General features: G+C 36.0%; 68 protein-coding genes (2 of these 68 running past the window's edge). 44 read left to right on the forward strand and 24 right to left on the reverse strand.

Annotated elements, in window-relative coordinates:
* From DWQ18_01000 to DWQ18_01065, 14 genes are all read left to right on the forward strand, one after another.
* Nucleotides 1–117, forward strand: partial view of a flagellar protein FlaI gene (locus DWQ18_01000; protein RDJ34549.1) — the final stretch only. Its footprint begins 1,557 nt before the window's first position; only the last 117 of its 1,674 coding nucleotides appear in the window; the start codon falls outside the window, past its left edge; the stop codon is at nt 115–117.
* An 83-nt stretch (nt 118–200) separates the two neighbouring features.
* Nucleotides 201–1,616 carry a flagellar assembly protein FlaJ gene (locus DWQ18_01005; GenBank protein ID RDJ34672.1) on the forward strand — a complete coding sequence of 472 codons (1,416 nt, stop codon included), beginning with the start codon at nt 201–203 and terminating at the stop codon, nt 1,614–1,616.
* Between the two features lie 71 nt (nt 1,617–1,687).
* Nucleotides 1,688–2,821: a chemotaxis protein gene (locus DWQ18_01010; protein RDJ34550.1), complete on the forward strand. Its 1,134-nt coding sequence runs from the start codon at nt 1,688–1,690 to the stop codon at nt 2,819–2,821.
* A gap of 84 nt (nt 2,822–2,905) precedes the next feature.
* Entirely contained in the window at nt 2,906–3,973 is a 1,068-nt protein-coding gene (locus DWQ18_01015; GenBank protein RDJ34551.1) for a chemotaxis protein, read from the forward strand.
* 87 nt (nt 3,974–4,060) lie between these two features.
* Nucleotides 4,061–5,428, forward strand: a complete 1,368-nt coding sequence (locus DWQ18_01020) for a methyl-accepting chemotaxis protein (GenBank protein RDJ34552.1) — start codon at nt 4,061–4,063, stop codon at nt 5,426–5,428.
* Nucleotides 5,425–6,144, forward strand: a complete 720-nt coding sequence (locus tag DWQ18_01025) for a hypothetical protein (protein ID RDJ34553.1) — start codon at nt 5,425–5,427, stop codon at nt 6,142–6,144. The genes DWQ18_01020 and DWQ18_01025 overlap by 4 nt, the downstream gene beginning before the upstream one ends.
* 187 nt (nt 6,145–6,331) lie before the next feature.
* Nucleotides 6,332–7,393, forward strand: coding sequence for a chemotaxis-specific protein-glutamate methyltransferase CheB (locus DWQ18_01030; GenBank protein ID RDJ34673.1), 1,062 nt, complete (start codon nt 6,332–6,334; stop codon nt 7,391–7,393).
* Entirely contained in the window at nt 7,284–8,927 is a 1,644-nt protein-coding gene (locus DWQ18_01035) for a chemotaxis protein CheA (GenBank protein RDJ34554.1), read from the forward strand. The genes DWQ18_01030 and DWQ18_01035 overlap by 110 nt, the downstream gene beginning before the upstream one ends.
* Before the next feature lie 10 nt (nt 8,928–8,937).
* Nucleotides 8,938–9,648 carry a chemotaxis protein CheC gene (locus tag DWQ18_01040; GenBank protein ID RDJ34555.1) on the forward strand — a complete coding sequence of 237 codons (711 nt, stop codon included), beginning with the start codon at nt 8,938–8,940 and terminating at the stop codon, nt 9,646–9,648.
* On the forward strand, nt 9,638–10,471 hold the full coding sequence (locus DWQ18_01045; protein RDJ34556.1) for a protein-glutamate O-methyltransferase CheR: 834 nt from the start codon (nt 9,638–9,640) through the stop codon (nt 10,469–10,471). The genes DWQ18_01040 and DWQ18_01045 overlap by 11 nt, the downstream gene beginning before the upstream one ends.
* A 126-nt stretch (nt 10,472–10,597) precedes the next feature.
* Nucleotides 10,598–10,978 carry a response regulator gene (locus DWQ18_01050; GenBank protein ID RDJ34557.1) on the forward strand — a complete coding sequence of 127 codons (381 nt, stop codon included), beginning with the start codon at nt 10,598–10,600 and terminating at the stop codon, nt 10,976–10,978.
* 202 nt (nt 10,979–11,180) lie between these two features.
* Entirely contained in the window at nt 11,181–13,052 is a 1,872-nt protein-coding gene (locus tag DWQ18_01055; protein ID RDJ34558.1) for a hypothetical protein, read from the forward strand.
* A gap of 40 nt (nt 13,053–13,092) precedes the next feature.
* A complete protein-coding gene (locus tag DWQ18_01060; protein RDJ34559.1) occupies nt 13,093–13,800 on the forward strand; it encodes an LON domain containing protein in 708 nt (235 codons plus the stop codon).
* Between the two features lie 139 nt (nt 13,801–13,939).
* Nucleotides 13,940–15,157, forward strand: coding sequence for a PEFG-CTERM sorting domain-containing protein (locus tag DWQ18_01065; GenBank protein ID RDJ34674.1), 1,218 nt, complete (start codon nt 13,940–13,942; stop codon nt 15,155–15,157).
* On the opposite strand, the gene DWQ18_01070 is transcribed toward DWQ18_01065, so the two are convergent.
* Nucleotides 15,149–17,932, reverse strand: a complete 2,784-nt coding sequence (locus DWQ18_01070; protein RDJ34560.1) for a copper resistance protein CopD — start codon at nt 17,930–17,932, stop codon at nt 15,149–15,151. The genes DWQ18_01065 and DWQ18_01070 overlap by 9 nt on opposite strands.
* A 104-nt stretch (nt 17,933–18,036) precedes the next feature.
* Here DWQ18_01070 and DWQ18_01075 point away from each other — a divergent pair, with 104 nt between their 5' ends.
* Entirely contained in the window at nt 18,037–18,663 is a 627-nt protein-coding gene (locus tag DWQ18_01075; GenBank protein RDJ34561.1) for a hypothetical protein, read from the forward strand.
* A 14-nt stretch (nt 18,664–18,677) separates the two neighbouring features.
* Here DWQ18_01075 and DWQ18_01080 read toward each other — a convergent pair whose 3' ends face one another.
* Nucleotides 18,678–19,535: a PEFG-CTERM sorting domain-containing protein gene (locus DWQ18_01080; protein RDJ34675.1), complete on the reverse strand. Its 858-nt coding sequence runs from the start codon at nt 19,533–19,535 to the stop codon at nt 18,678–18,680.
* 103 nt (nt 19,536–19,638) lie between these two features.
* Nucleotides 19,639–20,460, reverse strand: a complete 822-nt coding sequence (locus tag DWQ18_01085; GenBank protein RDJ34562.1) for a copper-binding protein — start codon at nt 20,458–20,460, stop codon at nt 19,639–19,641.
* Between the two features lie 106 nt (nt 20,461–20,566).
* Here DWQ18_01085 and DWQ18_01090 point away from each other — a divergent pair, with 106 nt between their 5' ends.
* The 3 genes from DWQ18_01090 to DWQ18_01100 all read left to right on the forward strand — a co-directional run bounded on the left by DWQ18_01090 (nt 20,567) and on the right by DWQ18_01100 (nt 22,879).
* Nucleotides 20,567–22,231: a peptidase gene (locus DWQ18_01090; protein RDJ34563.1), complete on the forward strand. Its 1,665-nt coding sequence runs from the start codon at nt 20,567–20,569 to the stop codon at nt 22,229–22,231.
* Between the two features lie 15 nt (nt 22,232–22,246).
* Nucleotides 22,247–22,453: a hypothetical protein gene (locus DWQ18_01095; protein ID RDJ34564.1), complete on the forward strand. Its 207-nt coding sequence runs from the start codon at nt 22,247–22,249 to the stop codon at nt 22,451–22,453.
* A 75-nt stretch (nt 22,454–22,528) separates the two neighbouring features.
* The gene (locus tag DWQ18_01100) at nt 22,529–22,879 is read left to right on the forward strand and encodes a response regulator (protein RDJ34565.1); all 351 of its coding nucleotides are present in this window, start codon (nt 22,529–22,531) and stop codon (nt 22,877–22,879) included.
* Here the strand turns inward: DWQ18_01100 and DWQ18_01105 are convergent, their stop codons facing one another.
* Together DWQ18_01105 and DWQ18_01110 are read right to left on the reverse strand one after the other, a co-directional pair.
* Complete coding sequence (locus DWQ18_01105; GenBank protein RDJ34566.1) at nt 22,880–23,278, reverse strand: phosphoribosyltransferase; 399 nt, start codon at nt 23,276–23,278, stop codon at nt 22,880–22,882.
* A 4-nt stretch (nt 23,279–23,282) separates the two neighbouring features.
* Nucleotides 23,283–24,287, reverse strand: coding sequence for a hypothetical protein (locus tag DWQ18_01110; GenBank protein ID RDJ34567.1), 1,005 nt, complete (start codon nt 24,285–24,287; stop codon nt 23,283–23,285).
* Between the two features lie 131 nt (nt 24,288–24,418).
* Here DWQ18_01110 and DWQ18_01115 point away from each other — a divergent pair, with 131 nt between their 5' ends.
* A complete protein-coding gene (locus DWQ18_01115) occupies nt 24,419–24,742 on the forward strand; it encodes a P-II family nitrogen regulator (protein RDJ34568.1) in 324 nt (107 codons plus the stop codon).
* Here the strand turns inward: DWQ18_01115 and DWQ18_01120 are convergent, their stop codons facing one another.
* The 5 genes from DWQ18_01120 to DWQ18_01140 form a co-directional block, all read right to left on the reverse strand.
* A complete protein-coding gene (locus DWQ18_01120) occupies nt 24,743–26,467 on the reverse strand; it encodes a HAMP domain-containing protein (protein RDJ34676.1) in 1,725 nt (574 codons plus the stop codon). It abuts the gene before it with no gap.
* A gap of 70 nt (nt 26,468–26,537) precedes the next feature.
* Nucleotides 26,538–27,065 (reverse strand): hypothetical protein, encoded by a 528-nt coding sequence (locus DWQ18_01125; protein ID RDJ34569.1) that lies wholly within the window; start codon nt 27,063–27,065, stop codon nt 26,538–26,540.
* Between the two features lie 61 nt (nt 27,066–27,126).
* Nucleotides 27,127–27,597: a hypothetical protein gene (locus DWQ18_01130; protein ID RDJ34570.1), complete on the reverse strand. Its 471-nt coding sequence runs from the start codon at nt 27,595–27,597 to the stop codon at nt 27,127–27,129.
* 13 nt (nt 27,598–27,610) lie between these two features.
* The gene (locus tag DWQ18_01135; protein ID RDJ34571.1) at nt 27,611–28,036 is read right to left on the reverse strand and encodes a universal stress protein; all 426 of its coding nucleotides are present in this window, start codon (nt 28,034–28,036) and stop codon (nt 27,611–27,613) included.
* A 79-nt stretch (nt 28,037–28,115) separates the two neighbouring features.
* The gene (locus DWQ18_01140; protein RDJ34677.1) at nt 28,116–29,009 is read right to left on the reverse strand and encodes a lactate dehydrogenase; all 894 of its coding nucleotides are present in this window, start codon (nt 29,007–29,009) and stop codon (nt 28,116–28,118) included.
* Nucleotides 29,010–29,125: 116 nt separating this feature from the next.
* On the opposite strand from DWQ18_01140, the gene DWQ18_01145 reads away from it, so the two are divergent.
* The 5 genes from DWQ18_01145 to DWQ18_01165 all read left to right on the forward strand — a co-directional run bounded on the left by DWQ18_01145 (nt 29,126) and on the right by DWQ18_01165 (nt 32,131).
* Complete coding sequence (locus tag DWQ18_01145; GenBank protein ID RDJ34572.1) at nt 29,126–29,464, forward strand: ArsR family transcriptional regulator; 339 nt, start codon at nt 29,126–29,128, stop codon at nt 29,462–29,464.
* Nucleotides 29,465–29,546: 82 nt separating this feature from the next.
* Nucleotides 29,547–30,395 (forward strand): CBS domain-containing protein, encoded by an 849-nt coding sequence (locus DWQ18_01150; protein RDJ34573.1) that lies wholly within the window; start codon nt 29,547–29,549, stop codon nt 30,393–30,395.
* Nucleotides 30,396–30,455: 60 nt separating this feature from the next.
* A complete protein-coding gene (locus DWQ18_01155; protein ID RDJ34574.1) occupies nt 30,456–30,881 on the forward strand; it encodes a universal stress protein in 426 nt (141 codons plus the stop codon).
* Complete coding sequence (locus DWQ18_01160) at nt 30,878–31,495, forward strand: phosphoribosyltransferase (GenBank protein ID RDJ34575.1); 618 nt, start codon at nt 30,878–30,880, stop codon at nt 31,493–31,495. The genes DWQ18_01155 and DWQ18_01160 overlap by 4 nt, the downstream gene beginning before the upstream one ends.
* A gap of 63 nt (nt 31,496–31,558) precedes the next feature.
* A complete protein-coding gene (locus DWQ18_01165; protein RDJ34576.1) occupies nt 31,559–32,131 on the forward strand; it encodes a transcriptional regulator in 573 nt (190 codons plus the stop codon).
* A gap of 229 nt (nt 32,132–32,360) precedes the next feature.
* Here DWQ18_01165 and DWQ18_01170 read toward each other — a convergent pair whose 3' ends face one another.
* Nucleotides 32,361–32,690 (reverse strand): P-II family nitrogen regulator, encoded by a 330-nt coding sequence (locus DWQ18_01170; protein RDJ34678.1) that lies wholly within the window; start codon nt 32,688–32,690, stop codon nt 32,361–32,363.
* A gap of 101 nt (nt 32,691–32,791) precedes the next feature.
* Here DWQ18_01170 and DWQ18_01175 point away from each other — a divergent pair, with 101 nt between their 5' ends.
* From DWQ18_01175 to DWQ18_01185, 3 genes are all read left to right on the forward strand, one after another.
* Nucleotides 32,792–34,099 carry an ammonium transporter gene (locus DWQ18_01175; protein RDJ34577.1) on the forward strand — a complete coding sequence of 436 codons (1,308 nt, stop codon included), beginning with the start codon at nt 32,792–32,794 and terminating at the stop codon, nt 34,097–34,099.
* A gap of 65 nt (nt 34,100–34,164) precedes the next feature.
* Nucleotides 34,165–34,707 (forward strand): CBS domain-containing protein, encoded by a 543-nt coding sequence (locus tag DWQ18_01180; GenBank protein ID RDJ34578.1) that lies wholly within the window; start codon nt 34,165–34,167, stop codon nt 34,705–34,707.
* A 32-nt stretch (nt 34,708–34,739) separates the two neighbouring features.
* Nucleotides 34,740–35,324, forward strand: a complete 585-nt coding sequence (locus DWQ18_01185; protein RDJ34579.1) for a hypothetical protein — start codon at nt 34,740–34,742, stop codon at nt 35,322–35,324.
* 42 nt (nt 35,325–35,366) lie between these two features.
* Here DWQ18_01185 and DWQ18_01190 read toward each other — a convergent pair whose 3' ends face one another.
* Nucleotides 35,367–35,840, reverse strand: coding sequence for an Hsp20/alpha crystallin family protein (locus DWQ18_01190; GenBank protein ID RDJ34679.1), 474 nt, complete (start codon nt 35,838–35,840; stop codon nt 35,367–35,369).
* Nucleotides 35,841–35,969: 129 nt separating this feature from the next.
* Between DWQ18_01190 and DWQ18_01195 the strand changes: the two genes are divergently transcribed.
* The gene (locus DWQ18_01195) at nt 35,970–36,242 is read left to right on the forward strand and encodes a hypothetical protein (GenBank protein ID RDJ34580.1); all 273 of its coding nucleotides are present in this window, start codon (nt 35,970–35,972) and stop codon (nt 36,240–36,242) included.
* Here DWQ18_01195 and DWQ18_01200 read toward each other — a convergent pair whose 3' ends face one another.
* Genes DWQ18_01200 through DWQ18_01210 form a run of 3 tightly spaced genes read right to left on the reverse strand, consistent with a single transcriptional unit; the run spans nt 36,243 to nt 38,532 of the window.
* Nucleotides 36,243–36,644: an Hsp20/alpha crystallin family protein gene (locus tag DWQ18_01200; protein RDJ34581.1), complete on the reverse strand. Its 402-nt coding sequence runs from the start codon at nt 36,642–36,644 to the stop codon at nt 36,243–36,245.
* Entirely contained in the window at nt 36,641–37,369 is a 729-nt protein-coding gene (locus DWQ18_01205; GenBank protein ID RDJ34582.1) for a proteasome assembly chaperone family protein, read from the reverse strand. Before DWQ18_01205 ends, DWQ18_01200 begins: the two co-directional genes overlap by 4 nt.
* Complete coding sequence (locus DWQ18_01210) at nt 37,366–38,532, reverse strand: CBS domain-containing protein (protein RDJ34680.1); 1,167 nt, start codon at nt 38,530–38,532, stop codon at nt 37,366–37,368. The genes DWQ18_01205 and DWQ18_01210 overlap by 4 nt, the downstream gene beginning before the upstream one ends.
* Before the next feature lie 104 nt (nt 38,533–38,636).
* On the opposite strand from DWQ18_01210, the gene DWQ18_01215 reads away from it, so the two are divergent.
* A complete protein-coding gene (locus DWQ18_01215) occupies nt 38,637–39,509 on the forward strand; it encodes a CBS domain-containing protein (GenBank protein ID RDJ34681.1) in 873 nt (290 codons plus the stop codon).
* On the opposite strand, the gene DWQ18_01220 is transcribed toward DWQ18_01215, so the two are convergent.
* Nucleotides 39,506–39,937, reverse strand: coding sequence for a universal stress protein (locus DWQ18_01220; GenBank protein ID RDJ34583.1), 432 nt, complete (start codon nt 39,935–39,937; stop codon nt 39,506–39,508). The two genes, DWQ18_01215 and DWQ18_01220, sit on opposite strands and share 4 nt — an antisense overlap.
* A 140-nt stretch (nt 39,938–40,077) precedes the next feature.
* Between DWQ18_01220 and DWQ18_01225 the strand changes: the two genes are divergently transcribed.
* The gene (locus DWQ18_01225) at nt 40,078–40,506 is read left to right on the forward strand and encodes a universal stress protein (protein RDJ34584.1); all 429 of its coding nucleotides are present in this window, start codon (nt 40,078–40,080) and stop codon (nt 40,504–40,506) included.
* The gene (locus tag DWQ18_01230; GenBank protein ID RDJ34585.1) at nt 40,507–40,953 is read left to right on the forward strand and encodes a universal stress protein; all 447 of its coding nucleotides are present in this window, start codon (nt 40,507–40,509) and stop codon (nt 40,951–40,953) included.
* A gap of 6 nt (nt 40,954–40,959) precedes the next feature.
* On the opposite strand, the gene DWQ18_01235 is transcribed toward DWQ18_01230, so the two are convergent.
* The 3 genes from DWQ18_01235 to DWQ18_01245 form a co-directional block, all read right to left on the reverse strand.
* A complete protein-coding gene (locus DWQ18_01235; GenBank protein RDJ34586.1) occupies nt 40,960–41,400 on the reverse strand; it encodes a CBS domain-containing protein in 441 nt (146 codons plus the stop codon).
* A gap of 52 nt (nt 41,401–41,452) precedes the next feature.
* The gene (locus DWQ18_01240; GenBank protein ID RDJ34587.1) at nt 41,453–41,872 is read right to left on the reverse strand and encodes a universal stress protein; all 420 of its coding nucleotides are present in this window, start codon (nt 41,870–41,872) and stop codon (nt 41,453–41,455) included.
* Nucleotides 41,873–41,954: 82 nt separating this feature from the next.
* Nucleotides 41,955–42,269 carry a P-II family nitrogen regulator gene (locus DWQ18_01245; protein ID RDJ34588.1) on the reverse strand — a complete coding sequence of 105 codons (315 nt, stop codon included), beginning with the start codon at nt 42,267–42,269 and terminating at the stop codon, nt 41,955–41,957.
* 150 nt (nt 42,270–42,419) lie between these two features.
* On the opposite strand from DWQ18_01245, the gene DWQ18_01250 reads away from it, so the two are divergent.
* Nucleotides 42,420–42,845 carry a CBS domain-containing protein gene (locus DWQ18_01250; protein ID RDJ34682.1) on the forward strand — a complete coding sequence of 142 codons (426 nt, stop codon included), beginning with the start codon at nt 42,420–42,422 and terminating at the stop codon, nt 42,843–42,845.
* Nucleotides 42,846–42,905: 60 nt separating this feature from the next.
* Complete coding sequence (locus DWQ18_01255) at nt 42,906–43,178, forward strand: hypothetical protein (protein ID RDJ34589.1); 273 nt, start codon at nt 42,906–42,908, stop codon at nt 43,176–43,178.
* Nucleotides 43,179–43,189: 11 nt separating this feature from the next.
* On the opposite strand, the gene DWQ18_01260 is transcribed toward DWQ18_01255, so the two are convergent.
* The 4 genes from DWQ18_01260 to DWQ18_01275 form a co-directional block, all read right to left on the reverse strand.
* Entirely contained in the window at nt 43,190–43,669 is a 480-nt protein-coding gene (locus tag DWQ18_01260) for a pyridoxamine 5'-phosphate oxidase family protein (protein RDJ34590.1), read from the reverse strand.
* A 60-nt stretch (nt 43,670–43,729) separates the two neighbouring features.
* Nucleotides 43,730–44,563 (reverse strand): restriction endonuclease, encoded by an 834-nt coding sequence (locus tag DWQ18_01265; protein RDJ34591.1) that lies wholly within the window; start codon nt 44,561–44,563, stop codon nt 43,730–43,732.
* A gap of 67 nt (nt 44,564–44,630) precedes the next feature.
* Nucleotides 44,631–45,542 carry a transcription initiation factor TFIIIB gene (locus DWQ18_01270; protein ID RDJ34683.1) on the reverse strand — a complete coding sequence of 304 codons (912 nt, stop codon included), beginning with the start codon at nt 45,540–45,542 and terminating at the stop codon, nt 44,631–44,633.
* Between the two features lie 83 nt (nt 45,543–45,625).
* On the reverse strand, nt 45,626–46,924 hold the full coding sequence (locus tag DWQ18_01275) for an amino acid permease (protein RDJ34592.1): 1,299 nt from the start codon (nt 46,922–46,924) through the stop codon (nt 45,626–45,628).
* 105 nt (nt 46,925–47,029) lie between these two features.
* Between DWQ18_01275 and DWQ18_01280 the strand changes: the two genes are divergently transcribed.
* The 7 genes from DWQ18_01280 (at nt 47,030) to DWQ18_01310 (ending at nt 52,273) form a co-directional block, all read left to right on the forward strand.
* Complete coding sequence (locus DWQ18_01280) at nt 47,030–47,410, forward strand: hypothetical protein (protein RDJ34593.1); 381 nt, start codon at nt 47,030–47,032, stop codon at nt 47,408–47,410.
* A 9-nt stretch (nt 47,411–47,419) separates the two neighbouring features.
* Nucleotides 47,420–47,842, forward strand: a complete 423-nt coding sequence (locus DWQ18_01285) for a universal stress protein (GenBank protein ID RDJ34594.1) — start codon at nt 47,420–47,422, stop codon at nt 47,840–47,842.
* A 46-nt stretch (nt 47,843–47,888) separates the two neighbouring features.
* Nucleotides 47,889–48,650 (forward strand): rhomboid family intramembrane serine protease, encoded by a 762-nt coding sequence (locus DWQ18_01290; protein RDJ34595.1) that lies wholly within the window; start codon nt 47,889–47,891, stop codon nt 48,648–48,650.
* 41 nt (nt 48,651–48,691) lie between these two features.
* On the forward strand, nt 48,692–48,868 hold the full coding sequence (locus DWQ18_01295; GenBank protein ID RDJ34596.1) for a 4-oxalocrotonate tautomerase family protein: 177 nt from the start codon (nt 48,692–48,694) through the stop codon (nt 48,866–48,868).
* Between the two features lie 77 nt (nt 48,869–48,945).
* Nucleotides 48,946–50,592, forward strand: a complete 1,647-nt coding sequence (locus DWQ18_01300; protein RDJ34597.1) for a thermosome subunit — start codon at nt 48,946–48,948, stop codon at nt 50,590–50,592.
* 183 nt (nt 50,593–50,775) lie between these two features.
* Nucleotides 50,776–51,210 carry a hypothetical protein gene (locus DWQ18_01305; GenBank protein ID RDJ34598.1) on the forward strand — a complete coding sequence of 145 codons (435 nt, stop codon included), beginning with the start codon at nt 50,776–50,778 and terminating at the stop codon, nt 51,208–51,210.
* 268 nt (nt 51,211–51,478) lie between these two features.
* Nucleotides 51,479–52,273 carry a carbon-nitrogen hydrolase family protein gene (locus tag DWQ18_01310; protein ID RDJ34599.1) on the forward strand — a complete coding sequence of 265 codons (795 nt, stop codon included), beginning with the start codon at nt 51,479–51,481 and terminating at the stop codon, nt 52,271–52,273.
* A gap of 4 nt (nt 52,274–52,277) precedes the next feature.
* Here the strand turns inward: DWQ18_01310 and DWQ18_01315 are convergent, their stop codons facing one another.
* Nucleotides 52,278–52,727, reverse strand: a complete 450-nt coding sequence (locus tag DWQ18_01315; GenBank protein ID RDJ34684.1) for a DNA topoisomerase — start codon at nt 52,725–52,727, stop codon at nt 52,278–52,280.
* Between the two features lie 51 nt (nt 52,728–52,778).
* On the opposite strand from DWQ18_01315, the gene DWQ18_01320 reads away from it, so the two are divergent.
* The 4 genes from DWQ18_01320 to DWQ18_01335 form a co-directional block, all read left to right on the forward strand.
* Entirely contained in the window at nt 52,779–53,951 is a 1,173-nt protein-coding gene (locus DWQ18_01320; protein ID RDJ34600.1) for a thiolase domain-containing protein, read from the forward strand.
* A 3-nt stretch (nt 53,952–53,954) separates the two neighbouring features.
* Nucleotides 53,955–54,320: a nucleotide-binding protein gene (locus DWQ18_01325; protein ID RDJ34601.1), complete on the forward strand. Its 366-nt coding sequence runs from the start codon at nt 53,955–53,957 to the stop codon at nt 54,318–54,320.
* Between the two features lie 399 nt (nt 54,321–54,719).
* Nucleotides 54,720–56,813, forward strand: coding sequence for an ArsR family transcriptional regulator (locus DWQ18_01330; GenBank protein RDJ34602.1), 2,094 nt, complete (start codon nt 54,720–54,722; stop codon nt 56,811–56,813).
* Nucleotides 56,814–57,019: 206 nt separating this feature from the next.
* Nucleotides 57,020–57,671: the 5' end (the start) of an adenosylcobalamin-dependent ribonucleoside-diphosphate reductase gene (locus DWQ18_01335; GenBank protein RDJ34603.1), read on the forward strand. It continues 1,997 nt past the right edge of the window; only the first 652 of its 2,649 coding nucleotides appear in the window; its start codon is at nt 57,020–57,022; the stop codon falls past the right edge of the window.

Below are 57,671 nucleotides of genomic sequence, written 5' to 3' on the forward strand. Positions count from 1 at the left end.
ATTTTGGAAAGAATGATGGAAAAGAAGATCTTCAACTATTACGACGTCTTTGATTCTATTTCACACTGTAGAGAGATTGGACTTGAAGCATTCTACAAGGAGCTTGACACTCTATAATGGAGCTAGCAAAATTTCCACTTTTTAACAAGCTAGCTACGGGTGGTGGCGCAGAAGCAATTGATGAAAAATTTGTCTATTTTATGGCGTTTTTGTACTCTATCTCAACTGGTGAAGTAGAGTCCGTAGACATGATAAAGACTGCATCAAAGAGTGGTTATGGAAAGTTCTCTCAAGCATTCATGGATACGTTTCGACTTGGTGTAGGCTGGTCATACGGCTTATCAAAATCACTTGAGATGATTGCAAATAAAGTTGCACAAAATAATGAAATTCAACTAAAGCAAATCCTAGTCAAACTTGCACAGGTAGTAAGACTAGGTGATGATCTAAAGACATTCTTTCATGCTGAAGTAAAGTCAGCCATTATGAACTTTGAAATAATTTATGAACGAAAGCTAGAGACTCAGAAACTCTTCTTGGAGATGTTCTATACTTTAATGTCTACTGCAGCCTTTATGGTGTCTGCAAACTCTATCATGACAATGTTAATGGGCTCAAATGATGCCGAAGACATTCTGTTATCATCATTAATTGGAGTCTCTATCAGCATGACTGTCTTTGTATTTTTGATGTACATGATGTTCCCAAGGGACAAGCTTGCATATGCAACAGCAGATGATGATCTAAAGTTTCGGTTACGTGTATACATGATGGCAGGAATTGGTGCAGGAATTGGTGTTGTCTTGTTTATGATTCCTGATTTTCCTAACACTTTAGCAGTAGGCGTTGCAGTTGCACCACTAATAATTCCCGGATTAAAGGCAAAGAAGATGGAGGCCCAGATAAAGGAGCTAAACCAAGCCTATCCGGAATTTATCAGACACTTTGGAGAAATTTATGCTACAGTAGGTTCAATGGGTCAAGCACTTGATGCTGTACTACGAAGTGACTTTGGACCACTACAAAAACACGTAATCGGATTCAAGAACAGAGTCAAAAACAGAATTGATCAAAAGTTGGGCTTTGAGTTGTTATCTAGAGATGCGGGAAGCGAAATCATTGCCAATGGAAACCAAGTGATATCCACTGCAATGGATAAAGGTGGCGACATGAATGAGACAGGAAACGTTGTTGCAGATATCACACTAAAGATGAATGAGCTTCGTGCAAAGAGAGCCCAGACTGCTAAAACATTTGAGACAGTCGTAATCGTACTTCACATTTTGACACTTGCAGTATTTGGACTCATGAACAAATTAACTGAGATATTCTTTGAGCTCATCAATACAGTTGATGTATCAAACAGCACATTCCAATTAACCCCAATTGATCCAGAATTTATGGCAGCAATGATGCCTGTGATGATTATCATGACATCTGTACTAAGTGCAGTTGCCATCAAAGTTGCACAAGGAGGATTGTACAAGACAGTATTTTACAACATTGCAATACTTGCAGTACTTGGTGCCATAGTATCATTTGTGATGAACTTTATGCTGGCTGACTTTCTTGAGACCCACATTCTTGACTTTGTGGATGAGACAGTCGTCCCGTAAGAGAATTCGTAATATGATCGTATGATATGAACACCCACATGTACGAATAGTAATTTCTTTGTATAAAAAACGTGGATTCTATACAGAAAACTGCCACTGAGGAAAAAATTACCATAGACTCACTGGATGAGAATCTTGATGAGAGCTCAAATTCTGAAACAAAGAATACCTCACTTGATAGAGTTATTGAGATTACAAAGCTGATGAGTCATGATACTGAAAAGGCACTTGACACAATAAACACCATAAACAAAAAAACAGAATTTTTAGCAATTAATGCATTAATTGAAGCAAGCAGAACAGGGGATGCTGGAAAAGGATTTCAAGTCGTTGCTGAATCAATTGATGTCTTAGCTACTAAAACAAAAGAGGCTGTAGAAAAGATGCGAAAGGAAACAATCTCAAAGATGAGTGAGCTTGGAAAAATTATTGAAGAGCAATCAGTAAACATTACAGGAAATAGATTAGCAGATCTTGCATTAACAAACATTGATCTAATTGATAGAAACCTCTATGAGAGAACAGCTGATATCAGATGGTGGGCAACAGATAACATCTTTGGAAAAGCATTGCTGAGTAAAACCAAAGAATCCATTCAAGAAGCACAACATAGACTGGGTACCATTCTAAAATCCTATACTGTATACTATGATCTTGTTCTAGTTGATCTTGAAGGAAATGTTATTACAAATGCTCAAGCAGACAAATTTGATATCTCAAATCAAAACTTTGCCTCAAAACAATGGTTTCAAACTGCTTTAAAGACTTCAAATGGTAGTGAATACGGATTCCAATCTGTTCATAGATCATCAACTAGTGGCTCACACACCATGACATTTTCCTGTAAGGTTCATGAAAATGGTGATCCAAACAGGCCAGCAATAGGTGTGTTGGCTGCCGTATTCAACTGGGATGGTTTGGCTCAGCGAATAGTAAATGAAACCCCAATTAACCAAGATGAAAAGGAAAAAACCCGTGTTTGTATAGTTGATGAAAATGGCACAATTCTAGCAGATACCCAAAATCGAATCCTTGATAAATTTAGCATTCCTAAAATGAATGATTTATTCGCTAAAAAACAGGGATTCGTGAAAATATCCCAAAGGGGAAAAGAACAACTTGTGTGCCATGGTTTATCTCATGGATATGAGACGTATGCCTCTGGTTGGCATTCTGTAATAGTACAGGATATATCAAATAACTAATCAGAATTTAATCATATTTTATCAAATCAATCTGTTCATCATAAACGCACACAAGCAAATTACTTAATTTAGAATTAAAAAATTGTGCAAAAATCAGCATATGAAAACTCTAAGAATGTTACTTTGGAAAGCATATCCAAGCTTGTAAACACAATGTCAAGCGAGATGGATAATGCTATTAAAAAAATTCAAGACATAAATGAAGAGACACACATTTTGGCACTTAATGCAGCAATTGAAGCAAGCAGTGCCGGTGATGCAGGAAAAGGATTCGGAGTTGTAGCAGAACACATGGGTGAGCTATCAAATGAAACTGCAAGAATTACAAAAAAAATGAATAACAACAGTCAAACAAATATTGTAGAGCTTGAAGAAATTCTTACAACTCAGGCAGCTAGTGTAAGAGGCAATAGACTCGCAAATCTCGCGTTAACAAACATTGATCTAATTGATAGAAACCTCTATGAGAGAACAGCCGATGTTAGGTGGTGGGCTACAGAAAAAAGTGTAGTTAATGCACTAACTGATAAGACTCCTGAAGCAATAAATTTTGTATCAGGACGACTAAATACAATTTTAAAGTATTATTCTATTTATCATGACTTAATTCTAGCAGATGCAGATGGAAACATTATCGCAAATGGAAATCCCCAGTTTAATCTAAAGGGACGAAATATTTCTGAAAGGCCTTGGTATCAAAGTGCTTTAAAGACCAAAAATGGGGATGAATTTGGCTTTGAATCTGTTCATAACTCGCCTCCAATAAACAATCAAAATATTATTACATTCTCTTGTAAAGTTCACTCAAATGGAGATACCAACCAACCATTCATTGGAGTTCTGGGAACTGTCTTTAACTGGACAGGGCTGGCTCAAAAAATTGTCAATGATACGACAATCAATGAAGATGATAAACCACGTACACGTGTGTGTATAGTCAATAAGGAAGGAAAAGTTTATGCTGATACTCAAAATAAAATTCTTGAAGATCAAATACAATTTGATGGAATAGACGAAGTCTTTAAGATGAAAAAAAATTTTATCACTAAAAAAATTGATGGTAAAACATTCTGCATAGGTCATGCCATCTCTCCTGGATTTGAAGGATACTCAACAGGCTGGCATTCTTTAATTATTCAAGAGATTGCTTAAAGTAGTAAATTAATAATTTTTTTCAAAATGTTTGTTCAATGCAAACATCTCTAGGGTTATTGGCACGCAAAAAAATCTAAAATTACGTTGGCTAAAGGAAGTACCAAGTTTAGTGTTAAAAAGAAATTATTCCTCATTAACTGTATTTTACTTACCGCTGCACTATTGGCAAGTGGTTTTGCAATTTCTCAATTCATAAACCTGGGTCAACAACTCCATGATGGTGCAATCACTCAAATCCAAATTGAGCAGACAATTCAAAGTGTAATAATTATACAAATTAGTCTTGCATCAATTGCAGTAGGGGTTAATGGATACTCATTTTTGTTTGCTAGAAAACTGACTAACCCCATCATAGAAGCCGCTAATGCTGTCAAAAAGATTAGCGAAGGAGATCTTACAGTAATGATCTCACAATCAAAATCAAAGGATGAGCTTGGTGAATTAACAAATGCTTTACACTCAATGTCTGAAAACTTGAGAAATCTTGTTACAGACGTACGTGAAACTGCAATCAAGGTTGCTTCTGATTCTAGGGAATCTGCTGCTGCCACTGAGGAGCTAAATTCCAGTGTTGAAGAAGTTGCAGCTACTGTACAACAAATTGCAAGTGGTTCACAAACACAAGCACTTGAATTAGCAAGCGCTAAAGCAATTGTAGAGAATGTTAGAAATACAAATTCAGCAGACGGCTCTTCTGCAGCAGATAAGATGTCAAGAATTATAGAACTAACAAATCAATCTTCTGAAAAAGTAAAAAGTCTGGCTGATAAGAGTGCAAAAATTACTTCTGTCGTAGAAACAATTCGTGACATTGCAGAGAAAACCAACCTTCTTGCATTAAATGCAGCAATTGAAGCTGCCAGAGCAGGTGAATCTGGACGTGGATTTGCAGTAGTTGCAGATGAAGTACGAAGACTAGCAGAAGGATCTGCAAAATCCTCAGAAGAGATTGATAACTTAATTCGAGAAATTCAAGAGGAAATTCAGCATACTGTTAAAGGAATTGATTCCAGTGCTCAAGAAATTGAGGAAGGAAGGGAAGTAGTTGACATGTCACTAAAGGCACTTGTAGAGATTGGAAATAAGGTAGCAGAAGTTGCTGCAGTTGCTGAAGAGAATGCATCTGCTACAGATCAGGCCTCTGCAGCAGTTGATCAGCAAACTACTGCCACTGCAGAGATATCACACTCTAGTCAAAGTACAGCTACACTAGCAGAAGAGCTAGAAAACAAAGTAAGTAAATTCAAGCTGTCTGATAATTCTGAGGAATCCCCATCTGACTTGCCAATAAAAGAGTTAGAAAAATCACAAAATCTTGCTCCACAAGAGCAAATTATTGAGACAAAAAATGGTTTGATGACAAAACTCTTCTCAAAGAAAAAGGACAAGACAAACACAAAAAGTGAATTTGATCAACTTGCAAGTGATACATTAGGAGACGATGAGAATTGACCCAGCAAATCACTACGGATTCTATTCAGGTAGTAACATTTTCTCTAATCAATAGCACTAATAATAAAAAAGAAGATTATGCAATTCCAATTGAACAAGTAAAAGAAATTCGTACCTTAGAAGAAATCACAAAGATTCCCAAAGCCAAATCCTATGTTAGAGGAATAATGAATTTACGCGGTTTGATAATTCCAGTTATTGATGTAAAAGACAAACTCGGCTTTGGAACAACTGAAATCTCATCATCATCAAAACAAAGAATTTTGGTAGCTGATGTACATGATTCACTTTATGGACTGCTTGTTGATGACGTAGACCAAGTTCTAAGAATTTCATCAAATGATATAGGAGCACCACCCCCAGGAGCATTTGATTCGTATAACTATGTGAAAGGAATTGCAAAAACAAATCAGAAATTACTCGTATTAATTGACGTTATACCTCTAATTCAGGATGCAGCTGATGTAGAAATACCAAAAAGTGAGCCTAAAGAGTCAAAACCCGAAGTAAAAAAGGAAATTATTCAAAATGAAACTAAAACTGAAGAGATTTCTGACGATATACCAGATGAGTTAAAATCTGTTTTTGAGGAAGATGCCAGTGGAACCCCTCCTACTGAAATTATCCGTAATGAAGAAGCTGATACAACCGCTGATTTTCAGACACGAGTTGACCAAGAATCAGAAAAAATCTTTTCTGGCACATTGCGCTCCTAAACAGTTCAAAAAATATTCTATACATTAAGAATTTTTTTAAAATGTATGATCACGGCGAACATACTTGACAATATATCAAAATATTCAAAAGATAATTGATGTTAGGCGTTCACGTAGAACTGCATACTAGATTCTATCTATTGGACAAATCCTATGGATTACCAACTTGGGGGGTAATGTTATCATGATGACAAAGTCTGTTGAAAACCAGATCAACGTATGGGTTGTCAATGATTCACGATACATGACACAACTTCTTATTGATTTAATATCTCATGAAAAAATTAAAGTTACAAATACTGCCAAAGATGGCGCAGAAGCACTACGACGACTTGACTCATCCAAACCCGATGTAATCTTATTAGATTTGGAAATGCCAAAAATGGATGGTCTTACATTCATCGAAGAAGTTGTTAAACAAAACAAATTAGTTCCAATAATCATTGTTAGCAGTTTTTCGCAGGATGGAGCAAAGGTAGTTTTAGATGCACTCGAAAACGGGGCACTGGATTTTGTTCCCATTCCACAAACCCCATCAGTAAACATGAATGAGCTAAAATCTTCCTTGATCTCTAAAATAGAGATTGCTTCAAAGTCTGATCCAATTCAATTAATCTCTCAAAATATTACTAAACTCAAACCAAAACAAAAAGCAATTATCACTGCAGACGCTGCTGAAAGGGTTATAGTAATTGGCTCTTCTACGGGAGGTCCCAAAGTAGTCCAATCAATCATCAGCGCACTGCCTGAGGATATCAATGCAGGAATTCTTGTTGTTCAACACATGCCAAAGGGATTCACTACTCAATTTGCAAAGCGACTGGATGATTGTTCCTCTCTATCTGTATCTGAAGCAAAAGATGGTGACTTGATTAGAAATGGAGTGGCTTTGGTTGCACCTGGAGACTATCACATGATTGTTGAACCAAACAGAAGGGTAAAGCTCATCACTGGACCAAAGAGGTTTGGCGTTCGCCCTTCGGTGAATATGACTATGGTCTCAGCATCTGAGGTATTTGGTACAAACACCCTTGGAGTTTTACTCACAGGAATGGGACATGATGGAGGCTTTGGAATGAAGGCGATTAAGAAACGTGGAGGAAACACTATCGCACAAAATAGTACTTCTGCTGTAGTTTATGGAATGCCCAAAGCAGCAGCTGAGCTTAATGCAGTTGATCAATCACTCTCTACTGAAAAAATACCTAACGCAATTTGTCAAGGAGTGGAAAAACTTGTCAGAAAATAATTATCGTGAAATGTATGTATCTGAAGCACTAGAGCATGTGGAAATTATCAATGATGCCTTGCTAAAGCTTGAAGAAGAACCTAACGTTAGAGAACATCTAGATCTCATTTTTCGCTCAGCGCATACCATCAAAGGTATGGCAGCTACTATGGGATATGATCAAACACGTGAACTATGCAAAAACATTGAAAATATCTTTGATAATATTAGAAAAGGAGAATCAAAGCTTACTCAAAATCTTGCTAGTGCGCTTTTCAAATGCGTTGATTTGCTTCAACAATTCATCTCTGATGAGAACAAAAAGGTAGATCTTGCTCCATATCTTAACATGCTTGAAAATCCTGATTCTGCACAAAACATAGCATCAACAGATTCTGTATCAAGCAAATCCCCAACAATTCGAGTAAAAATGTCAGATCTTGATTCGCTGGTCAATCTAGTTGGCGAACTAGTCATATCAAAAATGCGTATGGAGAAAATTGTAAACCAAAATCGTTCAGAAGAATCGCGACAGATAATGATGGAGCTTGACAGACTCATCACTGATTTACAATATCAATCAATGAAGATTAGATTAGTACCAATTGATCAAATCTTTAGTCGTTTTACGAGACTCGTACGTGACACCTCAAAATCTTTGGGCAAAGAAATTGATCTAGACATGAAAAGTGGAGGCATTGAGCTTGATAGAACAATTTTGGATTCAATTACTGATCCACTATTACACATACTTCGAAACTGCGTCGATCACGGACTTGAAACCCCATCTGAAAGAACCGCAGCTGGCAAACCCCCTTCCGGAACTATCTCATTGACTGCATCCAGAGTGGGTGATCAGATTGAGATTAAGATACAAGATGACGGCAGAGGAATTAATCTTGAGCGTCTCAAAAATAAGGCCATAGAGAATGGTCTGATTTCTGCTGAAGAGGCAAAATCCATGAGTAAGGATGAGGCAATTGCATTACTTGGAACGCCTGGACTATCAACTGCAAAAGAAGTCACCGATATCTCAGGCAGAGGCGTTGGCATGGATGTTGTGATTAGGCAGGTAGAAGAGGTTGGAGGCAGTGTGAAAATTACGACAGAGGAGGGAAAAGGCACATGCATGACTCTCACCATCCCACTGAGCGTATCAATAATGGGCGGATTACTTGTAAATGTCTCAAATCAAAAATATGTTCTACCACTATCTAGCATTACAACCACTGTCAAGGTTCCACGTGAGAAAATACAAAGTGTTCATGGAATGAATGTCTTTCAGCTACGAGATGAAGTGGTACCGTTGGTTAATGTTGCAACATTATTAGGAATTCAAAATGATGAAAACACTACCAAAGAAACTCTTACTGTTGTTATAATAAACAAAAATGGAAAGCCATACGGCTTGGTAGTTGACTCCTTTGATAGAAAACAAGAGATAGTTGTAAAACGTTTAACTGACACTTCGAGTTCTTCTGATTCATTTACTAATGCTACCATATTGCCTGACGGACGTGTTGCACTAATTTTAGATCCAGCATTATTAGTATAGGAGCTTTTTCTTGACGCAGTTAACAAAACTAGAGCCAGATGAAATTACAAAACTAGAAAATACATTTAATGAATACATCACAGCAAAGACCTCTTCTGCATTATCCACATTATTTTCAGAATCAATTTTTCACAAAGTGAAGATACTTGATGATGGAATTTGTAACATAAAAGAGACTAAAATTCCTGATGATGAGATAAAGATGTGCGGAATTAGCCTCAACGGAAAAGGCGACACACACATTGAAATTTGTTATACAATCAAGATAAAATATGCAAAAAAAATTGCCGCAAAACTCCTTGATCAACCAATTGATGAGCTAGATGATCTAAGTACATCTGCAATACAAGAAGTGGCAAACATCATGACCGGCTCATTTTTTAATGCAATGTCAAGTTGTACAGGGTTTAGGGTAGAACTATCTACGCCTGATTTTGCAAAAGGAGAACTTCCATCATTGGTAAGCGTCTGTGCAAAAAACATAGCAAACCCAATTGATACTGTAGTGATTACCGATGCAGAATTTGTGGGAGAAGAAAGCGGAATAAAAATTCACATGATGATCTTGCAGGATATTCTTCATATACGTGAATTACTAAAACATCAAAATTCTAAAAATTCTGTAGAAAAACACGAGGAAGAATATTTTATTGGAGGCCAAAACTCTGAGCTAGATTCACTTGTAGAGGATGCCTTAAAGGAGGAAAAACATGCTAGCTAATGTCACTTTTTCTGAAAAAGAGATCTCTCTGATCAGTAATATCATGAAGGATAATGTGGGAATTGATCTCTCTGATTTCAAACTGCCCTTCATATCAAGGAGAATTAATGCAAGAATGCAGCTCAAGGGAATTAGAGAAGGCTCAGAATATGCCAGACTGTTAGATGAGGATCCTCTAGAGCCACTTAACCTGTACAACTCCTTATCAATCAATGTAACAAAATGCTTCAGAGATCCAAACGTATGGGAAACTTTTCGCGCAAATATTCTTCCATCAATGATTGAAAAAATCAATACCAATGAAACCATCCAAGTTTGGAGTGCAGGATGTGCAACAGGTCAAGAACCATACAGCCTTGCAATAATGCTCAATGAAGCAATTGGAGCCAAAAAAATTCATTTTAAAATTACCTCGACTGATATGAATAGGGTCTCAATTAGTATTGCAGAGACTGGAAAATATGATCCAAAAAGTCTTAGTAACATTCCGACTGAGCTATTTCCAAAATATTTTCAAAAATTAGATGATGAACTCTACCAAGTAAGAGATGTTCTAAAACAAAATGTTGATTTTATTGTAGGGGATGTAAGTTCCGTTGACATTTCCTCAATGGATCTTGTTGTGTGTAGAAATTTGCTAATCTATTATAGTCGTGATGCTCAAGAATTATTATTCAAAAAATTCCATAAATCATTGAAACAAGAGGGGCATCTGATTTTAGGAATGGATGAATCAATGCTTGGGACAATCGGTACTAGTCTATTTCTTCCATTATACCCAAGGGAGCGAATTTACATAAAAGCAAGGGGAGACTCTTCTTGAATTTAATCAAGTCTTCAAAAATTGCAAAAAATTCGTTTAAGAATTTTTTTAAAATGTATGTTCGCTCTGGACATACTCAGGGATATTACTTTAATTCAGGAACAAAAGTAATGCGAGGATTGTACCATGAGTAGCCGTGCTCCTAAAGTACTCATCGTTGATGACGCATCATTTATGCGAACATTACTCAAAGATATTGTAAAAAAGAACGGTTTGGCAGGGGAGATCTTAGAAGCAGGTGATGGAGTTGAAGGTGTCAAAGCATACCAACAACACAAACCTGATCTTGTTACAATGGATGTAAACATGCCAAGAGCAGACGGCATCCAGGCCTTGCGTGCAATAATGAAGATTAATCCAGCAGCAAAAATAGTCATGGTGACTTCTGTTGAACAAAAAGACATTGTCCAGGATGCTATGCGTCTTGGGGCAAGGGATTATGTTGTAAAACCCTTTGATCGTTCTGCAGTACCATTGGTTCTAAACAAAGTTCTAAGACAGAGATAATCAATACCAAAAGGACTCTTGAATCCTTTGGATGTGCCAAATTGGATCTAAAAACTTGGTAAATATGCCTGATATTTTATAGAATAAGCCCGTTCAGGGCAATTGGGCATGATGGAGGGGTACTCTATTTATCGAGAAGGCAGTATGGAATTGACACATTATTGTGTCTTAGAATTTCCAATCACTGTAAAACTTTCTTCCAGTGTGCACTGGAGGAAAATTTTTGGCCAGTAATACTAGCGGCTTTTCTGAAAGAACTGTAATTCTTTTAGTTATAGCTGGAATTACTGCAACAATTTCTGGTTCTTACTTTGTATTCATGGATGCATCTGGTGAGAATGCTGGAGTAAATGTTGGTGAAGGACCGCGTGGTCTTGGAATCAACCCTTACACAAATACAGTTTATGTTGCAAATTATGTTTCAGATACAATTTCAGTAATTGATGGTCAAACAAACACTCTTCAAGATACAGTTGAATTAGATGGAGGATTATTTCTTACAGGAGGAGCCGCAAGAATAGCGGTAAACCCATACAACAATCTAATCTATGTAACACAAAGATTTACCGATTCTGTATCAGTAATTGACGGTCTAACAAACAATGTTGTGGCAACCATTCCAGTACAAAGTGGACCATGGGCAATAACGATTAATCCTAACACAAACTTTGTTTACACAACAAATCTCTTCTCAAACACTGTATCGGTAATTGATGCAAGCACAAATCAAGTTGTAGAAACAATTCCAGTGGGTAGCGGTTCATGGGGAATTAGCATCAATACTAATACCAACATTGTATATGTTGCAAACAGTTTGTCCGATACTGTGACAGTCATTGATGGAAATACAAATACAAAAATTCAAGAAATAACGGTTAACGCAGGCCCTTGGGGAGTTGATGTAAACTCTTTTACAAACAAGGTTTACGTTACCGGATGGGATTCCGACAAAGTAACCATAATCGATGGAAACCTCAATGCAATTGAGAATTCAATTGTAGTTGGCTCAGGCATCTGGGGAATTGCTGTAAATCCACTGACTGATTCCATATTTGTTGCAAATGAGAATACTGGCACAATTTCAGTAATTGATGGTCAGACAAATGAGATATCCAATGTAATTCAGACCGATATTGCTCCTAGAGGAATTGCCGTAAATCCATTTACAAACGAGGTCTACATGACTAATCTCTTTTCAAATTCAATATCGATGGTAGAAGGACCTTCAACCTCAATTGATGTTGATGCCTTGCTACGAATCTTAAATCAATTACAATCAAACCATAATCTTGATTCAGATATACTGTATCAGATTCTTGAAAATACTGCCTTACATTATGACACAGATGACGAAACTTTGGTATCAATAGTACAGGGAGTAACAAATGGATTTGGTAACATTGACTCTCAGACGTTATCACGAATCATTGAAAAACGTGATTTTGGTATTGAAATTGATGCAGATGCATTTGAGGAAATCTTTGATAATCTTGATTCACAAAATGTCATCAATACTGAAAAAATTGATGCAATATTACAAAATCTGTCTAATAATGAAAACATAGACTCTGAGGCAATCTTTTCTTCATTAGAAGAGATACTACTTAGCTATGAAAAAATTGATCCTGTTACACTTGGAGTGATCTTAGAAAAAGTTGACATTAACAATCAAATCAAGCCTGATACAATCAAAAATATTCTAGCTAATCTTGAGCTGAATCAAAGCGTTGATTCCTTGGTGTTGGCAGATGTACTAAACGGTTTGATCTACAATGATGAGATGTTCAATGGTGCAGAACTAGACATTGATGCAGTAGCTATAGCACTATTCAATGAGTTTGAAGAAAATGATTCAGGAGGACAACTCAACCCTGACGAGGTACCACTCTGGCCAAAGATAATTGCTGTTCATTATTCAGGTGGAGAAATTGCAGAGTCTGATCTAAAAGATGTTTCAATTGATTGTAGCCTTGATGCATTCAAGAAGAATTTGGACTTTAACAACATGGATAGCCTCTTTAATCTCTGGGCGTCTTCACTGCCTCTATGTGCCATGGGATATCCTGGCTCCTAAAACTGACAGTCATATATCCAATGAATAGATACTGTGAGTATTGAGCATCAAGACTATCCCAATATTCCCATTAGATCTAGTACTATTTCCTGGTCAGGAATTACCGCTTAGAATTTTTGAGCCGCGATACAAGCAGCTTGTAGATGATTGCATGCTAGGCGATGGACAATTTGGTGTGTGCCTGATTGATGATTCTGAAAAAATTCAAGGATGGCAGGCACCACATAGCATTGGAACAATAGCAAAGATCACAAAATGCCAAGACATTGACATTGCTGGCAGACATCTTTCCATAGAGACAGTAGGAAGGGGCAAGTTCAAGATTAAAAAAATAATCGAGCCTGCAGTATCATTACCATATGACTATGATCCAAACTCTGAAGAAGGATTGGAGAGAATGGGGCAATTACATGAAAAAATTGGAATCAATGAAAAGCTCTACATCCGCGCTGAGATTCAAATGATTCCAGAGATTACTGAAACGATAAAGCTTGATCAATGGAAAGAACTGGTGGAACTGTGGAAAGAAAAAATCATCTTGCAAGCACTGCCACGTGTTCTAAACCCATTTGAACTGGATCAAATACTTGTACAATACAGCTTAATCTCTGAAATCCCGACAATTGATTATGTATACTCACTTGCCGCATTGGGTGCTGCAAGTCCCAACGAATTACAACCGCTTCTTGAGACAGACAATCTGAACGATTTAATACAAAAGGTAAAAGAGCTATTCCAGAGGCGATAGCTTGAATCAATTCATTGTTCTTTTTACATTATCCGTAGTGTTTTTTCCACTAGTACCACAAGTGTTTGGTCATGGTTTTGGTCTTGATACAATCTCAGATGTTACAATCAATGACAAAAAATTATCAATTACTATAGAAATGCCAACTGATTTTGATCCTGAGAAAGATGCACAACTAACAATTACTGCAACTGATCAAAAAAGTAAGGAACCTGCTCAAAATGTTACGTTTCTCGTAGGACTATTTCATGACGATGAAATGATTTTTCGAAATTATTTCTTTGCACCAAATGGTGTGACAACTATAATTCTAAATCCTACAGATGATGAGACGATCAAAATTACTGGAAATCAGGATTCGCTTTTGGGTGCATGGCATGGCACAGATTCACAACCTGTAACCATTAGTGGTCCAGTATTCGAGTCAGGAGGATTATACCAATTTGAGATTGAGATTAGAACAATTGATGAGCCAACAAATATCATTGAAAACGAAAAGACCTATTCTGCAGATGTTAGTGTGATAGAAGTAAGCACTCATCCACAAAAGGACAGTAAAGGTAATGACGTAAATTTTAGGATGAAATCATACTTTGATAGCATCAATGAGTTCAGATACGAGCCTGAAAATGAGCTAGTAGAGTTTGAGATGCCCTTTGACTGGAGTGATGGCACCATCTCGCACATTCCTGTAGTTCATGAAGAAGTTCACTTTCCAAAGGATTTTGTCGAATTTTGGAGTCCCAGCTATGTAGGTAAAGTAAACGGAATTGAGCTGTTCAAGTCATCAATTACCATTGATGACTATACTGAGGAGGATGAGCGAATTGTTCATTTTGTCTTACTTGGGGATCATTTGAAATACGTAAAAAATGAGATGCAAAAAAACAAGCAAGAGATTCCTGATAAGATGATCTTTTCATTAACGAAAAGCGAAAAATCTGCTTTCCCTATGATTGCAATGACAAAAAATGAAGAGCTTCAAGTTGATCTGTCTTGGGATCCACCAGAGATAAGTCCCGATCAAAAAACGAAATTTGTGTTTACCATACGTGATGGAAGAACTGGTGAGCCAATGAGGCAATCAACATATGATTTTGTAATTATTCAAAATGGAAACGAGATTCATAGAAACAGCGGAAACGCCGCAGTTGGTGGCGCATTTGAAGACTATACATTCTCAGAAGACCAGACAGGTCCAACAATAATTCGATTTGAAAACATTCGAAATACTGGATATGAAACAGAATTTGGAGTCGTTGTTGTTCCTGAATTTGGAGAAATTGCAGGACTAGTTTTGTTGGCGTCTTTGTTGCCAATTCTATTAGTTGGTAGAAGGCTGAAACGATTATTCTGAATCAACAAGTGAGTTTATTCTTCTCTTATCGTATACATTTTTGACAAAGAAGAGTGATGTTGCAATTACCCCCATTGCAATTAGTGGTGAAGCAATTTCAGAATATCTCAATGAAAATTCTGATTCATCAATTCGTACTGTACTGGTATTTGGAAGCTCTGTTAGCTCTACTTTTCCAAGCTTGTATGGCTTTTGTTCTACAAACCAGATGTCTTGATTACTATCAGATGTGGTAAACTGTATCCAAGACTCTGATGTTGGAATGGGAACCTCGATGAATTGTTTGGTGTCTGGATTAAACACTCCTAGCTTGTCTACTGTATGCTCTGCAAACCAAGCGTTTTGGTATCTATCAAATACAACACCATTTGGAAATGCATTAGAATCTGGAACCGAATATTTTGAAAAAGTCTCTAGATCTGGGTTAAACTTTGTAATGTATCCTCCAGCTTGGTGTTCTGCAATCCAGATGTTTCCCTGTGCATCAAATGTCAATGTTTCAGGTGTAGAGAGAGGCGTCCTTGGCTTTATTTCTCTAATCTCACCAGTCTCTGGAATGATGTATCCTATCTGTCCTGAAACCTGCTGTGAGAACCACACCTTTCCCTTGGCATCAGATGCTAGAGCAAAAGGTGCTGAATCTGCAGTAGGAAGGCCAAACTCCTCAAAGTTTTTCGTTTCCTGATCATATCGTAACAAGACATTCTTGTTTACAATTGAAATCCAGATGTCATTATTCAAATCTGCAGCCAAAGCAATTGGAAATGAATCCTGTGTAAGTGGTTTTAATTTTGGCAGCTCAACTAATGATACCTGTTGTGATTTTGGATCAATGAAACCAATTTGACTTCCTGGAATGTCAGTAAACCAAATCTTTCCATCATTATCAACTGCTAATGTAATTGATGACTTGCCATCAAATTCAAACTTTTCAAACTCTTGTGTTTCTATTGCAAACTTCCAAACTCTTGGCGCTGATGAATCACTAATCCAAATGTTTCCTGCCCCATCAAAGACTGGATACAACGGAGCTCCTGGCTCTGGAAATTGATATTCTATAACATCTGCTTTGAGATCAGCTAATCTCGGTTTCACAAATGGATTCATGATTACACTTTCGTTTGCACTTTCAGTACGCTTTGCTTCAATCTCAACCTGCCAAGTGCCTGAGAATCCAAACGTGATATCTCCCCTGAATTTTTCTCCAGATTCATTTTGACTGATCTTTTCTGTGGGGATCTCAATTGGTGATACTCCCCGTTGAGGATTAGATACTTTGATCTTTACCTCGTCAAGATCTACAACAGCTTTTCCTGAAACATCTGATACTGTGACCCATATCGTATTGGAACCTGTAACAAATGGTAAAATTTCCACATCAAATCTTATCGTATCAGAGAATTCTGATGAGATTAAACCAAAATTAATTTGCTCTGCAGAAACAGTTTGAATCTCACCTGCTGGTAGCGTTCCATTAGTAAGCAAAGCAACAACTCCCAAAAGTGCAATGCCTAAGACAGCTTCTGCCTTTAGGTACTTGCTTAATTTTTTGTGAACCTTGACAGTTTTTGATTTAATCTTAGATTCGGCATCCTTCATTACTCCAAATTGGTAATATCCGCCCATGGCAATCATGGCTGCTGCAAGCAGTATCTTTGCCATGATTAGCTTGCCATAGGTTGATTCTGTAATGATTCCAATGTTGCTCTCAAGCAACCACAGCAAGGTGGGGCCTGAAACAATCACTATTCCAACTGAAATTACAATCATTATTGAGAATCTTGGTATGGCAAGAACTGACATTATCTCTCGTTTCGTTTCCTCTAGTCTTCCAAAAGTTGGAAGCAGAACAAAGACAAAGAAGATTATTCCTCCAATCCATGCGGCTGAAACCAAATTATGAACATAATCTAATACAACAGCAGGCATCTGTTCACTTGCCATTCCATGTCCTAACATTGTTGTAGTTGCAATCAGTGCCAAGGACAATATCAAAAGCGGTATCTGTTTTTTGAAAGAAAGTGCTCCCATCCTGTCCATTGCAAACCAAATTCCAAGTAGGATGACTGTGATGCCCATTCTAATTATCCATGTAAAACCAAATGATGTCTCCAATACATCAAATGCAGAGGCCTCAAGTCTTAGCGACTGGACAATTAACATCAAAATGTTTGATGCAAAAACTATGGAAAGACCAAAACCCGTAACTGATAAAAATTTTCCATGAAAAAACTCTTGGACCTTGCTCATGTCGTCTTTTATCAAATCTTTTCTTTGTGTTCCCCACACAAACATTGAAGCTATTGCTGCCCCTAGGACTATTGTTTGTCCAACTAATCCTGGAAACCTAGCACCTGCTTCAGGAAAGAAAATTAATTCAGCTGGTGATGATGCACCTGCTGACTCGTCAATAACTACATCACCTACTCCAAAGATTATGGCATCTGATACGAGGTGTCCATCAACCTTTGATAGAACTTTACTGGTTACTGTGTATGTTCCATCCTCAAGAGGAGGAGTTGTAACAATTAATGAATAATCTCCTTCAAAATATTTTGTATCTTTATTGTCGATTTGATTTCCATTACTGTCTAACACTTTGAGTACACTAAAGTTTAGCTCTATTCCTTCTGAATAGTAAACAATGACTTCAGATGTTCCTGCAGCAACATTTGAAAATCTTGCTGGATTTGTTTCCTCTGTGAATGGATGAGCATACGCTAGTGGAAGACTAGTTACTGAAATTAGTAAAAGAATCATCAAAAACTTGTTCATTTATTATTCCATTGGCTGCTGCTAATTTAAACAATTTACATGATATTCGATGTTTGTACCAAGATACGGGAAATCTTAAAATCGATTGAGCATCGAATTAAAGTATGAATCATCTTGTTTTGCTATTTGCAGTTCTGATTATAGGCATGGGAGTTACGCCTGCTTTTGCCCATACTACAGTTCATGTGGAACAGTATGAAATTGAAGTTGGTTGGGGCATTGAACCACCAGTAGTAGGAATAAGAAACGACTTTGTTTTCCAAATCTCTGAATCTGGAGCTAATGAAGGAGTAAAGTCGGGTGTAATCAATGCATTTAGAAATCTAGAGGCAACTGCAAAGTTTGGCGGCATAACAAAAGTTCTTGATATTAATTCTGACCCTAGACCTGGTCATTATTACTCACCTGTAATTCCAACCAAAGTTGGCTCCATCTTAATTGACATCAAGGGAGAAATCAACGGCGTACCAATTGATGTTGAAATCCCCGTAGAGGATGTAGAGACAACAGCTGTTCTTGACTTTCCACCGTCTACTGGTTCATCTAATCAAGACATTACATCTATGAAAAATGCAATATCATCACTACAAAAAGAAATTAACTCTTTGAAAACTGGCTCTGGAGCTAACTTGGATAATGTTGGACCTGCATATGACTTTGCAATATTTGGATTGTCACTTGGTGCCGCAGGTGTAGTACTAGCAGTAGTGGCAATGATAAAAAGAAAATAAGAAAGAGAAAATTCCTATAGTCTTGGAATAACTCTAGATTTTGCAGTTACTGCGATGATGCTGATTATGGCAACACTGAGTATCAACATTGTAATTGCTCCAAACTCTGGAACAACTTTTGTAAATACTACTTTTTCACCGATTGGGCCAGTTCTTGTACTAAGCTCGCCTACTCCAAGTCCTTGTAGTGTAATTTCAACATCTACTGGATCTGCAGTCTTTAGTGGAGCTGTAGTGTGAGATCCTGTTCCCTCATGATGATGTGCACCTTTGTCATCTAATACGACTGCACCTGCTTGTGTTACTTTGATATCGTGGTTTAGATGTTCCACTGTCATACCATTAGGATCTTTTACCTCAAGAGAAATTTCTAGTCCTGCACCTGCTGCTGGTTTGTCAGCCCAGATCATTACTGAATATCCGCTTGCGGTCATTCCCATAGCTGAGGCATCGCCTTCCATGTGCATCATTCCATCACCGTGATCATCACCGTGATCATCTTCCATTTCTTCGGCTTGTACATGTACAATGCCTACCATCCATGGATGTACTTGACAAAAGTATGGGTAATCACCTGCAACTTCAAACTTGTGAGAGAATGAATTACCTGCTGTAAAGAAGCCACTATCAAATCCATTTGGATAATCAACTCCAACTAGATCCTTGTCTTCATTTAGATCTCCAGCAGTTACTGTGTGACCTGCGTCATCATTTACCCATGTTACTTCGCCACCAACATCTACGGTTACTTCATATGGAATGTAACATTCGTTTGTTTCTTCACAACCTGGTACACTAGAACCCATACCCATTTCAACTGTAGCAGTTGCATGGTCAGCAAATGCTGATGGGACTGTTGCGCCAGCCATAATTGCAAAGAGAACGAAGATTGAGCTAATAGCTATTGTCTTCATTGCTTCAATACCCCTTCCAGTAACATAAAAACCTCTCCTAGGATTATTACAAGTGGCTTGGCTATTTTCTTCTAAACTGGTACACTTTTAGAACTGCAAAAGTTGGTAGTCCTATATAGATTCCAGCATTTAGCATAATGATTCCAATTCCATAACCTAACATCTCTTCTTCAGAATCAACATCAACATAATTCAAAATTGAAAGCGTTGATACCAATGGAGTAATTGCAAGCTTTACTGTTTCTTTGAATATTGGATTTTCTCGCTCATAGTCAGCTATTGTTGGTGAAAATGAATAGTACAACTGGTTGAATCCTGTCATGAATGCAGTACCTGAATGAGTAGATAATACTACATTATCTCTAATCTCTCGTAGCTGTTGCACCTGTGGAGCAAGCTCAGATCCAAATGCCGCAGTAGCGATAAGACACCCTCCGCCTTCTTTTCCATCAGAAATTGGCGGCATAGATTGTGATGCTTCTTCACCAACGGCAACTGCAAAAGTTACAGTCTCTAATGGAATTGGCTGAAACAAAATTCCTTCAACTTCGATCACTGCGTCATAAGTTCCCTTTTGTCCAAATTCCACTGGGATTGTTACGGAACCAGTAGATGTATGTGTTAGTGGTATTGGCCCAAACATGGTAACGCCATCTTTGAGAACTGTTAATCTGTAATCAATATGCTCTTGAACAGTATTTGTAGTTGGATTTAGGAAATCAATGCTTAGCTTTGTGATATCTCCTGGATTAGGACTTGCAGGAGAAGTTGAGAAATCAACATTTAATGTTCCTTGATCGGTTGGAAGTACCTGCGAGTTTAATTGTGCAAATGCTGGAGATATAAGAAAAGATGCAAACAAAATTGCTAGTAGAATTTTCACAAGTCATTTTACTCTATACCAGATATAATAATTTGCCATGATGTCAGTGTTAAAAGTGATAAATTCGTCGTATACTTAAATAAGGAATTTCGACTAATTACTCTAGTTGTCATCAAAATTACCATTGTTTATTGCACTAGCTGCAATTATCGCAGTTCCAATTATAGCAGATGAAGCATTTGCTCATGGACTAGGAGGAGACATGGCACCGCCAATTAACTTTGGTGGAATGAAAGTTACAGTTAGTACTGAACTTAGTCCAGCCGATATTACTGTAGGTGAAGTCAATGAAGCAAACATGAAAGTTCGATTCTTTGACACCCTTACTGACACTACATTTGAAAAAGTCACCTATCGTGTAGAAGTTTGGCGAAGCGGTGATCTATTAGCACGAAACTTGTTTTATGATCTTGATGGAATTCTGAATGTCAAGATTCAACCAGTTCAAGGATGTACTGAGAATGATCTCTGGAGATGTACAACCTACTATGGTTCACAACATGTTAGTGCACCTGGAGCATTGTTTGTAGAAAACGAAGGACGACCAACCGTAAAGGGTCCAATTTTTGATAAAGGCGGACTGTATAACATTCGAGTAGACATTGAAGGAGCAACCAGTCCAAAAACACAACTATCACAAATTCTAAGTTATGATACATTTGTTAGTGTTGCACAGGAACAGGACTTTGTGATAAATGCATATGCACAAGAAGTTCCAGTAATTGTAAAAACATACTATGATCACGTTGATAATTTCTCTTTTGACACCAAAGATGATTCTATTTCATTTGATATGCCATTTGACTGGGATCCAGAATATGTTAATCTAGTCCAAGTTGTTCACGAGGAAATTAGAGTGCCAAAGAGCTTCTCTCCATATTCAGAAGGTAAACAATTCAAAGGATTTGTTAATGGTGTAGAAGTTGATAACCGCGTCTTACTGTTAGATCCATATTCGTACGAAGATTCCAACGTTGTTCATTTTCTAGTAACTGGTGCAGAGCTTGAACGAATCAATAACAAATTAGGACCTACTAACCAAAAAAGTGGCATTATGAAATTTGAGCTAGTTCCTCAAAGTGAAGTACAAAAGAACTCTGTAGAGTTTTATCTAGTCAAAAAAGATTCTGGAGCTAAATCTGGAACCAATGTTAACATATCTTGGGATAGCAGATATGGAGTTAATGATGAAATTCCATTTGAGTTTACATTCTTTGATGAAAAAGGAAATCTGCTAAAGGATGTTCGTTATGCATACTATGTAATTGATTCTAAAAATAAAGTTGTAACATCCGGAGGAACTGATTCTCAACAAGCTAATGGTATAGTAGCTTCTGAGGGAATTGATATCCAAAAAATCAAGCTGCCAAAGCAGGACAGCTATAGAATTGATGTTGCTCTGTTAGGCTTGGGAATAAACTTTGAACAAAAATATGCTGGAATAGGATCTGGATTAATTGAAGTCGGTCCTAGCACAGGAATGTCTGCCCCAAAAACATCTGCAGTATCTATTCCTGATTGGGTTAGAAACAATGCAGGATGGTGGGCTGATGGACAGATTGGAGACTCTGACTTTGCATCAGGCATTGAATACATGATCAAAGAAAAAATTATCAAGGTTCCCACAACTCAAAGCAAAGGAAATGGAGAATCTGTGATTCCTGATTGGGTTAGAAACAATGCGGGCTGGTGGTCAGAAGGCTTGATCTCTGATGAAGATTTTGCAAACGGTCTACAATTCTTGATTGCAAACGGTATAATTTCAGTTTAGAAAAAAGGTGATACTATGCGAGACATTAATGATATCATGCCAAAGATTCCTAACATGAAATGGGGCGCTTTACTCAACAAAGCTCCTACAAATGATAAAGTCGAGCAGATGAACAAAATCTTTCCTCACAATGGAAAGTGGCATACAGTGTTTGAGGAAGAAGATCAAGTAGTAATTGATGGAAAAAGAATCTGGAAAAAAGAACCAGAAAAGTGGACATAATAGACTGATCGGTTGCTAGCCTGTTCGAAACTGACAAATATTTTGTTAATAATATAGAATTGTGATGATTCTCACTTGGCCAAAGTAATGGTAGCTGATGATTCAGAATCAATTCGAGTATTACTGCGAGATGTTATTGCTATGGGAAAACATGAGCTGGTTGCAGAAGCAGTAGACGGTCAAGATACAATTGATAAATTTAACAAATTCAAACCCGATGTTTTACTTTTAGATCTTGCCATGCCAAAAAAAGATGGTATTACAGTTTTGCGTGAGATAATGCCAAAAAACCCTGAACTCAAAGTAATTGTGGTTACTGCAAATGGAACTGAAAAAATTATTTCAGAATGCATGGATGCTGGAGCAACTGATTATGTTGCAAAACCATTTCAGCCAAACGAAATATTAGAAAAAATTACAAATTAATTATTTATGTTCAAATCTATCCCACGGAAAAACAATGTATTCATCACCTTCTGTCATCTTTGCATAAATTAGCTGCTTTGGAAGCTTTTTTCCTTTTCGTGCAAAGATAGTTGCATAAATCATTCCCTCCAAATCCTCAGCTTTTGGTGAAATCTTTTCAAAAGTATTTCCTGTATCATAGATATCATCTACAAATAATGAATCCCTTGGAATGACATTGCCATCAACAAGAATTTTTTTAATTCCTAGTCTGTCTGCAAGTAATCTAGCAGGAACTAAACCTCCCCTGCTGATAGTCGAAATACTCTGAAAACTAATTCCTAAATTCTTGATTGAATTTTCTAGCATAGAACAGTAAGATTCTATGTCTTCCCATGTTACGTTTTTTTTCTGTATCATATGACTAAACCGCACTTGATTTTCTAAATGATCTTTTTCCTTTTCCATACATCATGTAAAGTACTGCAATAATTGCCAACGCACCAGGAATGGTAATTATTAAGATCAGTATCTCATATTGTAATTCTACCCTCTTTGCAGGCTGAACAACTATCTCATGATGCTCTTGTTTTTGGGTATTATCATAAACCATGGCAGTAAAAACTATGGTTCTCATTGACAGATCAGCTGCGGGACCTCTTGCAGCACTTTCAATACCTGAGCTTCCGGCACTTTGTATGTTTTCAAATCTTATCTCAATTTGGCCTGGCTTGTCAAAAATATAATTTCTATAATCTCCTCCAACTGAGGTCACTCCCTCATCACGAAATATTTCTACTCCGCTTTGAAGTAAAATGAAATCATATTTCATCTTATCAAGATTAGAATTTGTTGCAGGATCATAGGTGTGATAAATGAATGCAACTTTTTCATGGGTTAGAATTACATCAGGCTCCCAGGTTAGATCAAGCTCTACTAGACCATCATGAGTATAACCAATTATTGGAAATTCGTCAATCTTTTGACCGTTTGCATCATGAGGATAATCTGGAATAGATTCTCCAACAAAAACAACTCCTTCCATCCAAGGATGGATTGTACAATAATAATTGAATAATCCTGAATTTGAAAAAGTAAAAGACCATGATTCATCCTTTAGAAATCTTCCACTATCAAATACTCCAGATGGTTCACCAAACTTTGTTCCACTCATCCAGCCAAATCTTCCTGTCCCTTGACCACTTGTTACAGTGTGGCCCTCCCTATCATCATTAATCCAGGTTACAGTATCGTCAACATTGATTTTGGCTACTGGTGGCTCAAACCAATTTTCAACAGGTGTATCAAATGTTGGATCGTATGCACCAAAAGGAATACTAACAAAATACTCTTCTGCTGATGCAAAGCTTACTAGATTAACTACGGCAAAAGAAAAAAGTAAAATTGCAAACAAGAACATCTTCATTATTTGAAATCGAATCTATTCTTTACATAAATCATGCTCATGTTTTTAGTTCTGATTATTAGTATTGATAATTATCAATATCAGATTCGATAATCAAATATTCACTTTAAAGAAGATTAATCTCTAAACTCATTATGAAAAAGATTGAAGCCATTGTTCGCAGCGAGGTTGCAAAAAATGTTGCTAACGAACTACACAGAAATAACATTGATGGAGTAACCTTGATTCAATCCTTGGGAAAGGGCTCTGGGGAGCGTCCTTGGATAGGAGGAGAGCATGGTCACAGAATTGAATTTAATGCTGTAGATGTAATTATTACCATAGTGGATGATTCCAAAGTCGACTCTACGATATCTCTTATCTCAAAAATAGCACACACCGGAGAAAGAGGCGATGGCGTAATTTTTGTATCTAACATAGAAGATGCCTACAGCATAACTACAAAAAAGAAGATTTAGTTATTTCTTGCTAACTATGTATGCAATAAACCCATACTCTTCATCCATTAATCCACCACTCACTTTCTTAAACGAATATTCTTCAAGGGATTTTGCATTTTCATAAAAATCGTCTCCCACGATTAATCCATTTGCAGGTGCTGCTCTGTTTATTTTGGCACAACGATTAACAGTTGAACCAAAAATGTCATTAACTGAGGATGTTGACATCTTTGCAATCCGTACAGGACCAAATGTGGCACTAATTCTGTAGTCAAATGTAGGAAGATCTGCCTTTTTCATATCTTCTTTGATTTTATCACTTGACTTTCCCAAAGATAGGCAGCATTCTATTGTCTGTTTGAATACGTTTTTCTTATCATTTGGAAGTTTTGGAAAATAAAATAACAGTGCATCTCCGATATTTTTTACAACGATGCCGCCAAAATTCCTAACAATTGTTGCAGTTGAATTTAGAAATATCCTATAAAATTCACTTGTATCTTCATCTGATAACTTTGAAGTTATTTTTGTAGAATTCATAATGTCTACCATACATACACAATAATTTTCACTGTAATCTGAAAATTGTAAAAGAATATCTTCTTGTTGTCTGATTACGCTTTCTTTATCTTTAATTTCCAAGAGGGAATCTTGTAGTTTTTTTGCCATTGCATCAAATGTAACAGAAAGATTTCCAATCTCATCATTTGTCTTAATGTTGGTCCTTACTCCAAAGTTACCCTCTGAAATTTCATTAGCCGCATTTTGTAATTTCTTTAGTGGCTTTGAGATACTTTTTGATAAGACAAAAGCAACACCTGCCATTATCACTGTAATTACTATACCAGTCAGGAAAATTCTATCTTGAAGAATTAAAATTGGTTCTATTACCTCTTCGGAGTCAATTTCTGCTAGTAATACAAATCCTAGATCTTTTGCACAATAAGACGAACCGTAAATGTCTATTCCACGATAATCTTTGTAGAGTCCAACAGTGTTTTCCCCATTTTCAAAGCAATCCTTTACCGGCAATGTCTCTACTTTTTGATTGAATATCGCATTCTCGATAAATCTTGATTCTGAAAGCATCAAGTAGTCATCATTTACTAGATATGTTTCACCAGTAATGCCTAATCCACCTCTGTTTAGTAAAATTTCGTCAATTTGTGTAGTACGCATTTTTGTTACCAAGACACCTATGGGTTCCGAAATGCTTGTTGTTCCTGCTACATAGATTGGAACAGAGACAATCATTTTTTTATCATTATTTGAGGTAGGTTCAAAATCTACAAACGACTGAGTTCTTCCATTGAGGAATGACTCCTCATTTGAATAATCATCTGTTGGTAATTTTGTTGTTGAAAAATATACAATTCCATTCTTTCCAATAATTTTTACATCTTCAAGACCAATTGAAAATCCTACAATGTTTTGGAATTCTTTAATCTCTCCGAGGAATAATTCTTCACTTTGTTTAATTTTTTGCTTATAATTCACATTATCGTTATTGATCTCTTGAACTAAATTCTGAATCAGCCTGTCTCTTGATAAGACCTTGATCTCTTTAACTCTGGTATCAAGGATATCAGCTACAGCATCTCCGCGAATTGAAGATTCACTAATTAATTGCTCCCCTATTCTCTCAATTAGAATTTGTTCTGCATAATTAAAACTCAGAAATGCCGTAACAAATAATGCAGTTACTGAGACAAGCAGTACCAATAATATTAACTTCTTATCTATGCTAAAGGGAACTTTTGTAATCAACTAGTATTCGTTTTAAACCGAGTCTTATAATAGCAACTATGAAAAATTATCTTACAGTTACAATTCCCACACGCCATGGATGTAAGGTACAAAAGTAATTGTAGACTCCTTCCTTGTCAAATTTGTGGGCAAATCTGTCTCCTGTATTTAGCATATCGCTGTTAAAGAGGCCTATGATTTTTCCTGAAGCATCTTGGCTTTGTACTGTATGCCCTACTACATCATCATTAATCCATACTACAGTAGTTCCGACTTCAACTTCTAAATTCAAAGGTATGTAAAATCCAGCATTACCCATTTTTGAGTTACCATTTGGGATGATAACATTTGCTACTTTGGTTTTCTTTGTAGTATCAACTTTTTCTACTTTCGTTTCTTCGATTACAATAATTTCATGTTCTATTAGGTATTTTATGGCATTGAGAAAATCATCTTCTGTAGTTTTTCCCTCCCCATACCATAATGCAGCCTGTTTTACCCAGTTAGGAATTTTTTCAGCTGAAACAACATGAATTCCTGGCACTGCAATCATGGCAATTATTAAAATAATTATTACATACCCTCGTTGTTTCATACAATATATTCATGAATTATCGTTTAAAACATACAGTACAAGTATCAACATTGAGAATTAGTCAAATCAGGTCCTTCCAAATTCCTTGAAATCCATCACTTGGTACAACCGTTAGAATCTTTATCTGTCCTAATTTTTCAAGGTACTGTCTCTTATCATAATAGTTGTATGTTCCTTCTTCTACTGGATATATCGCCAAAGTTTGATTTTCACCTGGCGCCAAAAGATCTGTTTGAATTTCAAGACCTTCAATGTATAACCTATGATGTTTATCGCCTTGGTTGATTACAGTAAGCAAATATGCAAAACTTGTTCTGGAAATAAGCTCTGGATTTTCTCCCTGAATCCCTTTAATTCCAACTATTTTGACACCTTCTTCGGTATCTTGAAAGGCAACTGTTTGCTTTACTGTCTCTTGCCAAAAAATTTGTACATGTCTAATGTTTCCTGAACCAATAAAACCAACTATACCAGCTAGAGCTACTACTCCGACTATCAAAACTATGATTATGAATCGTTTGTCTTTTTCCAATTATTCTTAGTGATTATTTTACTACTAAAACTGGCACCTTTGATTCATGCATGACATGATTAGACACACTACCAAGGAATTTTTCTTTGACTCCGCTTAGTCCTCTGGCACCAATTACTATCATGTCGTATTTTCCCTTCTGAGCAAATTTAGTAATCAACTCTCCAGTATTTCCTCCACCGCCCGTTTGATACTTGAATTTTGCACCTGCATTTTCGCATTTCCTCATTGCCGGACCAATTGCCTTTACCGCTCTATCTTGTGCCTCATCCTTCATTTTTTTGGTGTATTTTATGCCTGCAGCAAAGGGTAAATGAAATACATAGTAACCGGTAATCTCTGCATTACTTGCATTAGCAATCTCTATTGCTCTATCTAATCCTCTCATAGAGTTCTTTGAGCCATCAAGTGGAACTAAAATTTTGGTGAATTTTGCCATGTTGAAGTATCTTTAATCTTTACATAATAAACTTGGGATAATTTTCAATATTGATAATACAAGTACAATGAATTCAAATCTACAAGTACTCCTTTACTATTTTGGCAGATTTTTTCAATGAATCTAGCTCAAAATCTGATAATTTGATTTCATTAATACCATCTACTCCATTTTTACTAATTTTTACCGGTATCCCAATACAGACATCTGATATTCCATACTGACCTTCCAGTAACACTGATGCTGGAATTGAAATTTGTTTATCTTTACTTATAGATTCTAAAACATCGTAGGTATTCTTTGCAATTCCAAAAACAGATCTTGCTTTATAGTCTCTTAGCTTTTTCCAGTAGCCAATTAACTTTAAGGTAATGGATTTTTTTTGTTCTTCACTTAGAAGATCTTCTACTGGAGTGTCTTTACACATTGCACGAGAAAAAACTGGTACCATAGAATCCCCATGTTCTCCTAAAACTATAGCATCCTTAATCTCTGATTGATTTGCTTTTAATTCCTCAGCAAGCAGTAATTGAAATCTACTTGAGTCAAGACTGGATGCAACTCCTAGAACTTTGTTCTTTGGAAATTTTGATTCTCTAAGAAAAACATATGTCAGAACATCAAGAGGATTTGATACAACGACAACTTTGGAATTTGGAGCAAATTTTACTACCTCTGATGAAATTTCTTGCAACATTTTTACCTGCTGGCCGATCATCTCGGTTCTACTTTTAAGATAAGTACCACTACTTGCAGTTATTACCACAATCTCGGAATTTCTTATTTTTGAAAAATCACTAGTTCCAGAAATTGTTATTGAAGAATTTTTTGGAATGGCATTTGAGATATCCATCGCCTCACCTATAGCCTCACTCTCAGTTTTATTGACCAAGACTATATCATCAAGTGTATTGCTGGCACAAAGAAATGCAAGGGCAGATCCGACCCGACCACTACCAATTATAGAAATCATGCCCAATTTTCCTTCCTGTACTATATAATGCTCATACCAAAATATCGATTTAGGAATCTTGCACTGCATTGCAATGCAGTCTCACTCGATATATCCAATTTTGAGTATTACCATGTATGCAAACATTAGTTGTAGGCACAAAAATAGAGCAAGACGAAAGAAAGGATGCTATCCTGACTGTAATGTCTGACAAGTACTGCAGAGCAATCCTAGAATCAACCATGGATAAACCAAAATCTGCAATGGAGATTAGCGCTGATGCAAAAATTCCAATAAGCACAGTCTATAGAAGATTACAGACCCTTCATGATAACCGACTATTGGGAATATCTGGCTCTATTAGTGATGATGGAAAAAAATACTTTCTTTACAAAAGCAAAGTAAAAGCAATCACGACCCATTTTAATGGGAATTATGTAGAAATAGAAGTCGTTCCTAACAAACCACAAAATTAGGAACTTCAAAATATTTTCCTTTTTGGCAATCAGACCTGATAATCAGAACGCGTTTTAAATTGAAATGATGAAAACCTATACCATGGAGCAAAAGTATACTTCACCAGTTCTTACTGTAGATCCAAACGATTCCATTTTCCAAACATTACAAAAAATGCAGCTGAATTTTATCAAGCGTGTCGTAGTTGCTGTTGATAACAAGCCAGTTGGAATTGTCACTGAACGTGATATCAATCATTATCTTGAGAATGACAAGACTGCAAAAGCATTGGATGAAATTCCTATCAAAAATGTGATGGAGAAAAATATTATATCAATTACTGACGGTCAAGATGATCGTTTTAACCAGTGCTCCACTAGAATGGAGACATTCAAAATTGGTTCTGTAATTATGGTTAACCAAGATGGAGAATTAATTGGCATCGTAAGCAAGACCGACATTACAAAAGCATTTTCCGTAGTATACGGAGGAAAATACAAAGTCAAAGACTACATGAATGAAAAAGTCATCACATGCAGAAAATCTGACTCTCTAAAATTTGCATTAAGCATGATGAATAATAATCATATTTCACGGCTGGTAGTTACTAATGAAGATGGGACTCCGTTAGGACTTATTTCTACAAATACATTTCTTACGCATAGCGATTACTTTTCTAAAGGCCAAACACGTTCACGAGACTACCTTCTTTCTGTAAATAATCAGGATTTGCGCGTTGAGGATCTTCTTGATGATGAATTGCTAACCGTAGAGCCTGAGGAAGATTTAGCTACAGCAGCAGGAATGATGATTAAAAACAAAGTAGGAGGAATTCCTGTGGTAAGCGACAAAAAATTAGTTGGAATAGTAACTAAGGATGACATTGTCAAAGCATTTTCTGTAGTTGGTTCTCATGAGTACCTCCGTTCAAAATACAAGGAATTTTACTAGCTAACCCCAGATATGAGAATCTTGTTTTGGTCTTAAATTCAAAAGAATGTTAGAAAAACCATGGTAACTAAAATCAAAAAAATCCTTGTTCCCCTTGATGGGTCAAAAAATGCTATACGAGGATTAGATGACGCAATTTACTTGGCAAGACAATGTCATGCAAAAATTACCGGCCTATACATTTTACCAGTACCTGCAGTTTATGCTCTACACCCAATAGGATTTATCAAAACTGAATTGAATAAGGAGGCAAAGAAATTTCTTAACGACGCAAAAAAACGATGCGCAAAAAAAGGAATCCTATTTGATTCCAAAATAATTGGAGGAGATCCTGGATATGACATAGTTAGATTCTCTAATAGTAAAAAATATGATCTGATAGTTATTGGAGCCAGGGGACAAAGCCATCTTAAACAAGTCTTCCTAGGCAGTGTATCAAATTACGTATTGCACAAATCCAAGATGCCTGTTCTTATTGTCAAATGATTGAGGACAGAACTGTGGCAGGCAAAATGCTTGCGGAAAAATTAAACAAAATTGTTTCTAATCCAATTGTTTTAGCGGTTCCTAGAGGTGGAGTGATTGTAGGACATGAAATAGCAATAAAACTTGGATGTCCACTCGATGTTATAATAGCCAAGAAAATCACTCCTCCAGATAATCCAGAATATGCAATTGGAGCTATAGTTCATGATGGTACATTATACAAAGGACCCAACTGGGAGTATTATTCCAGCACAAATGATTTTGCAAAAGAAATAGAGAATAAAAAAATCGAGGTTATTCGCCGATTAGAAATTTATCGAGGAAATGCAGATTATGCTCTTGATAAAAAAACTGTAATTTTGGTTGATGATGGAATAGCTACAGGCGCTACAATTTTTGCCATTCTGAATTGGCTTAAAAAAATGAGGCCTAGAGAAATAATACTGGCTATTCCGGTGATACCGCAAAGCACATTTGAAGTGTTACAGAATCATACTCAAAGAATCATATTTTTAGAAAAACCAGTTGATTTTGTAGCGGTAGGCCAGTTTTTCAATAACTTTGAGCAAGTTTCTGATAATGAAGTAAAAATCATACTCTCCAAATATCGTTAATTCTATATCTAGAAGTTGAGAATTAGAAACTCTCATAAATAATCAACCAGTCACAAACTTGCATTGAAGAAGATTGAGGCTATAATTAAACGAGCAAATTTCCCTATTATTAGTGGTGAATTAGAAAGAATTGGTATTACAATTATTGATAGACGAAACCTTGAGGACAGTAAGATCTCAAAACCTAGGAGTGGTTCTAGAGCAGGCTTTACTAGCTTAATGGCAGTCCCATTATCAAAAGTCGAGTTAGTTGTTTCTGATAAGCAAGCAAGAAAGGTTGTTGAAATTATATCAAAAAAATCCGGACTATCAAGTGACTCTGAGGGAAAGATCTTCATCTCTGAGATGACCGAAGTTGTAGATATGCAGACAATGGAGGGCAAAAAAGACCTTGAAGAAAGTACATCAGAAAGAAAAGAAAAATCCAAACGCAGTAGGCTAATCCCATTACAAAAATACACATTATTGAAACTAGAAAAAATCTATGAAGAAAATGCTGAGCTTCTAAAAACAGATTATAGAATAAGATCATTTAGTGATTTTGTTAATTTTTGCATAATGGGTTATCTACCTACATTAGAAAAACAGCTAAAACATCCAACAATTATTTACAATGATAAATTTGGACAAATCTAGACTTAGCTATATGGCAAGAAAAGATACAATCCAATCAAAGTCATTCCAACTATGGCCAATCCAAGCTTTGCAAGAAAAAACTTTGAGACCTTCATATGTCAGAATAAATGATTCACTATGGTAAAAATCAAACCATTAGAACCTAAAGATTATCTGAAACTTATTGCTATTGCCGGAATTATAGTTGGACCAATATTATTTGGGTTGTATATACAACAAAATCCCTAGTCTAGATTACTGATTCTCCCTCATCCCCGCTACCAATATCGATTGCACGAAGAATCGGAGAAACAAAGATCTTGCCAACTTTGGCATTTTTCTTGATTAATTCTATTACTGTATCTTCCTTTGATTCAGGAATTATTAGCTCAATTACATACTTTTCAGTAAACTGTGGTACAAACACTTCAGTTCCCTTTGATGCGTGAATTTCTGGACCTGGATTCTTTCCACGTCCTTTCATCTTGGATACTGTAAGGCCTCCAACTGGAACTTTCTTTAACGCCTCACTTATTGCCATCACATCGTTATTTCCAAGCAGGACTTGTATTCTGAGCATATCAGGTTTTTTCAAAAATCCCAAATATACTTTCAGTATTTGATAATCATTTGATAATCATTTTTAGCTATCATTATAAATTTTCAATAATCTGAATCATCATGGCAATTGATACGGGGGATACAGCGTGGATGCTTGTTGCCGGTTCTTTAGTACTTTTGATGATTCCAGCATTAGGAATGTTCGAATCTGGATTAATGAGAAAGAAAAACACTGTATCTGTTTTTATGCAGATCTTCTTTGGTTTAGCTCTTCTTAGTGTAATGTGGTTTGCATTTGGATTTAGTCTATCATTTGGTCCTGATACCATGGGCGTAGTTGGAAATCTTGATTGGACCTTCCTCAGAGGAATAGCATCTGATGGGCCATTGGAACAATATGCTCCAACAATTCCTGGCATGCTATTTGTTAAATTTCAGTTAATGTTTGCAGCGATTACTCCGCTTCTATTAACCGGTGTTATTGCTGAGAGAATGAAGTTTAGTTCTTTTATCATCTTTATTGCCGCATGGTCGATGCTGATCTATTATCCTCTTGTCCATTGGGTATGGGGTGGCGGATGGTTAGCACAGATGGGTGTTGTTGACTTTGCAGGAGGAATTGTTATTCACACAAGTGTAGGTATGGGTGCTCTTGCTGCAGCATTAGTTCTTGGAAGGAGAAGGCATTATGGTCCTTCGATAATGGTTCCACATAGTATTCCACTTGCTGTAATTGGTTCTTCATTATTGTGGCTTGGCTGGTTTGGGTTTAATGCTGGAAGTGCACTTGCTTCAGGTGGACTGGCAGGTAACACTGTAATTGTAACTCATTTAGCTTCTTCAGTATCTGCCCTCATTTGGGTGGGACTATCTTGGATGAGAACTGGAAAACCAAGCGTAATTGCGGCCGTAAACGGTGCGATTGCTGGCTTGGCAGGAATTACACCCGCCTCGGGATTCGTTAGCGTTGAGCACTCTTTTGTAATTGGTATTGCAATCGGAATTGCATCCTATTCTGGAGTTGTTCTATTCAAAGAAAAATTAAAGATTGATGATGCACTAGATGTAAGCTCTGTTCACGGAGTTGCTGGAATAATTGGTTCTTTAGCAATTGGTATCTTTGCAAGTTCTATGATAAATCCAAGCGGACCAGACGGCTTCTTGTTTGGAAACCCTGATCAAATGTTACCTCAAGCAATAGGTGTTGGAGTTGCAGCTGCACTTGGGTTTGGAGGTACCTGGATAATCATGCAAGTGATAAAACACCTTATTGGAATTCGAGTCACGCCAGAAGTCGAAGATGCTGGACTAGACATCAGTGAACATGCAGAGTCTGCGTATTCTGATGAGGAGGAATTTAGATTAGACATGGATGATTATGTTAAAGACAAAGAAGAATCTGATGAATTCTTCTTTAAAAAACGATAACTCTTGATTATCAGTTTTGGAATTTAATCAACAATTAAAGTAGTGTTTGGTATTATCTAATCCAAATGTCGTTTCAAATGTTAAATGATCCCGTATCGCGATTTACTCACCTTCATATGATCTCTGTTTCCCACGATGTCTCTGTCACTGATGCTGCTAAAGAGTTGGATAAGCAGAAGACCGACAGTATACTAGTCCATGAAAATAATGATCTTATAGGAATTGTTACACTCAAAGATATCCTGACAAAGGTTGTGGCTAAAGGAAAAAACCCAAATGAAATTAAAGTTGGCGACATTGCAAATAAACCTCTTCTAAAAATTCACAAAGATTCCAAAGTCAAGGATGCTCTCAAATTAATGAAACAGCATGATATTCGAAGACTAATTGTTACAAATGATGAACGACCAATCGGTATTATTTCAAGAAAAGTGGTGATTGGAAATATGGGTGAATATTCAGTTGATATGCCAGAACTTGAGATTCCTGAAAAGGTAACATGTCCTTACTGCTCATCTGAATTCTCAGAGAAAAAAGCCCTATCAAAGCACATTGATGACATACATATTGGAAAAGGCCTGCTAGAAGGAAATCTGTCCAAAGCATAAACCTGATATCACACAGTTTCTAAAAATTTAATGTGAAATCTACGGTTAATAGACAACCTCACACTACAGATAAAGAAAAAACACGCAGTATCACATATCGATTACCCGCCAAAATCGTTGAAGGATTAGAGACTGAAGCTACTCAAAAGAATATTTCACAAAATGTATTAGTAAAACAGATTCTTGAAAAATATCTTCAATGGGATAGATTTGGTGACAAAATTGGTATGATACCAATTCCAAAAGGAATTCTTGATTCTTTGGGGAAAGAGATGGAAGGAGAAGATATTGAAGAAATTATTGAGGTAATTCTGCCAATGATCAAAGATACTGTCTTGTTTATGAAAGGAGGATACGATCTAAAGCGGTGTATAGAAACATTAGAAGATTACATGAAGATGTCTGGTATGAAATCAGATCACAGAATAGAAGGAAACATTCATCATTTTATTATTCAGCATAATCTTGGGATCAAATGGTCACTATTCACAGAAGCATTACTCAAGGAAATATTCCATTCGTTTGTACCTGATAAAAATCTCAACTTTAAAACAACATCAAATACTGTCGTTGCATCAATTCCATTAGGATCTGATTTTAACGAACATGATTACTAGATATTTTTAGCATTACAAATCTAATGTATAATCAAAAAAAAATTATTGGACTGATATTGATGTCTTTTTTGGTTTTGATGTTGGAGTCACTTTAGGAATTATTACATCTAAAACTCCATCTGTAAGCTTTGCTTTAGCACTTCCAGCAATTACTTTTTCTGTTAATGGAATTGTTCTGTAAAATGAAACCTGCTTTCGTTCTTTTGTAAGATAATTCTTTTTTTTCTCCTCAGATTCTTCCTTGTGCTCTGCAGAAATTTCTACAGAATTATCAGTAACGTTTAGTTCTATTTCATTTTTCTTAACTCCAGGAACATCCAACTTTATACGAAATTGTTTTCCTTCATCAATTACGTCACAGGTTGATTCAGGCATCTTTGGCATTGGAGGAAATGATGCGAAAGATCTCTCTAAATCCCTGCGTAAGTTGTCAAAAGCTCTGTCAATATCTGTCCAGCCTGTTCGCCAAAAGGGCGAAATCTGTGCCTGTTTTTTTGCTTTTTGAACTTTGGTCATTACCCTAAATTTCGTTTTCATAAATAATTAGATAATGGAGATTTTCTGTTTTGATAATAACCTGCTGGTAATTTAAAAAATGAGAACAAAATGCTTAATGTTTAATAAAAGTTCGAGTAACTAATAGACATGGCGATTGATAAAGAAATTGTTTCACACATGGAGAATCATATTGAAACCATGATCAGTAATATGGGAATTTACATACCTTGTATCAAAATTGCATTTCCTTACACTACAAATTTAGCTGACGCTTGTTTCAGTGTAATAATGGGCAGTGCACTAACAGTATTCATTAATCAATATGCAATGCGAATGAAATATCCATCATCAGATGATTTTACAGAATTTGGAAAGATTACAGAAAAATTTCGTGAGGAAGTAAACAGTTTTTTCAAATAACTATTCTATTCTGATTTTATTTCCTTTTGATGTTTTTGGAATAATTATGACTAATCTACCATTATCAAATTTTGCAGAAATTTTTGCCTCATCAATATTGTCGGGCAAATTAACACTTTTTTTAAAATAATTAAATTCGTATTTTTCATGAAAATTTGATATGTAGTATTTTTCTTTTAATTTTGCCTCTACGATTATTTTATTTCCAGAATCCAAAGTTATTGATATGTGTTCTTTTTCTACCAATGGCAGATCAAATTCTAGTATCCATTTTGATTCGTATTCTCTAAGACATGATAGTGGTGACAGGATCTGCTGTTCTATATCATCACTTGAAATGACATTTAGTCCCAAATGAACCAATTTTTTGAAATTATTTGTATCATCATCCAAATTTATCATCTGTATATTTGTGGAACCTTTGGTTTTGGATGTTTTTCTTGTTTCTGTTGTAATGCATTAAGAGTTTCTTGCATCAGATTTCTATGTTGAATTCTAAGAGTCTCCATCTTGTTTTTTATATCCTCAGTATCTAGTTTGATCTTTAACACTTTGCTTAGAGTTGTAATTGCGTTTATTGCAGCATTTGGATCTGGAAAAAATGGATGACATTCTGCATAAATTACTAGTGTTGGTACGCCTAATTTTCTAAATTTACTGAGCAATTTAGCCTCAGTACCATAAATTGAGCCTGCCAAAAACTTTGAAATTTGATTTTCATATAGTGTCTTTTCTAGTGATTTGTCGGTGATTAATCCATAAACTTTTGGAGATGCAGGGGGATTGTTTAACGCTTCTAAACCGCTAACCATTACTATCATGTCTATTTTTTGCTCTTTTGAATAATTCACAACCATTTCAGCAAAATCTGATGCAAGATCTGGCTCAAATGGAATGTCCGATAAAATCACAAACAAATTTTCTTTATTGTAAATTCTTATGGGTTCTAATATCTCTCCATTTTCCACAAACAATGTGGGTAAAAGATCTGGATGATCTATCTCGCCTATCTGATTCATTTTTAATGTATGAACAACATATGATGTGGCAAAAGTACCAATCAATCCACTACTAGGAAATCCGACAAGAAGAATTTTTTTATTTTTTTTATTTATTTTCTGTGTCATACTTGCGTTATTGGAGCGTCTAGTTTTCTAATACTAGTCTTGTAACGTCGTTTTGCACGTTTTGAAAGATTTCGAAGAAGTTTTTGACTTTGCTCCTCAATTACATTGCTAAGATCCCAACCTGTCCCTTCTTGCCTGAAGGTATTATGAGGCGTTATGATTCTGATTGAGACCTCATAAAATTTTCTCTGACCATTTTTTCTTGTTTGTTTTATTGTAACACGTGCTTCTTGTATTTCTGTATAGACTTTTTGTATTCTCTTTAGAGCCTTAACAAATTTTGAATGAATCAGATCATCATTTTTTAGATCTTCAGGCAAGCCTACTATGTATAATGGAATTTCACTTTCCATCTTTACCGCAAGAAGACTTACTATATCACGAACAGTAATTATTCCATGAGTTTCTTCCCAAAGATTTACCAAGCAGCAAGTCGTACCTGATTTCTGCATTAGCTGTATGACGTGGTTCAAGTCGTCTTTTGGTGAACATTGAGGGATTCTGGAACTGCCGATATTGCCTATTTTTGATTGTAAATTGCGAATTTTTTTCATTCCAATTGAACCCTTGGTAAGCTTCTCTGGGGGGATTATGGCCTTGACCAAATGTGATGATGTTAAAACTTGCTTGATTACTCCTTTGTGTAATACAGGAAGATGATCAATCCTTTTACTAGTCATAATCTTTCTTGCTGCACTAAGTGATTCATTCGAATCAATCGTGATTGGGTTGCTAGTAAAGACCACACTGGCATTAATCCATTTGTTATCTTTTTTAGAGATTAATTCTAGAATTTTATCACCTGAAACAACTCCGATAATTTCTTGTTTTGAAACAACTGGTACCGATCTTACTCGATAATGTGTTAGAATATTGGCTGCTTTCTGAACAGTGTCATTTATTGATAAAGAAGGAATTACTGTTAGGAAAGGTCTAATATTCATATCCAAGATGTCTTTTCCAAGCAATAATGATCGCACATTTGTTGACAAAACAGAATCGTTTTCAATGCAAAATACATCATATGCGTCATTTTCTGAAATTTTGTTGATTACCTTAGATACGGTATCTGATGATTCAATTATTATCGCAGGCTGAATTAGTGATTTAATCGGATAATTGTATATCTCTTTAAAATGATCATATATTGTATCTGCTAGCATTATACTACCTTGTCTGTGTTTTAAATTAAAACAAATGAGATGATTTTCATCATTGATTTTCATCAATGATATTCTTACCCAAATATTTAACAACAAAAATTCACATGAATTTATTGCTACTAAAAAAATCAGACTTGAATCAAGTTATTATTAAAAAATCCATCACCATCACTCCAAGTACTACGCTATTAGAAGCAAGAGAAATACTACTTCGTCACAAATTAAAACGCCTTATTGTTATAAATTCTAAAAAAATCCCTGTTGGAATAATTACCGAAAAAGACATTGTAAAAACCGTTTACGCCTTAGGTGACAAGTCCATTGCATCAGTAAAGGTAGGAGGTTTTATGTCAAAAAATCTAGTTACTATCAAAAAAACTGATTCAGTCTACCAATGTGCGAAACTAATGTATCGAAATAAAATCAGCTCAATTATCGCCGTAAACCAAGATGGAACCCTTTATGGAATAATTACGAAGACAGATCTCGCATCAATCTTTTTGACCCAAGTTGTTGAACCAATCAAGGTATCAAAGGTCATGACTCGTAAAGTCATCACTGCAATGCCTGGTGACTCTTTACTTTATGTTGAAACACTTCTTATCAACAATAGAATATCCCGAGTTGTTGTCCAAAGGAACAACATTCCTGTAGGAATTATCACCTTTCGAGATTTTGTACCTGCAAAATTACCCCATTGGTTAGTAGAATCAGCTGACCCCAAAGAGGTTGAAAATTATCGATTACATTCTCAACTCACTGAATTGAGGGTAAACCAAATGAGTCATCTTTTACAGTTTAAGGCAGTAGACATCATGTCATCAAATCCCGTAACTATCGATGATGATGAGGATGTAGGTGTGGCAGTCATGTTGATGATTAGAAATAATATCAGTGGAATTCCTGTTGTGAAAAAGAAAAAATTAGTTGGAATTATCACTAAAGCAGATATTGTTAAAGCTATAGCACAACACTAATTTTTTATTATCAAAACTGAACATGGAGAATTATTTACAAGCTTATTTGAAATACTTCCCAAAAACAAACGAAGTGTTTTTCCTAAACCCCTACTTCCCATTACAATCAGATTTGTATTATCTTTTTTTGCAAATTTAATAATTTCATCTGCAACGTTTCCTTCTTTAATCAGATGTTTTGCATCAATTCCGTTTTGAACTGTCAGAGATAATGATTTCTTGATTATTTTGTCTGCAAACTTTCTAACCATGGACAAATACTCTTTTTTATCAAGAAAGCTTATTGTATATGATTTATCAACAACGTAAATCAAAGTAACTTCAGAATGATAATTTTTTGCCAATTCACATGCATGAAGCAATGCTTTTTCAGCAAATTTGGAACCATCAACTGGAACAAGAATTTTTGTATATTGTAACCGTTTCATATAGTTAGTTAACTTATGATCACTTTAATCTTATATCATTTCCCAGACTTGATAATTAGAATTGTCAATATGCCTGAAACTAATTATTAATATTGAGAATCTTGTTTGGATATTAAATTCTTAAATTAATTATTCATATCATGATTAAAAAAAATTTCAAGAAGATCCTAGTTCCTCTTGATGGTTCCAAAAACTCTCTTCGTGGATTAGATCATGCCATTTACTTGGCTAGACAATGTCAAGCAACTTTAACTGGCATTTACATAATGCCGATTTATCCAAGAAGTTTCTCAGATTCTATCATGCCTTATCAAATAGTCCTAAAAAAAGAGGCTACAAAATTCATGAATAAGGCAAAAACCATATCAGCCAAAAAAGGAATTGCCTTTAGCTCAAAGATAGACTATGGAAGTCCTAGTATTGACATACCTAATTTTGCAAAAGATAAGAAATTTGATCTAATCGTAATTGGCTCCAGAGGATATTCTGGAATTAAGGAAACATTTCTTGGAAGTGTCGCAAACGGTATAGTTCACAAATCAAAAGTTCCTGTTTTGGTTGTAAAGTGAATAGGGTTGGAAATAAAGCACATCCTGGTACCATTTGATGATTCTGACAGATCTTTTAACGCATTTAATTTTGCTTTGGATCTTGCAAAAAAATACCACTCTAGTCTTTCAGTTGTCACTGTCATGTATAGCAGTGTCCTTGGAAGCTCATTTCTGGATATACCTGCTCATGAAACTTACATTGAGAAAACCAGACTCAAAAGACTTTCTCATGTTTTTAACAGACTGAAACTTGCAGCGGAAAAATTCCAAATTCCATTTATTTCAGAAATAATCTTGTCTTCGTCTGTAGCTGAGTCATTATTGTCATTTGCTAATTCATACAAAGTTGACTTAATAGTTCTCGGAACTAGGGGTAGAACAGGCTCTCCATTAAGATTACAGTTAGGGAGTGTTGCTACTTTGATATCTCATAATGCGACATGTCCAGTATTATTAGTAAAATAATTTTGTTTACTGAGATTTTTCCATTCGTAAAAGAATTTGATCACAAATTCTTCTCATTTCAGAATCAGAACCTGCACTACAAATCTTTACAAGATCGCTTGTCGTGATTATACCTACAATTGTGTCGTTTTCAGTAGCAACCACTTTGTGAATATTTTTTGTTTTCATTATTTCAGCTGCTTCCCAAACTGTTTCATCCGAATCAATAGTGATTAATGGTGAAGACATAACTTCTTTTACTAAATCTGAACCGGCTTTGTTATTAGCAACTATTCGCTTTACAAAATCTCTCTCAGTAATGATGCCTATTGGAGAATTATTCTCTGTAATGATTGCACAACCCACATCTGATTTACTCATTAATTCTGCTGTTTCTTTAATGCTCTTATTATGATCAATGGATACTATCTTCTTATTCATTACATCTTTAACGAATGTATGTGCCATAATTCCTACTTGTCCCTCCTATCTATAAAGTAATATTCAAAGATGACAATATTCATTTTACAACCAAAACCGGCACTGATGATTTGTGAAGTACATAATTAGACGTGCTTCCTAAAAAGAAACCCTTTACTGTTCCTACACCTCTAGAACCAATTACGATTAGATCAAACTTTCCTTTTTTTGCATAATTGACAATTTTTTTACCTTCATCCCCATAGAGAACCTTATCTTCAAACAAAATTCCATTTTGTGCAGCACGTTTTTTTGACTTTTGCATAAATTGTGATGCATGCTTTAGCAGGTATCTCTCTACATAAGAAATCTGATCATTTGTTTTCGGTTCTTGAATTGGTGTAACGTACAATCCAGTAATTGTTGCTTGGCATTGTCTAGCCAAGTAAATGGCATGATCTAATCCACGAAGAGAGTTTTTGGAACCATCAAGAGGAACTAAAATCTTACTAACTGACATACTAAACACAAACCATGAGACTTTTTTGAATTTAAGAGATGAACAAGATTATCAAAAATAGTAATAAAGAAATTTTCTGGAGCTAAATTGCTTTAGCTCCTCTCTGTTTTGTACAAATATCTAGAGCGTCTTCAACATTTGTGACAAAAACTTTACCATCTCCCTTAGTTCCAGTACACGCAACTTTTGAAATTGATTCTAAAATTGGTTCAACTTTGGAGTCATCAACTACCACTACTATTCTTTCTCTAGCAAAATACTGTCCTACCAATGGTGGGTCAGCACTACCTTGTCCTTGAGCATGAGATACTGTTATTCCCCCTACTCCTACTTTTTTGATAGCTTTTACCACATTATCTAGCATTGCTGGCGTAATCAGGGTTTCAATTCTTTTCATATTGACCATACGGTATTTTGATTTTAAAAGGCTCTACAGATTATCGGTATTGATTTTCAGTTCTGATATTGCACTTTACTTCTCAAATAACAGAAAATTGATCACTAATTATTGAATTCTGATCCCAACAAGATTACTGTCAAGGATATAATGACAAAATCTGTCATATCTGTTGATGCTGAATTAAATGTAAACGAAGCTGCAAAAATGATGGAAGACACCAAAGTTGGCGCAATAATTGTCATGGAGAATAACTCCCCAGTTGGTATTATTACAGATAGAGATTTTGCAACCAAAATTGTTGCCCATGCATATCCCATAACTACTCCTGTAAAACAGATAATGTCCACACCCTTAATCACAATAGGTCCAGAAGAATCTGTTTGGTCCATTTCAGGACTGATGAATTCTCGAAATATTCGAAAAATTCCTGTTGTAGATGATGATAAGGTGGTTGGAATTGTTACTGCTACTGACTTGGTAAAACAATTTGCAACATGTACTGAAGAAGATATGAGAAAGATGTATTATCATTCTATCTCTGAAGTATTCAGTAGATACAGTCCTTATAGCTAAATATTCTCATTATTGAAAATTAGTTTTACGCATAAATAGGAAGAATGAGCATAATATTGCATGAAAGTGAAAAAGACCTCAGGACGAGGAACAGGAACTAGAGAAGAAGAAATTAAAGAACAGAATTGGGCTGGAGATGCATACAGAAAGGAACAGTCTGAAAAACTAAAGAAAACTGGCAAAAATATTACGTTAAGTAGTGGACGTGGTGTTGGAACTAGAAAATTAAAAGACCTGCCTGATCCAAAACCCAGACCATCAACTGAAGGCATGACTAGAGTAACAGGCCGTGGCACGGGAAGTAGAAAAAGTCGTAATAAGGGAAGCAATTAGATTTTTTTCAATTAATTATTTTTCTCTGAATCAAAAAATATTCTAGACGGTTCTATATCTGATGATATTGACAAATTTGAAAATTCTTCTGGAATTAATGAATAGATTACCTTTGGTTCGAACATTATCAAGCTGGAAGAATGATCTTTCATTTTTTTAGCTTTTTCGGATTTAATTCTATTTAGGGACACATCAAAGATATTTTTTTTAATTTCTGAACATTTTGGTTCATCTGTCAAAATGGATACTCTTCCATGAATCTGATATCCTGCATACTCTTCTTTATCATAGACAGCTAAAGTTGCATTAGGATTTACCGTATAGTTTCTAAATGACTTGTGCTTGAAAAAATCAAGCCAGTATATCGCATCATCTTCTACAATGAAGAATGTTCTAGGCGTAATATTGACAAATTTTGCTCCACCTGATGTACCAATTGCCACAATTCCTTGAGATTCGAGCATTTTCTTAACCTCATCTGGAATCTTCATACTTGAAAAAAGGGATTTTTAGTATATTATGGGGATACACAATTTTCAATTTTGATATCTTCATTCAGATGACTTTGCACTAATGACATGCTGAGTCATTCTTTGCAGTCTTTTTAATCGCTCTAACGAAATACCTGTATTTCTAGAAAATTTTCCCAAATCCAAAGTCAATAGATCTTTTGCAATCATAATGTGATTTTTAGAGAATTCTTCTAATTCCCTTGCTTGAAGTTTAAGGATTGTGATTGGATACAACCCTTCTTTTTCAATAATCTTTTCTAATCCATTATCTAAGGGGTATCTCCAACAAAGTATTTTTTGCCCAACACATTGAGCGTATTGTAAAGCATCTGATGAAATTTTTGTATTTGACACTAGCATCTCTTTTTGTATTTCTTCTTTCAAATCAAGAAATCTTGCATGGGTGTACAATGATTCTTTAATTCCAGTAAAAATCCCCGGTGAATTATGATACTTGCATTCTATCATACACTTATCACCATTATCCAATGTTGTTATGATATCTATTTCATGAATAACACACTGACCTTGAATTTTTTCTCTGATAGATTCTGGATGATGACCATAATATTGTAAAACTCCTTTTATGAATACTTCAAATGGGAAACCAGCCGGACCCATCAACATGATTGATTCCTTTAAGCGATACCTATGTTGAATAGCATGATCTTTGTCTGCCAAAGCCAACTGCCTTAACACTAACTTGTAAACTTCTTTGGTCGATATTCCCTCGTATAATTGAGCCTGAACTTTTCTTGCAACTTTTTCTGCAAATTGCTTACTCGCTCCGGCTCTGACACATGTAGCTTCAACCTTACTTCGTTCAAATGGGACATGCTTTCCACTGGCTTTTCTTATGAAAATTTTTTTCAAGTTCTATACAGCTTGATATTAATAATTTTTAAAATAAATGCACTTGATTTTCAAATGTGATATTTAGCTAGATTCCCAATTCTTCTTTTATCAATAGTGTTCGATTTCTTATTGCTACAGAACTAACTGCTGCAACTCTAGAAATTTCATTTTGACTTATTTTCTCTCCATTAAGTACGCATGCAATATAGACACATGAAGCAGCCTGTACAATTGGATTTTTACCCTCAGTGATGCCTATATCTTCACATTTTTTCAAGAAATCTACTGCCTGACGCTTTGTAGTCTCTTTCATATTCAAATTATTACAAATTTTTGTGATAAATACGGCAGTATCATACTGTTCAACATTCAATTCAAGTCTGCTGACCAACGTTCTAAAGTCTCTTGAAAGTATCCTTTTTTCTACATTTGCAGCAGCAACTATATCATCTAAGGAACGAAGTGTACTTGATTGCCTACATGCTGCATAAAGTGAAGCAGCTACTAGGGATCTCATTGTTCTACCTCTAGTTAATCTTGCAGCAACTGCTCTCCTGTAAATCTGTGCAGTGTCTTCAACGACAGTATCTGGAATAGCCAGCTTTGTTTTTAGAGCATTAAGAATTGTAAATGCCTTACTTAGCCTCACAACTGTTTTTGATTTGCTCCTTTGATCCCATACTCTTAATCTTGAAAATTGATTTTTTATATCTCTAGATAGATTATTACCTGCTGAATCTTTGTTGTTGCCAATCACCGTTGATAATCCCTTGTCATGCATTGCTAATGACATTCCAGGACCAGTTCTAGTTTGATTCATAAAATCATCTTGTGATGAATATGCTTCATGCTCCACATCAGGTATATTTTGCAATAGCACTGTACCGCATTCCCCGCACACAATTTCACCCCTTTCTTGGTCCGTAATTGCCGGGTAGGTTTTGCAAGTGTCTAGTCTACACTTTGCATCGTAATCACTAGTAAAATATTCTAACACTACTGTTATCATTACGTCGTTATCAAATAAAAGGAACGCGCATCTGGCAAAAATAATACGTAAAATAGCTTTTCATCGCAATTTTATTTACTCTCAGAATGAATTTTTTCTAGCCTTTTGATATATGCAAAATATACTATCGTACCTAACGCAACAATTCCTACTCCCGATAAAATTACCTGTAAATCAAACTGAGTGATCATGTACAAAGTTGCTGCCAGACCAAATAATGGAAGTACTGGAAACCTTCCAATGTTAATCGGTACACGAAACGGTCTTGGCTCATCTGGTTTCGTATAACGCAATACAATTACTGCCAAATTTATCATTGCAAATGTAATTACTATTGCAAAGACTACAATGTTGGCAACAATTACAATATCTCCAATTAATGTAAATCCTGTACTAATTACAAAGATTGCAATTACTGCCATCCATGGAGTTTTAGTTTTAGGATGGATTTTACCAAATATTTTTGGAAGTGAACCGTCACGTGCCATTCCGTAAAGCATTCTAGCTCCCGCAACCAGTGTGATTAGAATCGTGCTAGCCGTGGCAAATAATGCTATTGCGGATAATGTCAAACTACCATTGTCCCCAAATGCCCTATTTGCAACATCTGCAAGTGGAGCAGAAGATTGCCCCAACTCCTCCCATGTCATTACTCTTAACACAGAAATTGATACAAGAATGTAGATTACTCCTGTAATGAGAACTGCAAGGAGTATTCCTCTCGGCAGATTCTTTGCAGGTCTTTTAACTTCTTCAGCGATATTTGCCATATCCTCAAATCCAATAAATGCAAAAAAGATCAAAACAAATGCAAGAACAATTCCTGATATGCCAGTTGTCTGTAAGTAATCAACGGGCTCTTTGACTTCATAGCTGAAACCAAGAATAATTATCAAAACTAGTCCTGCGATTGTTATGATGGCAAAAATGGTATTCATCCATGATGATTCCCTAATTCCTACAAAGCTAATGACAGATAATATTCCAAGTATTACAATTGCTCCAATAACAATTGGAATATCGACAAAGCCTACCAGGTAACCACCAAATCCCAATCCTACTGTCGCAGCTGTAATCATTGAGGTAATAGAAGTAAGCCAGCCAATTGTGAATGCAATGAAATTATTCCTAAATGCATTTTTTACAAAAACATATTCTGCTGCTGCTTTTGGAAATAGTGCAGCTAGTTCAGCATAGCTTAATCCTGCAAAAACTGCAACAATTGAACCAATTAGAAATGATATCCATACGGCATTTCCTGCAAGTCCAGCAGCTTCTCCAATGAGAACATAGATGCCTGCACCAAGAATTAATCCGACACCGTACATTATTAGATGAAACAAACCCATGTTTCGGCTTAATTCTGACATATGTTACCACTCAAAATCATAATATTAAATCTAAATTGGGTGCAAATTATCAACGATGAAAATTAATTCTTATCTTCATATACTAAAAATAAGAAATTATTCCAATTGAAATGGAAGTTTTCTGAATCGGATAAAGAATGGCATCAAACTATTCTTAATGCATTTGAAAATATACTCAAAATGAAAATAAAACCTGTCTTGGTTTATGATAGAAAACATTTTGCTAATTATATCTACAAGGGAGGGAAAAAACCCAGTGGTGTGTGGGCTGAATGCATCAAAGAGTGTGGTACAATTTGGCTTAATCCTCATTTATCAACAGAACCAAAAGTTGAGACAGTTAACACAATTTATCATGAATGTCTTCACATAAAATATCCTAAAATGCATGAAAATAAAGTAAGAAAAATGGCAGATAAAGTAATACCAGTAGCTGCGTCACTAACTACAAAGAAGAAAACATTTGATATAGTTCACCAACATTAGAAATGTAATATGAAAAAAGTTAAGTCAATCCTAGTTCCTCTTGATGGCTCAAAAAATTCTTTCCGAGCTCTAGATTTTGCAATAACTCTAGCCAAACCAATAAACGCATCAATTACAGGAATTCACTGTATCGATTTACAATTGGTTCTAGAATATGCTGTTATAGATCCTGTGTCAATCAGATTAGAAAAAAAAGCACATCAATTCTTAAAAACTGCTAAAAAAAATTGTGCTAAAAACAGAATCGAATTCAAACAAAAAATTCTACGCGGTAAAACTTCCGAAAAAATTCTGCAATTTTCAAAAAAGGGAAAATTTGATCTCATTGTTATGGGATCAAAAGGCGAAGGAATGGTTCAAGAGATGCTTTTGGGAAGCGTTTCACACGAAATTACTCACAGATCTAAAATCCCAGTTGTAATAGTTCGATAGGTTTACTGGAATATTCTTATTACACAATTTCTGAAGAAAATTTAGAATGCTTCCATTAAGAGATGAAAATCCTCATCCAAAATCATTCAAGCCCAAACTAACCATTCTACTAATGATACTAAATGTTGCAGTATTTTTTGTAGAGGTGGCAATTACGGGCCAAATTTGGGAATTTTCAAATCAAAACGCTGCAATGATGTTCTTTGAATGGGGAGCTGTTCCCTCATGTGTTACAGGTGCAAGTTATATCGTTCAACCTGGAATGCAGATTCCATGTCCTGACATGCCCGAGGTATCTCTACTTAGCTCAATGTTCATGCATGGTGGTTTGATGCACTTGGGTGGTAACATGTTGTTTCTTTGGATATTTGGTGACAACATGGAGTACAAGTTTGGCAGAGCAAAGTTTCTTGGAGTCTACTTGATGTGGGGTATCGGTGCAGGACTAGCTCACATTGCAATTGATCCTCTAAGTCCAGTTCCAGCAGTTGGAGCATCAGGTGCAATCTCTGGAGTGTTGGGTGCATACCTTGCAATTTATCCGCGAGTTAGAATTTCGACTTTTCTAATGTTGGGATTCTTTTGGAGAATGTTACATATCGAAGCAAGATGGTTTTTGCCATTCTGGTTGATTTTTCAAAACTTGTTGCCGTTCTTTATTGGAGGCTTTGGTGTAGCCGGTGGTGGTGTTGCATACATGGCTCACATCGGTGGTTTTGCAATAGGATACGCCACAGGATATCTTTACAAAAAAACTCACAGCTCAGAATTTACCTATGGGACAAGGTATGGATATAGAGGAAACTAAATTCTTTAACGAATAAATCCCTAAACAATTCTACATTATCCATGCCACTAATTACAGTGTCAATGTATCCAGGGCGAACACAACAACAAAAAGATGATTATGCAAAGGCAATAACCAAAGCCGCTGTAGATATTCTCAAAACCAAAGAGAGTCATGTCATTGTCGTCTTTGATGAAAATCCAAAGGAAAATTGGTTTTTGGCTGGAAACCAGCTTTAATCTTTCTTTTCATTTTGACTTTTTCAAAAATGAGAATTAGGTCCTAGCAATAAATACAATCTTAACAAAATTTGCTCATGTCACAAATAGCTACAACACCAGAAGGCGTTCCAGTTATTTTACTTAAAGAGGGAACAAAACAATCACGTGGTCGTGATGCCCAGCGAAATAATATCCGAGCAGCAAAACTGATCTCTGAGATAATTCAGACTAGTTTAGGCCCACGTGGAATGGATAAAATGCTTGTTGATTCTCTTGGAGATATCACAATTACTAATGATGGAGCAACAATTCTCAAAGAGATTGATGTTCAACATCCAGCAGCAAAGATGATGGTGGAAGTAGCAAAAGCTACAGACAGCGAAGTAGGCGATGGCACAACATCTGCCGTAGTGCTAGCTGGTGCCCTACTTGAGAAGGCAGAATCATTAATTGATGATGACATACATCCTGTGATTATTGCAGATGGCTACAAAAAAGCATCAAAAAAGGCATCAGAATTCCTATCTCAAATTGCAATAAATGTAGATCCAAAAGACAAAGATGTGCTTGAAAAAATTGCAAACACGGCTATGCAGACAAAGCTTGTATCTGTTGAAGCAACAGATCTTGCAAAATTGGTGGTTGATGCCATACTCAAAGTCATTGAAGAAAAAAATGGAATATTCAAAATTAATCTAGATAATATAAAAATTGAAAAAAAGACTGGCGGTTCTGTATCTGATAGCGAACTGGTAAGTGGAATAATACTTGACAAAGAAATAGTTCATAGCGGAATGCCAAGAAGAATTGAGAATGCAAAGATTGCGTTAATTAATGATGCACTCGAGATTAAAAAGACAGAGTTTGAAGCAAAATTAAACATCTCTAGTCCAAGTCAGATGAAATCATTCATGGAGGAGGAAAACCAGATTCTCAAAGACATGGTGTCTAAGATAAAATCTACTGGTGCAAATGTAGTGTTATGTCAAAAGGGAATAGATGAGATTATTCAACATTATATGAGTAAGGACGGAATTATTGCTGTTAGAAGAATCAAGGAGAGTGATATGACAAAGCTTGCTAAAGCTACTGGCGGAAGAATCGTAGGAAGAGTTGACGATCTAACTGATAGCGAATTGGGTATGGCAGATAATGTTGAGGAGAAAAGAGTTGAAGAAGATAATTGGGTGTTTATTGAAGGGTGTAAGAATCCAAAAGCTATTACTATTCTTGTACGAGGAGGTTCGCAGAGAGTAATAGATGAAGCTGACCGTTCAATGCACGATGCACTGATGGTTGTAAAGGATGTGATTGAAAAACCAAAGGTTGTATATGGTGGAGGATCTCCTGAGGCATTTATCGCTTTAAAACTTAGGGAATGGGCAAAGTCACTTTCGGGAAGAGAACAACTAGCAGTTGAAAAGTTTGCAGATGCCTTGGAATCGATTCCACTTGCCCTTGCTAGAAACGCTGGAATGAATCCCATTGATACAATTACACAACTGCGTTCAAAACAAAGTACGGGAGAAAAGTTTGCCGGCGTTGATGTCATTAATGGAACTGTTGCAAATTTTGAAAAGTTAGGAATCATAGAACCAGTTAAGGTAAAAGAGCAGATAATAAAATCTGCCACAGAGACTGCCAACATGATTTTACGAATTGATAATATTGTAGCCTCCTCAAGAAGTCATTCAGCACCACCAGGAGGAATGGGTGGGATGCCTGGTATGGATACTGAATAGATTTTATCATTTAACATAAAACCAAAACTAATACACTTTCTTACACATCGGGATTTAAGAGAAGAACAAATGAAGGATCATTTCAAATTAGGATTATTCTATTGACTGTTGTTATTTTTCTTTTTGAGAATCAATTATGATAACTAGATGATGGTAAATAAAGAATAGATCATATTACAAAACATGGTTAGCCAATACGTTTGGGTCGGCATAATGATAGGGGCTTTCTTTGCGGGTTTTGGGATTTACCATGTAACCTTGCAGTCTAACCAACCAACTCACATGATGACCACACAACAGATGCAGCAAATGATGAATGATCCACAGATGATGAATCAGTGGCATAATCAAATGATGCAAAATCCTCAAGCAATGAACCAATGGATGAATACCATGATGCAAAATCCACAGGCTATGCAACAAATGCATAACATGATGATGAGCAATCCACAACACATGAACCAGATGATGCAACCCATGATGAATCACATGATGGATGATCCTCAATTACAACAACAAATGGTAAATCAAATGATGCAGCATCAGGGAATGATGAACTATATGGGAAACAACACCCAATGGCAAAACATGATGGGCAGACATATGATGATGCCTTAATTATTTTTTCGAATTGATCCTGTTTAATTGATGACTTGATTAATTTACGAATGTCCCCTAGCAAATTGTGGCGATTTTAATTATAATGTGTTTTTGATATGTCTAAGAATAATTAAGCGCATTATTGACCTTGGGTAAACACAAAACCAATTGCAAAAATTTTTTGGCATAGTTTGGCATAGTTTTTCCATATTTTTGTCTAAAAATGATACATCTGAATTAAAAACTGATCAAGACAGTTTTTATTTCATTTATTTTAATCAGAATCATGGCAAAGATTGCACTTGTACAATTCAAGGCATCAACAAAAAAGGAAGAAAATTTAAAAAAAATTTTAAACTATATTGAAAAGGCTGCAAAACAAAAAGCAAAACTGGTTGCATTTCCTGAATTTATGATGTTCTATACCTCTTCATCACAAACACCAAAAGATCTCGCAAATGAAGCAGAAACGATTTCTGGAAACTTTGTAAAATCAATTGCAAGGGCTGCCAAGTTAAACTCAATTCAAGTGATAGGCACCATGTATGAAAAGAGCAACAAAAAGGACAGGGTCTTTGATACCTCTTTTGTTATCGATAAAAATGGTAAAGTTGTATCAAAATACCGAAAAATCCATCTTTATGATGCACTGGGTTTTAGAGAATCTACCAAAATGACCTCTGGTTCCAAGATTTCCAAGCCGACTTCTTCCAGTATTGGAAAGATTGGAATGCTGATTTGCTATGATCTGCGTTTTCCAGAGATGGCTCGCAATTTGACGCTTGCAGGCTCTGAAATTCTAGTTGCACCATCTGCATGGGTAAAGGGTGAGATGAAAGAAGATCACTGGATTACTATAAACAAAACGCGAGCAATTGAAAACGGATGTTATGTAATTGCACCTGATCAAGTAGGCAACATTTACTGCGGTAGAAGTCTAGTTGTTAATCCATTTGGCAAGATTCTTGTTGACATGAAGAAACGACAGGGCATAGCATATGCAGATATCTCACTAAAAGAGATCAAAAAAACCCGTACCGTTTTACCATTATTAAAAAATCGAAGAAAAGACGTCTATTGATACACTAGGCCTTTTTCTTTCCAGAACAATTAAAGTTTGCACAACGCTTTATCCATTTTTCTTTTCGCGAATATCTAAAGATGATAGTAGGCCAGCTGCAAAACTTGCATGGAATTTTTGTTGCCTTTAGCATGGCCTTTTGCAAAAGAGGTGATGATGCCTTACACCCATTGTAATAGTTTGAGCAACCCATGAATCTCTTTTTTGTTTTATAGGATCTAATTACCATTAATTGCCCCACGTGGCACTCTGGGCATTCCAGTAACCCATCCTTTGGGGAGTTTGTACCTAAAATGACATATTTCTTCTTCTTTGTGGAGTAGGATAGGTATCCGTTTTCATCAAAGTACTGGTTAATTTCGTCTTTTAATGTCAAAGTCTTTTTCTTTGTTATCCTAATGGAATGGCGGGACTTGGAGCTCTTTCTTATCTGGGTTTGACTTTGTAACATCATCTTTTGTTTCAATTCTATACCATGTAAATGCTTGAACGATTTTTATAGGGAATGAGGTCAGCCAGATTTGTGGAAAAGGTTTGTGTTCTTGGTGCGGGAAGTACCAAATATGGAAAATTAGAAGACAGTATTTCTGATATCACAGTACAAGCTTCAGTTGGAGCTATTGAAAGTGCTGGCATTGAGCCAAAAGAAATTGAAGCAGGTTACATTTCAAACGTTTTTGGAGTTGCAGACAAGCAGGTTCATCTTGGTCCAGTAGTCATGAGTAACCTAGGCATACCTGAAAAGCCATCTTTATCAATAGAATCTGCATGTGGAAGCGGTTCAGTTTCATTTAGAGAAGCATTTGCAAATGTAGCTGCAGGATTTTATGATGCAGTTTTAGTTACCGGTGTTGAAAAAGTAACTCATACAGGAACAGAGTGGACTACAACATATTTTTCATATTGTTCTGATTTCTTTTATGAAGGACAAGCTGGTGCATCATTTCCAGGACTCTTTGCATCAATGGCAAGAGCATATCTTACAGAGTTTAAAGCAACAGAGGAAGACTTTGCAAGAGTTGCAGTAAAAAATCATGAAAACGGTCTTTTGAATCCTAAAGCTCACTTGCGAAAAAAGATTACAATTGATGATGTATTAAGCTCTGCAGTTGTTGCAAGCCCACTAAAGCTATATGACTGCTGTCCATTCTCTGATGGTGCAAGTTCTGTTATTCTATGTAGTGAAAAGTTTGCAAAGGAACATGGTGGTGATTATGTTAAAGTAATTGGTTCTGGTAGGGGTGGATCCCCTGCAGCACTGCAAGGTCGTGAACATATGACAACAATTCCAAGTACAAAACTTGCAGCACAAGCAGCATACAAGATGGCTGGAATTACAGCAAAAGATGTTGACTTTGCAGAAGTACATGATTGTTTTACAATTGCAGAGATTGTTGACAGTGAAGATCTTGGATTCTTTGAAAAAGGTAAAGGAGTTGATGCAGTCAGAGAGGGAAGAACTTCTCGTAACGGTGACATTCCAATCAATCCATCAGGTGGATTAAAATCAAAAGGACATCCAATTGGAGCAACCGGCGTTGGCCAAGTCGTTGAGGTGTATGAGCAATTAACAGGAAAGGCTGGCGATAGAACAGTTAAGGATGCTAAAATTGGATTAACTCAAAACTTTGGTGCTACAGGTGCCAGTTGTGCAGTTCATATTTTCCAAAGTGTGTAAGAAATGTCAGCTAAACAAGAATTTGTAGAGCAAGCAAAAGCAGGCAAGATTCTTGCTAGAAAATGCACAAAATGCAATCATCTCCATTTATCCACAGTATACTATTGCCAAAACTGTGGTGCAAAGGAGTTTGAAAATGCCATTCTTCCAGGACAAGGAACTGTTGCCACATATACCATAATTACAGTGCCTCCTGCTGGCTTTGAGAAATACACACCTTATGCCTGGGTTGTTCTCAAATTAGACTCCTCAGAACTGCGAGTTTCTGGCTTTATGGCAAACATCAAAACCCCAGCAGATCTTCCAGTTGGTACCAAAGCTAAAATCACTGGATTTGATGAACGGGGAATCCTCATAGAAAAGCAATAAAATAATTTATTGAAATTATTAAAAAAATCAGAGCAGTTTTCTAATTATTACAACTAAACGATTTTGATACATGTCAGTAGATGTAACATGTGGAAAATGCGGTGAAAAGATCACAAGTATGAAAATGCTCAAACCTCTAAAAGATGTCATGAATCCATACAGTGGAAAATGTCCTTCTTGTGGACAAGCACTTTCAACATCTGAATTTTCATTAGATGTACAAGAAAACTGATCTAGTTTTACAAAAATTATCAATTTTGATCCAAAAACTGATCCAGTTTCCGAAAAATGATCTAATTAGATCCAAAATTGATCCAGTTGGATCAAAAACTGATCTTATTGGATCCAAAAATGATGCAGTCATAAATCTTATTTACTCCTAACCTTGTAGACATGGATATGGAACTGAGCGAGGGGGTAGCGGAGCCAAAGAGGGGCGGCATACTGCAATCCACATCAAAACGTGTACGGATGATCTTTTCCGTTATGGCCAGTCCAAACCGTATAGACATTTTAAGAATTTTAAATTCCAAGGGTCCTTTAACTTATTCAGAATTAAAGTCCCTTGCTGGATTCAAATCAAAAAAAGAGAGTGGTAAATTTGCATACCATCTTAGAAAATTATTGAGACAATCCCTTGTTGCATTAAACAAATCTGAGAGAAGATACACCATTACAAATTTGGGCAAATTAGTTCTAAGTCTTGCCAGACAGATTGAAGAACGCTCCATCATCGAAAGCGGCAAAATGTATGTTAGAACATCACATGAATCAATTGAGGAATTTAATTCTCATAAAATTATACAATCCCTTGTCCGTGAGGGAAGCTTACCATTAGAGTTAGCACAAAAAATTACAGAAGAAGTTGAAAACAGAATTTACAAATATCAAACAACATATCTTACCGGCTCTCTGATCCGTGAAATGGTTAACTCTGTTTTATTGGAACATGGTCATGAGGAATATCGCAATAAACTGGCCAGACTTGGACTGCCAGTATTTGATGTGCAAGAAATGCTCTCAAATATTGATAATGTCGATAATGGCGCAGAAGGCCTACTCTACAAGACAGGCCAAGTAGTCTTTGCTGAGCATTTACTCACAAATACCCTGCCTAAGGACGTGGCAGATTCACACTTGTCAGGAGACCTACACATTACGAATCCTGGAATTTGGTCACTCTTGCCTGATGCAATTTTTGTAAATATTAAGGAATTAATCGATGATGGCCTTAACCTTGGAGGAAAATTCCTAGATGTCTCACGAATACCATCTGCCAAAAACCTTGATGATCTAACCTCAACACTTTCCATGTTGATTTCACTCATCTCAAAAGAAGCCTCACAAGAGGTTGTAATGGATGGATTGGCGCAATTACTGACAAAACATGCAAAGAATTCTGGAGACATTGAGCAAAAACTTGCAGATGCGTTTGCAACTGCTTCAACTGTTTCAAAGTATAACAAAAATCCAACAATTGTTTCATTTAGAGTCCAACTTGGCTCTGATGCTAAGATAAACTCTGCAATTATCACCGCATACAAAAACTATGCAAGAATTACACCTATTCCAAAGATTGGTTTGATTATTGATTATGAAAAAGGAAAATTGTCTGATGTCTCTGCTGATCTTGCAGAAATTGTAACACTTGGTGGCAAAGTAATCTTCTCTCAAGGATTAGTATCTAACAAGGGAATTGCCAACGTACAAACAAAGAACTCTACTCCTCTTTCCATTAATCTTCATTCAATTTCAATTAACTTGCCACGACTTGCATTTGAGTCAAACAAGGATGAGACGTACTTTAGAGCAAGATTAGCTCTTCTAATGAAACCTGCCTTGTCATCTATGGCATTAAGAAAGAAAGACATATCTGATCTAACTCGACGTGGTCTTAATCCAATTCTTGCAAAGAATACACAGTACATGCAACGTGGTTCTGCTTCAATTGTATTGAATCTAGTCGGACTAAATGAAGCAGTTTTTAACATTCTTGGTTACCAAGACAACAAAGAAGGTCGTGACATCTTACACAAAGTAATTGAAACTGCAGTTGAAGTTGCAAAGAAAAAAGGAAAAGAACTCGGTGATGATGTTAGAATATGCATGACAGAAAGTGACGGCTCTATAAGATTTTCAACACTTGATGGAGAAAAATACGGAAAGAATTCTGTACTAAAAGATCTTGACTCTGATTCTTACTCTGAAGGATTCACACTTAATGCATCTGAGGTAGATGGACTAACTGCAAAGAGTGAGCAAATCTCTGAATGCAACAAGCTTGCAAAAATGCTCAATGGAGGATTACTTGTTAGTCTTCAGATCGACGATGATGCAAAGATTGATGATATCAAAAAGGCAATAGAAAAGACTGGAGAATTAACATCCTCCTTCAAACCAGTAAAACACGTTTCAATTTGTGGCGAATGTGGCTTTAAAGATGAGAAATTAGGCGACAAATGTCCTTCCTGCAAGTCACCTTACATTATCTGAAATTCGTAAATTCATAATTCTTTTCGTCATTTTACGATCAAATTTTAGATCCTATCAAAAATTTTTCAAAGTCGAAAATCGTACCGTTATGAAGTTCATAGTACCGGTGTGAATAATTTTAAATCAAAAATCGATCCTGATGAATTTTTTTAGGCCACACAAGTTATAACCACAGTAAATCATACCACTGGAGGGGAGATTATAGATTGGATAATTCACAAATAGAAAGTTCTATCGGAGAGATCCGCAAGCGAAATGGATCGGTTGTGGCTTTCAATAAAGATAAAATTTCAAATGCCATTTACAAGGCATTAGCAGCCACGTCTGAAGCCGACCGTGGTTTAGCAGATCAACTCGCAGAGGGAGTACTAAGAAAATTATTTGAACAAGGATTTTCTGCTTCACGACCTCCAAGCGTTGAAGATATTCAGGACATGGTAGAGTCAACTTTGATCGAGAACGGTCACAGTGAAATCGCCAAGGCCTACATTTTGTATAGACATGAACGTAGAAAAGTTAGAGATGAGAAATTCAAGGTTCTTAACACAAAGACATTAGATCCAGTAGCAAAGAAATTTGATCTAAACTGCCTGAGAGTTTTGGCTTCAAGATATCTCCTACGAAATAACAAAAATGAGATTACCGAAAGTCCCAGTCAAATGTTTGAGCGTGTGGCCATCTTAATTGGCATTGGAGATTTAATGTACGATGCAGAACTCTTTGCAAAAGATGGTAACAAAAGACAAAACCTCGAAGAGGCAGAAGCATATCTAGATAAACTAGACAGCTTTGATTACAAATTCAAGATAGGTGATTACTATCTTAACAAATGGCACTTTAGAGCCATGATTAACCACT

It is taken from the genome of Thermoproteota archaeon (assembly GCA_003352285.1).
Classification (GTDB): domain Archaea; phylum Thermoproteota; class Nitrososphaeria; order Nitrososphaerales; family Nitrosopumilaceae; genus PXYB01.

Coding starts and splice junctions, on each gene's coding strand:
- DWQ18_01005 (RDJ34672.1), top strand. CDS start 201: ATGGCGTTTTTGTACTCTATCTCAACTGGTGAAGTAGAGTCCGTAGAC.
- DWQ18_01030 (RDJ34673.1), top strand. CDS start 6,332: ATGACAAAGTCTGTTGAAAACCAGATCAACGTATGGGTTGTCAATGAT.
- DWQ18_01035 (RDJ34554.1), top strand. CDS start 7,284: ATGGAATGCCCAAAGCAGCAGCTGAGCTTAATGCAGTTGATCAATCAC.
- DWQ18_01045 (RDJ34556.1), top strand. CDS start 9,638: ATGCTAGCTAATGTCACTTTTTCTGAAAAAGAGATCTCTCTGATCAGT.
- DWQ18_01050 (RDJ34557.1), top strand. CDS start 10,598: ATGAGTAGCCGTGCTCCTAAAGTACTCATCGTTGATGACGCATCATTT.
- DWQ18_01065 (RDJ34674.1), top strand. CDS start 13,940: ATGCCAACTGATTTTGATCCTGAGAAAGATGCACAACTAACAATTACT.
- DWQ18_01070 (RDJ34560.1), bottom strand. CDS start 17,932: ATGAACAAGTTTTTGATGATTCTTTTACTAATTTCAGTAACTAGTCTT.
- DWQ18_01075 (RDJ34561.1), top strand. CDS start 18,037: ATGAATCATCTTGTTTTGCTATTTGCAGTTCTGATTATAGGCATGGGA.
- DWQ18_01095 (RDJ34564.1), top strand. CDS start 22,247: ATGCGAGACATTAATGATATCATGCCAAAGATTCCTAACATGAAATGG.
- DWQ18_01105 (RDJ34566.1), bottom strand. CDS start 23,278: ATGATACAGAAAAAAAACGTAACATGGGAAGACATAGAATCTTACTGT.
- DWQ18_01115 (RDJ34568.1), top strand. CDS start 24,419: ATGAAAAAGATTGAAGCCATTGTTCGCAGCGAGGTTGCAAAAAATGTT.
- DWQ18_01125 (RDJ34569.1), bottom strand. CDS start 27,065: ATGAAACAACGAGGGTATGTAATAATTATTTTAATAATTGCCATGATT.
- DWQ18_01135 (RDJ34571.1), bottom strand. CDS start 28,036: ATGGCAAAATTCACCAAAATTTTAGTTCCACTTGATGGCTCAAAGAAC.
- DWQ18_01140 (RDJ34677.1), bottom strand. CDS start 29,009: ATGATTTCTATAATTGGTAGTGGTCGGGTCGGATCTGCCCTTGCATTT.
- DWQ18_01145 (RDJ34572.1), top strand. CDS start 29,126: ATGCAAACATTAGTTGTAGGCACAAAAATAGAGCAAGACGAAAGAAAG.
- DWQ18_01150 (RDJ34573.1), top strand. CDS start 29,547: ATGGAGCAAAAGTATACTTCACCAGTTCTTACTGTAGATCCAAACGAT.
- DWQ18_01155 (RDJ34574.1), top strand. CDS start 30,456: ATGGTAACTAAAATCAAAAAAATCCTTGTTCCCCTTGATGGGTCAAAA.
- DWQ18_01160 (RDJ34575.1), top strand. CDS start 30,878: ATGATTGAGGACAGAACTGTGGCAGGCAAAATGCTTGCGGAAAAATTA.
- DWQ18_01170 (RDJ34678.1), bottom strand. CDS start 32,690: ATGCTCAGAATACAAGTCCTGCTTGGAAATAACGATGTGATGGCAATA.
- DWQ18_01175 (RDJ34577.1), top strand. CDS start 32,792: ATGGCAATTGATACGGGGGATACAGCGTGGATGCTTGTTGCCGGTTCT.
- DWQ18_01180 (RDJ34578.1), top strand. CDS start 34,165: ATGTCGTTTCAAATGTTAAATGATCCCGTATCGCGATTTACTCACCTT.
- DWQ18_01190 (RDJ34679.1), bottom strand. CDS start 35,840: ATGACCAAAGTTCAAAAAGCAAAAAAACAGGCACAGATTTCGCCCTTT.
- DWQ18_01195 (RDJ34580.1), top strand. CDS start 35,970: ATGGCGATTGATAAAGAAATTGTTTCACACATGGAGAATCATATTGAA.
- DWQ18_01200 (RDJ34581.1), bottom strand. CDS start 36,644: ATGATAAATTTGGATGATGATACAAATAATTTCAAAAAATTGGTTCAT.
- DWQ18_01205 (RDJ34582.1), bottom strand. CDS start 37,369: ATGACACAGAAAATAAATAAAAAAAATAAAAAAATTCTTCTTGTCGGA.
- DWQ18_01210 (RDJ34680.1), bottom strand. CDS start 38,532: ATGCTAGCAGATACAATATATGATCATTTTAAAGAGATATACAATTAT.
- DWQ18_01215 (RDJ34681.1), top strand. CDS start 38,637: ATGAATTTATTGCTACTAAAAAAATCAGACTTGAATCAAGTTATTATT.
- DWQ18_01220 (RDJ34583.1), bottom strand. CDS start 39,937: ATGAAACGGTTACAATATACAAAAATTCTTGTTCCAGTTGATGGTTCC.
- DWQ18_01225 (RDJ34584.1), top strand. CDS start 40,078: ATGATTAAAAAAAATTTCAAGAAGATCCTAGTTCCTCTTGATGGTTCC.
- DWQ18_01235 (RDJ34586.1), bottom strand. CDS start 41,400: ATGGCACATACATTCGTTAAAGATGTAATGAATAAGAAGATAGTATCC.
- DWQ18_01240 (RDJ34587.1), bottom strand. CDS start 41,872: ATGTCAGTTAGTAAGATTTTAGTTCCTCTTGATGGTTCCAAAAACTCT.
- DWQ18_01245 (RDJ34588.1), bottom strand. CDS start 42,269: ATGAAAAGAATTGAAACCCTGATTACGCCAGCAATGCTAGATAATGTG.
- DWQ18_01250 (RDJ34682.1), top strand. CDS start 42,420: ATGACAAAATCTGTCATATCTGTTGATGCTGAATTAAATGTAAACGAA.
- DWQ18_01255 (RDJ34589.1), top strand. CDS start 42,906: ATGAAAGTGAAAAAGACCTCAGGACGAGGAACAGGAACTAGAGAAGAA.
- DWQ18_01260 (RDJ34590.1), bottom strand. CDS start 43,669: ATGAAGATTCCAGATGAGGTTAAGAAAATGCTCGAATCTCAAGGAATT.
- DWQ18_01275 (RDJ34592.1), bottom strand. CDS start 46,924: ATGTCAGAATTAAGCCGAAACATGGGTTTGTTTCATCTAATAATGTAC.
- DWQ18_01285 (RDJ34594.1), top strand. CDS start 47,420: ATGAAAAAAGTTAAGTCAATCCTAGTTCCTCTTGATGGCTCAAAAAAT.
- DWQ18_01290 (RDJ34595.1), top strand. CDS start 47,889: ATGCTTCCATTAAGAGATGAAAATCCTCATCCAAAATCATTCAAGCCC.
- DWQ18_01295 (RDJ34596.1), top strand. CDS start 48,692: ATGCCACTAATTACAGTGTCAATGTATCCAGGGCGAACACAACAACAA.
- DWQ18_01300 (RDJ34597.1), top strand. CDS start 48,946: ATGTCACAAATAGCTACAACACCAGAAGGCGTTCCAGTTATTTTACTT.
- DWQ18_01305 (RDJ34598.1), top strand. CDS start 50,776: ATGGTTAGCCAATACGTTTGGGTCGGCATAATGATAGGGGCTTTCTTT.
- DWQ18_01310 (RDJ34599.1), top strand. CDS start 51,479: ATGGCAAAGATTGCACTTGTACAATTCAAGGCATCAACAAAAAAGGAA.
- DWQ18_01315 (RDJ34684.1), bottom strand. CDS start 52,727: ATGATGTTACAAAGTCAAACCCAGATAAGAAAGAGCTCCAAGTCCCGC.
- DWQ18_01320 (RDJ34600.1), top strand. CDS start 52,779: ATGAGGTCAGCCAGATTTGTGGAAAAGGTTTGTGTTCTTGGTGCGGGA.
- DWQ18_01325 (RDJ34601.1), top strand. CDS start 53,955: ATGTCAGCTAAACAAGAATTTGTAGAGCAAGCAAAAGCAGGCAAGATT.
- DWQ18_01330 (RDJ34602.1), top strand. CDS start 54,720: ATGGAACTGAGCGAGGGGGTAGCGGAGCCAAAGAGGGGCGGCATACTG.